A 42,947-nucleotide genomic window follows, 5' to 3' on the forward strand; every position below is an offset into this window, starting at 1 on the left:
CTCGACGACCGTTTCCCGCTGCGTCTGCGTGGCTTCTCCGTACCGCCCGAGGCACCGTCCACTGTGTCCACCTGTATCCCTCACATATCGATCCGATCGCCTCGGCCGTGTTTCACCAAACGACCCTTGACCACCGACATTGGGGCAGTGTAGACATGCCGCCATCAGATGTTTACGTAAACATAACAGGCCGGGGCCGTTGCGGACCGGGCTGTTTACGCAACATCGCGACGGCGTGTGACGCCGGTTCCGAGATGGACGAGCGAGGAACTACATGACGACGCTTCAACCCCCTGCGGCCGCGACTCGGCCTCCTACCAGGCCGTCGGCGAAACGCGACCGCCGTTCCTGGACAGGGTGGGGTTTCATCGGACCCTTCGCGGTGGTCTTCGCCTTCGTCTTCCTGGCTCCGATCGCGTACTCGATCTACCTGAGTCTCTTCCGCGACCAGCTCATCGGCGGCAACCACTTCGTCGGCCTGGACAACTACAAGCAGGCCTTCCAGGACGACCAGTTCTGGTCCTCCCTGGAGCGGGTCTCGCTGTTCCTGGTGATCCAGGTGCCGATCATGCTCGGCATCGCCCTGTTCGTGGCGCTCGCCCTGGACAGCGGCCGGCTCTTCGGCCGGGACTTCTTCCGGATCTCGATCTTCCTGCCGTACGCCGTGCCCGCCGTGGTGGCCACCCTGATGTGGGGCTTCATGTACGGCACCCAGTTCGGTCTGGTCGGTGACATCAACAGCGCCTTCGACGTCACGCTGCCCGACCCGCTCTCCGCGCACCTGGTGCTGGCGTCGATCGGCAACATCGTGACCTGGGAGTTCGTCGGCTACAACATGCTGATCTTCTACTCGGCGCTGCGGGTCATCCCGACCTCGCTGTACGAGGCGGCGGAGATCGACGGCGCCGGGCAGTTCCGCGTCATCACGGCCATCAAGCTCCCCGCGATCCGAGGCGCCCTGGTCATCGCGACGATCTTCTCGATCATCGGCAGCTTCCAGCTCTTCAACGAGCCGAGCATCCTCCGCCCGTTGGCGCGCAACGCGATCACGACGGACTACACGCCGAACTTCTACACGTACTCACTGTCCTTCAACGGACAGCAGCACAACTACTCAGCGGCGGTCGCCATCATCATGGGGCTGATCACCATGATCATCGCCTACGTCGTGCAGCTCCGCGGCATGCGCAAGGGAGCCTGAGCCATGAGCACCCCCGTCACCACCGCCTCTCCCTCCGCGTCCGCGCCGTCCGGCAGCGGCCACAAGGGCGCGCCCCGACTGCGCACCCCGCGCAAGAAGCACTCCCCCGGGCGCCCCAAGCGCAGTGTGCTGCTGACCGTGCTGACCGGTCTGATCCTGGTCTACACCGTGGTGCCGCTGCTGTGGCTGGTCATCAACGCGACCAAGACGCAGCAGGGACTCGCCGACTCCAACGGCCTGTGGTTCGCCCACCACTTCGCCCTCTGGTCCAACATCCACGACACGTTCACCTACCACGACGGCATCTTCGTCCGCTGGCTGCTGAACACCCTGCTCTACGTCGTGCTCGGCGCCGGCGGTGCCACCTTCCTGTCGATCCTCGGCGGCTACGCGCTGGCGAAGTTCAACTTCCCCGGGAAGCGCGCCATCTTCGCCGTGGTCATCGGCGCGGTCGCCGTCCCGGGTACGGCCCTCGCGGTGCCGACGTTCCTGATGTTCAGCAAGATGGGCCTGACGGACACCCCGTGGGCGGTGATCATCCCCTCGCTGGTCTCGCCGTTCGGCCTGTATCTGATGTGGGTGTTCGCCACCGAGGCCATCCCCGTCGAACTCCTCGAAGCGGCGCGGATCGACGGGGCGGGCGAAATCCGTACCTTCTTCCAGGTCTCGCTGCCGCTGCTGGCCCCCGGTGTCGTGACGGTCCTGCTGTTCACCACGGTCGCGACCTGGAACAACTACTTCCTGCCGCTCATCATGATCAAGAACCCGGACTGGTACCCCCTGACCCTGGGCCTGGACGCCTGGAACTCCCAGGCCCAGACGATCGGTGGTGACGTCATCTTCAACCTGGTGATCACGGGTTCGCTGCTCACCATCGTGCCGCTGATCGCCGCGTTCCTGCTGCTGCAGAAGTACTGGCAGTCCGGGCTCGCCGCCGGAAGCGTCAAGGAATAACCCAACCCTCAAGTAGTCCCACCCACGAAGAAGTGGAAGCACCTCCATGCGCAGAACCACCGGCCGCCTGCTGCGCGGCATGGCCATCCTCTCCGTCCTCGGTCTGGGGGCGACCGCCTGCGGCGGCTCCTCCGACGACAGCTCCAGCACGAAGGCGGTCTCCGCCTCGGACATCCAGGCGGCTCTCAAGAAGGGCGGCTCGGTCACGGTCTGGGCCTGGGAGCCCACGCTGAAGACGGTCGCCGCCGACTTCGAGAAGAAGTACCCGAAGGTCAAGATCAACCTGGTCAGTGACCGGTCCGGCGACAAGCACTACACCGCGCTGTCGAACGCGATCGCGGCCGGCAAGGGCGTCCCCGACGTCGCCCAGGTCGAGTACTTCGCGCTGAGCCAGTACTCCCTCACCAAGGGCCTGACCGACCTGGCGCCCTACGGCGCCGACAAGCTGGCCTCCAAGTACACGGCCGGTCCGTGGAACGCGGTGAGCGACGGCTCCAAGGTCTACGGCCTGCCGATGGACTCGGGCCCGATGGCGATGTTCTACAACAAGAAGGTCTTCGACAAGTACAAGATCGCCGTCCCCACCACGTGGGACGAGTACGTCGTCGCGGCCCGCAAGCTGCACAAGGCCGACCCGAAGGCGTACATCGCCAACGACGCCGGTGACGCCGGCTTCACCACCAGCATGCTGTGGCAGGCCGGTTCGCGCCCCTACAAGGTCGACGGCACCAAGGTGACGGTCAACTTCGAGGACGCGGGCGCCAAGAAGTACACGGAGACCTGGCAGAAGCTGATCGACGAGAAGCTCCTCGCGCCGATCAACGGCTGGACCGACGACTGGTACAAGGGCCTCGGTGACGGCACCATCGCCACCCTGACCACCGGCGCCTGGATGCCCGCCAACTTCGTCAGCGGTGTCGCCGGTGCCTCCGGTGACTGGCGCGCGGCCCCGATGCCGCAGTGGACCGCGGGCGCCAAGGCCAGCGCGGAGAACGGCGGTTCCTCCCTCGCCCTGCCCACCCTGGGCAAGAACAAGGAACTCGCCTACGCGTTCGTCGAGTACGCCAACGCCGGCGCCGGCGTCCAGACCCGCGTGAACGAGGGCGCCTTCCCGGCCACCAAGGCCGAGCAGCAGTCCGCGGCGTTCCAGAACAAGACGTTCCCGTACTTCGGCGGGCAGAAGGCCAACCAGATCTTCGCCCAGTCCGCGTCCGAGGTCGCTTCCGACTGGTCGTACCTGCCCTTCCAGCAGTACGCCAACTCGATCTTCAACGACACCGTCGGCAAGGCCTACATCTCGGGCACCACGCTGGCCCAGGGTCTGAAGAGCTGGCAGGACGCCTCGGTCAAGTACGGCAACGAGCAGGGCTTCACGGTCAACAAGTGACCCGCTCGAAGTAACCGGCTCGAAGAAGTAGCCGGCACCACCTCGGGAGCCGCCGCTGAGCGGCAATCGCTCAGCGGCGGCCCGCCCGGAATCCACCACGCATCTCGTACCGCCTGTGCAGTAACCGGAAGGACCATCATGATCTCCACCCTCCTGTCCCAGTTGCGGCACGGGCCGGACGGTGACACCACCCCCCGCCTCGCCTACGGCGCCGACTACAACCCGGAGCAGTGGCCGCGCGAGGTGTGGGACGAGGACATCCGGCTGATGCGCGAGGCAGGCGTCAACATCGTCTCCGTGGGGATCTTCTCCTGGGCCCGCATCCAACCCGCCCGGGACGAATGGGACTTCGGCTGGCTCGACGAGGTCATGGACCTGCTGCACGCGGGCGGCATCGGCGTCGACCTGGCTACCGCCACCGCGTCCCCGCCGCCGTGGCTGAGCACGGAGGACCCGGAGATCCTCCCGGTGACGGCCGCCGGCGAGACCCTGTGGCCGGGAGGCCGCCAGCACTGGCGTCCCACCTCGCCCGTCTTCCGCGAGCACGCGCTGCGCCTGGTACGGAAGTTGGCCGAGCGCTACGCCGACCACCCCGCGCTGGTCGCCTGGCACGTCTCCAACGAGCTGGGCTGCCACAACGTCTACGATTACTCCGACGACGCGGCCCGCGCCTTCCGCGACTGGCTGCGCGCCCGCTACACCACGATCGACACGCTCAACCAGGCCTGGGGCACGGCCTTCTGGTCCCAGCGGTACAGCGACTGGGAGCAGATACTGCCGCCCCGGCTGGCCGCCTCCTTCCCGAACCCCACCCAGCAGCTCGACTTCAAGCGCTTCTCCTCCGACGCGCTCAAGGACCATCTCCGCGCGGAGCGCGACCTGTTGCGCGAGATCACCCCGGACGTGCCGGTCACCACGAACTTCATGGTGATGGGCAACACCAAGGGCATGAACTACGCCGACTGGGCCGCCGAGATCGACTTCGTCTCCAACGACCACTATGTGCTGCCCGGTTCGCAGGACCGCGACGAGCTGTCCTTCTCCGCGAACCTCGTCAGCGGCATCTCCGCCGGCCGTCCGTGGTTCCTGATGGAGCACTCCACCAGCGCGGTCAACTGGCAGCCCGTCAACGTGGCGAAGCGCCCCGGCGACCTGGCCCGTGACTCGCTGCTGCACGTCGCGCACGGCGCCGACGCCGTCTGCTACTTCCAGTGGCGCCAGTCCGCGGCCGGCGCCGAGAAGTACCACTCCGCGATGGTCCCGCACGCCGGAGCCGACAGTGAGGTCTTCCGCGCGGTGGCCGAACTCGGCCGCACACTGCGGACGTTGGCCCCCGTCGCCGGATCGGACCGAGAGACGGCCCGGGTCGGCATCGTCTTCGACTGGGAGTCCTGGTGGGCGAGCGAGCAGGACTCGCACCCCACCGACCGGCTCGACTACCGCCAGGAGGCGCTCGACTGGTACTCCGCCCTCCTGGACCTCGGCGTCCGCGCCGACATCGTCACGGCGCAGACCGCCCTCGACCGCTACGACGTGGTGATCACGCCGGTGCTGCACATGATCCCGGCGGCCCTCTCCAAGGAACTCACCCGGTACGTCGAACAGGGCGGCCACCTGGTCTCCACGTACTTCTCCGGTGTCGTCGACGAGAACGACCACATCTGGCTCGGCGGCTACCCGGGCGCCCTGCGCGACCTGCTGGGCATCCGCATCGAGGAGTTCGGCCCGCTGCTCGACGGCGACACGGTCGAGCTGGACCTCGGCGGCACGGCCACCGGCTCCCTGTGGACCGACCGGATCACGGTGACCGACCCCGAGGTGGAGGTGCTGGCCCACTACAGCAGCGGCGCCTACACCGGCCGCCCCGCCGTCACCCGCCGTACGGTGGGCGGAGGTTCCGCCGCGTACGTCTCCACGCGACTGGGCCGTGAGGGCCTCACCGGTCTGCTCCCCGAGCTGCTCGCGCCCGCCGGTGTCGGCAGTGAACTCCCGGACGCGGCACGGGGAGCTGTCGAGCTGACCGTGCGTCGGAACGCGGACAGCCGCTATCTGTTCCTGGTCAACCGGACCGACGGGACAGTGCCGTTGACCGGACTGTCCGGGGAACTGCTGGTCGGCAGCGCGGGCGAGGACGGTTTCCCCGTGCTCTCCCCCAGGGAGGTCGCCGTAGTGAGCCGGCCCGTCAGGTGAGTTCGAGCAGCCCGCGGCGGACGGCCTCCGACACGGCCGCCGCCCGGTTGTCGACCTTGAACTTGCGGTAGATCCGCACGAGATGGGTCTTGACCGTGGCCTCGCTGAGGAACAACGCCTCGGCGATGGCCCGGTTGCTGCGGCCCTCCGCCATCAGCCGGACGACCTCGACCTCGCGCTGGGTCAACTCCTGGGCGGGGCTGACCACTTGGCCCACGAGTTCGCCCACGACCTCCGAGGCCAGGCCGACCGAACCGCCGGCGGCCGTACGGACGGCCTGGAAGAGTTCCTCAGGCGGCCCCGCCTTGAGCACATATCCGCGGGCGCCCGCCTCCAACGCCCGGACGACATCGGCCCGTCCGGCATAGCTGGTCAGCATGACGACAGCCACGCCCGGCGCCCGCTGAGCGAGCCTCCGTACGGCCTCGACACCGTCGATCCCGCTCCCCGCCCCGGCGAACCGCAGATCCATCAGCGCGACATCGGGCGTCAACCGGGCTGCCAGGCGCACGGCTTCCTCACCACTGCCGGCCTCGGCGACCACGTCGAGATCGGGTTCGCCGTCGAGCAGGGCGTGCAGCCCGGCCCGTACGACGGCGTGGTCGTCCGCGATCAGGAGGCGGAGCGGGGCGGCGGTCATGCGGTGCTCGCCGCGGTGAGAGGCGCGACCGGCTGGATCCGGGGTGGGGCGGACACCGTGGCGCGGACCCTGGTCCCCCGCCCCGGCACGCTGCTCACGTCGAGGTCTCCACCGCATTCGCGCAGTCGCGCCCTGGCCGCGGGCAGCCCGAAGCCGCGGTCCGCGCGGGCACCGGCCGCGAAGGCCGCGGCGGGGTCGAAGCCCAGCCCGTCGTCGCTCACTTCGAGTTCCACCCGGTCCCGGTGCCGCCGGTAGGTGACCAACACGCTTGCCGCGCGGGCGTGTTCGCGTACGTTCGCCAGGGTGCTCTGGGCGACACGGAAGAGAGTGGTGGCCGTGCGCTCGTCGAGGACCGGCTGATACGCGCCCACCGCGCGGAACTGGACCCGAGCCCCCGCGCCTTCCGTCCGCGACCGGGCGCACAGCAGCCGCAGCGCGTCTTCCAGGCCCGCCTCGGCGACGGCGGCGGGGGTGAGATCGCGGATCATCCTCCGGGTCTCCGTCAGGTTCGCGCCGAGTCCGTCGGCCACGGCTCGGACGCGGGTGCGTGCCACGTCCGGCCGCTCGTCCCAGTCCCGCTCGGCCACCTGCAACAGCATGACGCTGCCGGCGAGTTCCTGGGCCAGGGTGTCGTGCAGGTCGCGGGCGATGCGGGTGCGCTCCGCGAGCACACCGGCCTGACGCTGTTGCTTGGCCAACGTGTCCCGGGTGGCCCGCAGTTCCTCGACGAGCCGCTGCCGTACGACCGCGTCCCGCTGCTGCGTCCGGTAGAGGGCGACGGTCGCCCACACCGCCGCGACGGGGACCAGCGCGGCCTCAGGGTCGAACCGGCCCGTGGACCGCACGAGCGACCCGACGAGCACGCCGGTGATCACGGCCACCGTCACCACGGCGGCCCGCCGGCCGAGCACGCGCAACGCGGCGCAGGCGAGCGGAACGGCGCACCACACGTAGGCGGTGGTGAGCAGCGCCGGGGTGAGGAAGGTCAGCCACGTCCACAGCAGGATCAGTACGGGAACCCAGGCACGCCTGCCGAGCACCCCGAGCCGGTCCCACCACGTCAGCCCGCCCGCGTACACCAGGGCCAGTGCTCCGCTGAGGCTCACGATGTACCAGCACAACGGGACGTCGATCACGGCGAGCCGGACGAAGCCCGCCCCGACGACGAGGAACAGCGAGAGATGGGAGACGTGCTCCAGGGTGTGACGACTGCCGCGAGCGGTCAGCGGAGTGCGAGCGGACACGGCGGATCCCCTTGGGCCACATGATCCGGACAGGGCCCCCGAGTCTATCGACCACCTGTATGACCGGTGTGAACAGTGGGACCCGTCACGCCCCCGGGTGCAGCCCCGGCCAGCCCGGCGAGGGGTCACCCTTGACCTCGCCGAAGTAGAGGGCGAAGGTCTGCTTCCAGCGCTCGATGGCGGCGCGGTCGGCCATGAAGCGGGGGAAGCCGTCGATGTTCGCGTTCGGGTACTCCCAGATCGGCTTCAGTCCCGCCGGGAGCGTGGTGTCGGTCCGCACCGACCAGCCGTTGAAGGACGCCCCCTGCTGGGCGTCGGACAGCTGCCAGTTGAGGTAGAGCTTGGCGGCCGTCCGGTTCTTGGCCTGCTTCAGAATCGCGGCGCGCTGGCCCCAGGCCATGAAGGGGCCGCTGTCGGGAACGACCCACTTCACGGGAGACGTGGAGAGCAGCGAGCCCGATGTGGCGACGCCGATCGCCTTCTGCCCGCCGCGGACCGCGTCTCCCGGGGAGTTGCTGCCCCGGGCGAACCGCACGTCCTGCCCGGCGAGCGCGGCCACCCAGTCCCAGCCGTACCGCTGCGCGTACAGCGAGTAGAGGTAAAGGGCCGCGTCGTCGTCGTGCGGGTAGGACGAGGCGATCTGTCCCTTCCATTTGGGATCGATCAGGTCGAGCGGGGTCTTGGGGGCATCCGCACCGACCGCGGCGACGTCGTACAGGAAGCTGAAGGCGATCGCACCGATGGCGACCCAGGCGCCCTGCGGGTCCTTGAACTTGTCGTAGACCTTCGAGAAACCGGCCGCCTTGTAGGGCAGCAGCCGTCCCTGCTCCTTCCAGCGCGTGAAGTCCTGCAGCGTCTGGAGCTGTACGACATCGGGGACCAGGGTGTCGGTCGCGAACTGGTTGTCCACGCGCACGTCGTGGTACTTGCTGTAGTCGACGATCAGCGTCAGATCCATGGCGGGGAAACGCTTCTTGAAGGCCGCCTTGGTGGCGTCCTGCTGGGTCGGCGTGTCACCCCCGGCATAGATCACCAACTTGCCGCCGTCCGCCAGGGCGTCCCGGTACAGCTCGTCGAGCGTTCGGGTCTCCTCGGCTCCGGAACCACTCCGGGAGGACCGCTCGCCCGAGGCTGCCGCGGCGGGCGTGGCCGCGGCGCCGAGCACACTCATCCCGAGGGCGGCACCGGCTCCACCGGCAAGGACACGTCGCCTACTGAGAAAACTGGACACTCTGAGGGGCCTCTCTGAGGGGGGCTTGAAGCCATGAGCTGCGTCGGCGGAAGCCCGGCGCCATGGTCATCCGTGATTCTTCTGCCGCCCGGGGGCCGTTCGCGTCGTCCGTACGGAGCGAGGAGTGTGCGAGGGGTTGAAGTCGCGTTCAACCGATCGGTTGAACGGCCGCACCCGCACCCGACCGACACCCACTGGACACGTCCTGCCGCGCCCATTCAATACCCCCTAGGGGTATAGTCCTGGCGGACACACACCGGAGAGGGGCGGGTTCATGGGAGCGATCGGGCACGCGTTGTCCATTGCCGGTTCGATGACCTGGGAGGTCACCTGGGCGCTGATCCTCGGGTTCACGCTCTCCGCCGTCGTGCAGGCGGTGGTGCGTCGGTCGACGGTCGTACGGCTGCTCGGTGACGACCGGCCGCGCACGCTCGCCCTGTCCGCCGGGCTCGGCGCGGCCTCGTCGTCCTGTTCGTACGCGGCCGTCGCGCTCGCCCGTTCCCTGTTCCGCAAGGGCGCGAACTTCACGGCGGCCATGGCGTTCGAGATCGCCTCCACCAATCTCGTCGTCGAACTCGGCGTGATCCTGGCCCTGTTGATGGGCTGGCAGTTCACCGCAGCGGAGTTCGTCGGCGGACCGATCATGATCGTCGTCCTCGCGGTGCTGTTCCGTCTCTTCCTGCGGCAGCGTCTGCTGGACCGGGCGCAGGAACAGGCGGAGCGCGGGCTGGCCGGTTCCATGGAGGGGCATGCGGCGATGGACATGTCGATCGGGGGCGAGGGGAGCTTCGTCCGTCGACTGTTCTCGCGGGACGGGTTCACGTCGGTCGCGCACATCTTCGTGATGGAGTGGGCCGCGATCCTGCGTGACCTGGTGGCCGGACTGCTGATCGCGGGCGCGATCGCGGCCTGGGTGCCGGACAGCTTCTGGCACACGTTCTTCCTCGCGGACCATCCCCTCGCCGCGAAGCTGGTCGGATCGCTCGTCGGACCGTTGGTGGCCATCGCGACCTTCGTCTGCTCGATCGGCAACGTGCCCCTCGCGGTGGTGCTGTGGAAGGGCGGCATCAGCTTCGGCGGGGTGATCGCCTTCATCTACGCCGACCTGCTGATCCTGCCGATCCTGAACATCTACCGGAAGTACTACGGCGCCCGGATGGCCGGCTTCCTGCTGGTCACCTTCTTCACGGCGATGGCCGTCGCCGGGTACATCGTCGAGTTCGCCTTCGGCGGCCTGGGACTCATCCCGGACCAGGCCGACGCCAAGATCCCCGACGACGGGATCACCTGGAACTACACGACCTGGCTCAACATCGCCTTCCTGCTGCTGGCCGCGAGTCTGCTCGTACGGTTCCTGCGCAGCGGCGGCCCGGCCATGCTGCGGATGATGGGCGGCTCACCGGACCAGGGCGAGCAGGAACACACGCACGAGGACCATGAGCACCATCACCACTAGAACCTATGTAGTCGATGTCCCGTACGTACAGGGCGAGATGGCCGTCCTCGATATGCCGCTGGAAGTTCTCGTCACCGGCGGCGGCCGAGCCCTGCAGCAAGTCCGCGAGGGACTGCAACCGGGGCGCGGCCATGTCCATCACGGACTGCCGTTCCTCGCGGGTGCAGCCGTACGCGTCGAGGAAGTCCCTGGCACGGTACGCCTGTTGCTCGGTCGTGCCCCAGCCGTCGTGGTTGTCGGGGTGGGTGAGCCCTACGGCCCGTTCGCCGGTGAAGACGCGGTTGTACGGTGCGAAGTCTCCGTGACAGATCACTTCGACCGGCGCGAGCGCGTCGAACTGCCAGTCACCGCCGGGGTGTTGGGCGAGGTCCGTGGTCGCGTCGTCAGGTTCGAGGTGGTCCAACAGGCGCTGCACGGCAGGGGTCCAGGGCATGACCGGCTTACGCACGGTCTCACCGACCCGGAAGACACGTGCGGTGCCGCCGCCGGTCAACTCCTGCTCGTCCGCCTCCGCATCTCCTTCGTCGGAGTACGGGCGGGGGAACGGCGGACATGTGGATCTCCTCGCGTGCCTGCGAAGGGTGGATTGCCGATCAAGTAGCTTACGTGGACGGCCTGTTACCGTGCCGCGGTCGAAAAAACGGGGGATGCGATGTCGGCGGTCGTCGGGATGGAGAGGGTGTGGGCACCGTCTGTCGTCGATCTCTGGGCAGGGCGACGCCCTCTGTGGTGGACCGTCGGCCCGGCGGGAGAACTCGCCGTTCTGCTGGTTCATCGGACGTACCTGCACCGGATCCACTACATCAAGGGCTGGGTGGGATGGGGCCCGGAGCTGCCGTTCGACGGGGTGTTGGTGATCCGGCGGGCTGACGGATCAGTTCGACGCCGTCCGATCAAGGATGTGCGGGTCTGGCCCAGTCACATCGCCCTTCTCCCGGACTCCCGGCTCCTCGTCGCGGGCGGTCGCACACGCAAGGAGGACACGGGTTCGTGGAAGCCGAACGCCGCCGTGTTCTCCCTGACGAGCGGCGAGCAGCAGAACTCCTTCTGCATCGGCGACGACATCCCGGCTTTGGTGACCGACCACACCGGATCGATCTGGACGGCCCACGGCGACGAAGGCATCTACGGAGGGCATCCGGAGTCGTCGGCCGGGCTTGCCGGCTGGAGTGCCGTAGGGGAAGCGGTCTGGGCACCTGAAGGCCGCCTCCCCGACAGGCCGTTGAATGGTTGCACCGCCGCCACCGAGGGCGACCGGGTGTGGCTGATCTGGTACTCCGGCACCCGTCGCGGCGGCACGTTCCTCACGCGGATCACCCCCTCCACGGGCGAGGTGACCAGCTGGCCCAGCCCTGTGCCCCAACCGGACGGGTTCGCCGTACGCGGCGATCGGGCGGTCCTGACCAAACGCGATCACAACGAGCCGATGACCGAAGTCGTCCGGGCCGAACTGCTCGGCGACGCCTGGAGCGTGACCGAGCGGGACAAGACCCGAGTGCCAGGGCGCGTTGTCCTGCGCTGCGGTCAAGGGCGCGACGGATTTCTGTGGCTGCGCGCCGGCGACACCTGGCTTCGCATCGAGGCCTGAACCACCACGCCGGACGGAACGTCGCGAGTGTGGAGAGCTGCTCCGTGGGACATCCGACAGCCGCTTCCGCACAGAAGCAGCCCTGCGCAAAAGGCAGTTGCCGATCCGACCCCACTCATGAACGATCTCCGACCATGATGACGAACCCCGACCTCCCATCTCCCCGCCCGCTCGCCCTGATCACCGGAGTAGGCCGGACCATCGGCATCGGCGCGGGTGTCGCACGTCAACTCGCGGCCTCCGGCTGGGACATCGCCTTCACCTGCTGGACCCCTTACGACGAACGCATGGCCTGGGGCCCCGAGGCCGGCGCGACCTCTGCCATCACCGACACCCTCACTCAACACGGCGCCGCCACCACGGCAGTTGAGGCGGACCTCGCCGACCCGGACACCCCGGCCCGTGTCTTCGACGAGGTCGAACGCGAACTGGGCGGTGTCACGGCCCTGGTGATGTGCCACTGCGAGTCCGTCGACTCCGGCCTGCTCGACACCACCGTCGAGAGCTTCGACCGGCACTTCGCGGTCAACGCCCGCGCGACCTGGCTGCTGATCCGCGAGTACGGCCGACGGTTCGCCGCCGAGACAGGCAGCGGCCGGATCATCGCCCTCACCAGCGATCACACCGTGGGCAACCTCCCCTACGGCGCCAGCAAGGGCGCCCTGGACCGCATCACCCTGGCCGCCGCGCACGAACTCGCCCACCTCGGCATCACCGCCAACGTCATCAACCCGGGGCCGGTGGACACCGGTTGGATGACCGACGAGGGACGAGCGGGCGTGCTCCGGCAGACACCGCTCAACCGCCTCGGCACCCCGCAGGACACCGCCCACCTCGTCGACTTCCTCTGCTCACCGGAAGGCCAGTGGATCAACGGCCAACTCCTCATGAGCAACGGCGGGTTCGCCTAGCAGCACTCGGGCGGCCCATCGTCTGACGGCCCCAGCCGGACTCCCCCTCATGCACACACCCGCCTCAAGCCGTACGTGCGCAATCCTCGGCCAGCCGCAGGCTCTGCTCGACGGCATGCGGGATGTCGTCGACCGGGAACAGCGTGTGCCGTACGGTCCGTTCGGCGTCGACGATCAGGATCAGGCGTTTGTGGCGGAGCCGGCCGGCGCCTCGGAAGGTCGGGAGTCGTAGGGCCGCGCCCAGTTGGTGGTGGGCGTCGGAGAGGAGCGGGTACGGGATCTCCTCGGCGTGGGCGAACTCCGCTTGTTCGTACGGGAGTTGGGTGCTGATGCCGCGTATGTTCACGCCCGTCCGGCGGAAGTCGGGCCAGGCGTCTCGGAAGAGGCGGTTCTCCAGGGTGCAGCCCGCCACTCCGGGGATCCGCTCGTCCCAGTCGACGCCCGTGCCGGGGTAGGTGAACAGCACGGTCGCGGCGGCGTCCGGCGAGACCACGGGCAGGTCGGTGCCCTGCGTGCCCGGGAGTTGGAGGTCTTCCGGCACGCGGGCGCCGGCCAGGGCGCGCACGCGGGAGTGCTCGGCGCTGTCAGCGGCAGCCGTGGCGGTGAGGCTTCCGTCGCCGAGAACCCATCGGTCACCCCAGTCCTGCATGGCGACGAGGAGCGGAAGCAGGGCGAGTCCGGCATCGGTGAGCACGTACTCGTAACGCACCGGGCGTCGTTGGTAGAGGCTGCGGCGCAGGACGCCTTGGGCGACGAGTCGGCCCAGGCGTTCGGTGAGGACGTTGCGGGACAGGCCGATCTCGGCGGCCAGCGCGTCGAAGCGGACGTGGCCGCGGGCGATCTCCCGCAGGATCAGAACGTTCCACCAGTCCCCCAGAACCACGGCGGCCCGGGCGATGCCGCAGGTCTCGTCGGCGTTGTGCATCCTCATGGACCCATAGTAGGTTCTCTTTCAGGACTCACTTTGTTTCTAGACGGAACTTACCGCCCGCCGATGTCCGAGACGCGGGCCCTGCGTGAGGAGTTGCACCGTGACCGCCATCAGCCGGGTCGTCGCACGCGAGATCATCGACAGCCGGGGCAATCCCACCGTCGAGGTGGACGTCGAGCTCAAGGACGGCTCGCTCGGCCGGGCCGCCGTACCGTCGGGCGCCTCCACCGGCGCCCGGGAAGCGGTCGAACTCCGCGACGGCGACCCGACCCGCTTCCACGGCAAGGGAGTTCGGCGTGCCGTCGACGCCGTCAACGAGAGCATCGCGGACGCCGTGATCGGACTCGACGCCGAGAACCAGGCCGCCGTGGACCGGACCATGACCGAACTGGACGGTACGGACAGCAAGTCGCGGCTCGGTGCCAACGCCCTGCTCGGCGTCTCCCTGGCCACCGCCAAGGCGGCCGCGGCCGCCCATCGGCTGCCGCTGTACCGCTACATCGGCGGTGTCGACGCCCGCCTGCTTCCGGTGCCGATGATGAACATCGTCAACGGCGGCGCGCACGCCGACAATCCGCTCGACTTCCAGGAGTTCATGATCGCGCCCATCGGTGCGGCCACCTTCGCCGAGGCCGTCCGGATGGGCTCCGAGGTCTTCCACACCCTGCGCCGCGATCTGATCGCCGCCGGCCACAGCGTGAACGTCGGCGACGAGGGCGGCTTCGCCCCCGATCTGCGCACCGCCGACGAGGCCCTCGACTTCGTCGTCCACGCCATCGAGAAGACCGGTTACAAGCCCGGCACCGACATCACCCTCGTCATGGACCCGGCCACGTCCGAGTTCTTCCGCGACGGCGTCTACGACTACAGGGGCGAGGGTGTCCGCCGTACGCCCGCCCAACACGCCGACTACCTGGCCGAGTTGGTCGACCGCTACCCGATCGCGTCGATCGAGGACCCGATGGCCGAGGACGACCACGACGGCTGGCAGGCGCTCACCGCCCGGCTCGGCGAGCGCTGCCAGCTGACCGGCGACGACGTCTTCTGCACCAACGAGGCGCTGTTGAGCGCCGGGATCCGTGACGGGATCGCCAACTCGGTCCTGGTGAAGGTCAATCAGATCGGCACCCTCACCGAGACCCTGGCCACCGTGGCGACGGCCCACCGTGCCGGCTACACCGTCGTCATGTCCCACCGCTCCGGCGAGACCGAGGACACCACCATCGCCGACCTCGCCGTCGCCACCGGCTGCGGCCAGATCAAGACCGGTTCGCTGTCCCGCTCCGACCGCACCGCCAAGTACAACCAACTCGTCCGTATCGAGGAGGACTTGGGCGACCAGGCACGGTACGCGGGGCGCGACGCGCTGGGGCTGCGCCGCTGAACTCTCGACGTCGGCGGTCAGGTGGTGGGCTGTGCCTCGATGACGGAGAACGCTCCGGGAGGCACGCCGACGCGGCGCAGGCCGGCCGCGGTCAGGAGACCTTGGTCCCCAGCAGGTCGACCGGGGCGATCACCGGTGGCGCGCTGAGCTTCGTCTGCGCGGCCTCTCCCAGCGCGGCGGCGATCCGCCCCGCCAGGTGGGCCTGGCGTCCCTGCTCGTCCTCGAAGGTGTCGAACACCCCGAAGGTGGTGGCGCTCTCGCGGAACGCGAACCACGCCACCGTGCCCTCCTCCCGCTCGGCCAACTCCTGGGCCCCGCGCAGCATGGCCTCCACCTCGTCGGCGTACTCCGGCTTGGCCTCGATGCGTACCAACAGACCGACCTTCACTGTGACCACTCCTCGCGTTCGAACCGCCGGGCTTCCGGCGCACAACGAAGCTATGGCGGCGCCTGGTGATCACATCAGCGGCAGAAACGCCACGGTTGATAGTGTTTCCGCCATGCGTGTAGCGGTCGTCGTCTACGACGGGGTGTTCGACTCGGGCCTCTCGGCCGTCCTCGATGTGCTGAGCAACGCCAACGCGCTGGGCGGGCAGATCCACGAGTCCTCGCCCACCTGGAACGTGACCCTGGTCGGCCCGGCTCCGCAGGTACGGACGGGTGCCGGCCTCCTCGTGGCGCCCGAGCCGCTCGACGTCGCCGCTACCGCCGACCTCCTGGTCGTACCGGCACTCGGGGTGAGCGATCCCTCGGCGCTGCTCGACCATGTCGGCGGCGACGTGTCCCTGCCCGTCCGCGAGCTGATCGCCCGAACTCGCCGGCGCGGTACCGCCGTTGCCTCGGCGTGCGCGGGTACCTTCCTGCTGGCCGAGGCGGGCGTGCTGGACGGGCTGCGCGCCACGACGACCTGGTGGCTGTCGCCCGCCTTCCGGAACCGGTATCCCAAGGTCCGGCTCGACCACAGCCGGATGGTCGTCGCCTGCGAGGGCATCACCACCGCCGGCGCGGCCTTCGGCCATGTCGATCTCGCGCTGGCGATCGTCCGGGCCGGCAGCCCCGCGCTCGCCGACCTGGTCGCCCGTTACCTCGTGGTCGACGAACGCCCGTCGCAGGCGGCGTACACGATTGCCGGCGCGCTGGCCCAGAGCGATCCCATCGTCGCGGCCTTCGAGGTCTGGACCCGCGAGCACCTGGCCGAGCCCATCGGCATCCCCGAGGCGGCCAAGGCCGTCGGCGTCAGCGAACGGACCCTCCAGCGTGCCGTGCAGCGCACGGTCGGGACGTCTCCCATCCGTTTCGTCCAGGACCTGCGGATCGAACGCGCGTCACATCTCCTGCGCACCACCGGCCTCTCCCTGGAGACGATCTCCAGGAAGGTCGGCTACGAGCACCCCAACACGCTGCGGGTGCTCCTCCGCGAACGCACGGGGATGACGACATCGGCGCTGCGCGGCGGCAAGAGATGACAGGTCGTTTCAGGGGATGAGCACGATCTTTCCGCGCGTGTGACGCTTCTCCAGTTCGGCGAACGCGTCGCGGACGCCGTCGAGCGGATAGGTCGCGGCGATCGGGATCTCGATACGGCCGGAGGCGACGAGGTCGGCCATCTCGGTGAGGACCTCGCGGGTGGAGGCGTCGGCGCTGCCCGCGCTCTTGGTGCCGAGTTCCTGTGCCTTCTGGAACGAGATGATCGTCTCGATCCGGTCCCTGGAAATGCCTAGTTCTACGGCGAGTTGGACGTACTGGGGGCCGAAGAGGTCGATGAAGGCGTCGATCCCGCCGGGCGCCGCCGCGGTGAGCGCATCGGCGAGCCGGTCGCCGTACGGGACCGGGGTCGCGCCGTGGGCGGTGAGCCAGTCGGCGTTGGCGGGCGAGGCGATGCCGAGGACGTGCGCGCCCCGTGCGGCGAGGAGTTGGACGACGACGGTGCCCACACCGCCGGCGGCGGCCGAGACGGCGACGGTCTCGCCGGGCTTGGGGGCCACCGCTTCGACGGCGGCCCACGCGGTGCAGCCGACGACGTAGAGGGCGCCGGCCACCTCCCAACTCAGGGCAGCCGGCTTGAGGATGAGCTGCGACACCGGTACGACGACGTGGGTGGCCTGGCTGGAGCGCTGCCAGGAGAAGCCGAGAACCTCGTCGCCGAGGCCGAAGTCGGTGACGCCCGCGCCGAGTTCGGTGACGACTCCGGCGAGGTCGCTGCCCTGGCCGGACGGGAAGGCCGCGGGGAACCTCTCGTGCATCGCGCCCGAGCGGATGGCCGCCTCACCGGGGTTGATGCCGGCCGCCCTGACCTCCACGAGGACTTCGCCTGCGGCGGGTTGGGGCATCGGCACCTCGGTGACGCGGAGGACGTCACGGTCGCCGTACGAGTCGAAGCGCACTGCTCGCGCTTGGGTGGTGCTCATCAGGTCTCCTTCGTCAGGGGTGTTGGCCCGGGTGCGGGCTGTGCGGGGGTGGTGGCGCGCAGCACGGCGAGCGCGCTCGCGAGGTGGCTGAGCGCCGTGCCGGGGAGCGGGCCGGCCAGCCGTGTCGTGAGTTCACGGTCGAACACGGGACCGGCCTCCGCCAGCAACTCCCGCCCGGCCGCCGTCAGTTCGACGATCGAGGAGCGGCGGTCGGCGGGGTGGGGGCGCCGGGTGCAGTGGCCGAGCTTCTCCAGCCGGTCGACGGCCTGACTCGCGCCGCCGACCGTGATCGAGAGGGCGGCGGCTATGTCGTTCACCCGGCAGGAACCATCGTGCTCGACGACGAGCATCACGTTCAGACCGCCCAGGGTCACCGCGCACTCCTGGCGGAGCCGGGCGTCGATTCCGTTCCACAGGTCGGTCTCGAAGCGCACCAAGTTGTCGAAGAGTTGCCGCAGGTCCACGGGCGGGGTCCTTCCAGCGAGATGCATTAGCTCTAATCATATTAGAGCTAATACATCTCGCTGGCTACCCGCGGTCTCGCGTGATCAGACCTGCGTCGAGTCCTTCCCGTACGACGGCTCGGTGGCGAGCTCCGGCGCGGGCGCGGGACCGCCCTCGCTGAGACCGAACCGCTCGTGGAACCTGCGCAGGAACCCGGGCGCGTACCAGGCCGCGCGGCCGAGCACGCGCATCGCGGCGGGGACGAGGATGCCGCGTACGGCGACGGCGTCGATAAGGATGGCCAACCCGCTGCCCAGGCCGAAGAGTTGCATGAAGCTGAGCTTGGCCGTCCCGAAGGCGAAGAAGCTCACCGCGAGCAGGCAGGCGGCCGCGGTGACGATGCGTCCCGTGTGGCCGAGGCCGTTGGTCACGGCGGACTCGTTGTCCTCGCCGAGGTCGTGGAGTTCCTTGATCCGGCTGGTGACGAAGACCTCGTAGTCCATCGAGAGGCCGAAGGCGATGCAGAACATCAGCACGGTCATGGAGACGTCCATGGGCTGGGCCGTGAAGCCGAGCACGGAGGAGAAGTGGCCGTCCTGGAATATCCAGGTCATGACGCCGAGGGTCGCGCCCAGGCTGACCATGTTGAGGAGCAGCGCGCGCAGCGGCTGGACGACGCTGCCGGTGAAGAGGAAGAGCAGGAGGAAGGTGGTGAGGGCGACCAGGGCCACGGCGAGCGGGAGCCGGCTGCCGACGGAGTGCTTGGAGTCGACCAGTACAGCGTCGACTCCGCCTACCAGAGGGTGTGTTCCGGCGGGCGGGGTGACTGCCCGCACGTCCTTGACCAGGCTCTGGGCCGCATCGGACTTCGGCGTCAGGGTGCTCACGACGTTGAGCTGCTGCGCGTCGGGACGCGCCAGGGCGGTGTTGCCGGGGGCGGTCGCCGCGGGCTGTCCGTCGGCGTAGGTTCCCGTGCCGGTCTCGACGCGGACGACGCCCTTGAGCCCGGACAGTTCGGTCGCGTACGACTCCAGCGGGGCCTTGCTCAAGGGCTTGTCGATGACGATGTGGAGGGCGGAGTCGTCGTTGCCGTTGAACTTCTCGCGCAGGACGGAGGAGACCTGGCGGCTCTCGGCGTTCTCGGGCAGGACGCGTTCGTCCGGGGTGCCGAAGGTGATGCCGAGGAGCGGGCTCGCCGCGACCAGCAGGACCGCGAGGACGGGCAGCGCGGTGAGCGCGGGCCGCTTCATGACGGTGGCGGCCAGCCGTCCCCACAGGGGTGCGCGGGTGGCGGAACGCGTGCGGTTCGCCCAGGGCAGCCGCCCGCCGTTGACCCTGTGGCCCAGGACGGCGAACAGAGCCGGCATGACGAACAGGGTGCTGACGGCCGCGATGACGACGACACCGACACCGGCGTAGCCGAACGAGCGCAGGAAGTACTGCGGGAACACCAGGAGTGCGGCGAGCGCGGCCGCCACGGTCGCGGCGGAGAACGCGACCGTACGGCCCGCGGTGCTCACCGTGCGCCGGACGGCGTCGTCCACGCTCGCCCCTGACGCGAGTTGCTCGCGGAACCGGCTGACCATCAGCAGGGCGTAGTCGATGCCGAGACCGAGACCCAGCGCGGTGGTCAGGTTGATCGCGAAGACGGAGACGTCGGTGGCGCTGCCGAGGACGTACAGCTCCGCGAACGTGCCCGCGATGGCGATGGTTCCGATCGCCAGCGGCAGCAGGGCCGCGACCATACTGCCGAAGACGAGTAGGAGCAGGAGGAGGGTGAGCGGCACGGCGATGGACTCGGCGAGGACGAGATCCTCGCCCGACTGGGTGCCCATCCCGCTGGTCACGGCGGCGCCGCCGCCCGCCCGGACGGTGAGTGTCTTCTCGTACGTCCCGGCGTAGGCGTCGATGACGCTCTTCGCGTTCTCGTCCCGCTCGGTGTCGTCGCCCTTCACATGGGCGAGGACCATGGCGTCGCGACCGTCCTTGGAGCGGAGGTCCGAACTGCCCGTGTCCCAGTACGAGATGACGTTCTCAAGGTGCTGGTCCTTCTTGAGCTCGGCCACCAGGTCCCGGCCGCTCCGCCGCGCGGCCGGGGTGTCGACGCGCCCTTCGGAAGCGCCGACCAGCAGGACCAGATTCGTCTCCCCGCCGAACTTCCGGTCGATGGCCTTCGCGGCCCGGGAGGACTCGGAGGCCGGGTCGTCGTAGCCGCCGCCCTGCAACTTGGCGAACGCGCCGGCGCCCAGCACGCCCATGAGGGCCACAGCCACGACGGCGACGACGAGTACCAGCCGGGAGCGGCGGATGGCCAGTTCGGCTATGCGTTCAAACACGCCCGTTCTCCTTAGATATCCATACGTTTGATGTCCATACGGTGAAAGAGGCGCGAAACAGCCGGAGTTGATCAACGGGGCACTCTTCGTCGCCGTGCACGACGTTAGTGAGGAGCAAGAAGATTTGGCAGTGTTAGATTTTCCTCACACTTTGCAACGTCGGGGCGCACGAGAGGAGTTGGCGTCGTACGGTCGCCGCATGGCCGTCGACGAACGCACCACAGCACCGCCCTCGCTGCGCGAACGGCGCCGGGCCGCCGCCACCCAGGAGATCGTGGACGCGGCCGAGCGCCACCTCACCGAACACGGGCCCGCCGCCCTGTCGTTGAGAGCGGTGGCCCGCAGCCTCGGCATGACCGTGCAGGCGCTCTACCACTACTTTCCGAGCCGGGACGCCCTCGTCACCGCGCTCGTCACCAAGGCGTACGACGACCTGGCCGATGCCGTGCAGTCCGCCGTCGACACCCCGTCGGACGAGCCGGACCTACCCCGCCTGGTGATCGCGACCGAGGGCTACCGCCGCTGGGGCATCGCCCATCCCGAGCGCTTCCAGCTCCTCTACGGCACACCGCTGCGGGACTACGTGGCACCCGCCGAAGGCCCCACCACGCAGGCCACGCGCCGCATGAGCGAGATCTTCGAGCGCGAACTCTTCGAGGGGTTCAGCACGGAGCAACTCGCCGCGGCCGACGTCCCCGTGCTCTCACCCTCGCTCCAGGCCTACTTGGAACAACTGCCGCACTACGGCCACGGGCATCTGCCCGCCCCCGCGACCGCTCTGCTGATGAGCGCGTGGGGGCACCTGCACGGCCTCGTCGCCCTGGAGGTGTTCGGGCACACGTCCTTCCTCGGCGACCACCAGGCCGAGCTCTTCCGCATGGCCATGCGGAACCTGCTGGCGGACATCCACCGCAGGATCGCGTGACACGGTCCGCTCGACCATCGCTGGTTGCAGCCCGCGCCGGCGTCGCACTAGCTTGCCGACGTGGATCTCTTCTCACGTTCCTGGACCGCGCTGCTCGCGGCGGTGGCCGACCTCGCGGACGAGGATTTCGCGCGGCCGTCGGGCTGTGCCGGGTGGCTGGTGCGGGACCTGGTCTGTCATCTGGTCATCGACGCCCAGGACGTCCTGATCACCCTCGTGACGCCTGCCGACACGGAACCGACCCGCGACGCGGTGACCTACTGGACCGTCACTCAGACACCGCCCCCCGGCGACGACCCGCTCGACGCGCTGATCGTGCGACTGGCCGCCGCGTACGAGGAGCCCTGGCTGCTCAAGTTCCATCTGGACGACGTGGGTTCGGCCGCGGGCCGCGCCGCCCGGCTCGCCGACCCCGACCTGCGGGTGAGCACGCAGGACGAGGTTCTCACCGCGGGCGACTACCTCTCCGCGTACGTCCTTGAGTGGACCCTGCACCACCTCGACCTGGTCGCACATCTCCCGCACGCGGCGGGTCCGTCGACTGAAGTGCTCGCCGGGGCACGGGAGTTGCTGGAGCGGATCGCCGGGTCCGCGTTCCCGTCGCCGTTCTCCGACACGGCCGCACTGCTCGTCGGCACCGGCCGGCGCGCTCCGACCGACGAGGAGAGAGCTCAACTGGGCTCACTGGACGACAAGTTGCCGATCGTCCTGGGATAGTCCCGCTCCCCTCGGCAACTCGGTCCGAGACCGGCCGAGTTGCCGAGCGGACGGCGAACGGCCGTAGCACTCAGATCGCGGCAGCCGCCGCGCGGCCCGCCTGGCGGCCGGAGAAAAGACAGCCGCCGAGGAAGGTGCCCTCCATCGAGCGGTAGCCGTGGACTCCCCCGCCGCCGAAGCCGGAGACCTCGCCGGCCGCGTACAGACCGGGGATGGGCGTACCGGTGGCGTCCAGAACGCGGCCCGAGAGGTCGGTCTGGAGGCCGCCGAGGGTCTTGCGGGTGAGGATGTTGAGGCGGACGGCGATCAGAGGTCCGGCACTCGGGTCCAGGATCTTGTGGATCGCGGCCGTGCGGCTGAGTGAATCCCCGGTGTAGGAAAGGGCGTTGCGGATGCCCATCACCTGGGCGTCCTTCGAGTACGGGTTGTCGATCTCCCGGTCCCGGGCCTCGATCTGCCGCTGGAGGTCGGCCAGTTTGATCAGGCCGTCGCCGGTCAACTTGTTCATTCCGAGGACCAGTTCGGAGAGCGTGGTGGCGGTGATGAAGTCGACGCCGTTCTTCCTGAACTTCTCGATCGGCTCCGGCGTCTGCCAGATGCGCGAGAGGAGCATCAGGATGTCCTTGTTGGTGAGGTCCGGGTTCTGCTCCGAGCCGGAGAGCGCGAACTCCTTCGCGATGATCTTGCTCGTGGTGACGAACCACGAGTAGTCGTAGCCACCGGCGGTGATCGAGCCCAGCGTGTGGAGGGTGTCGTAGCCCGGCATGTCGGGGGCGGAGAACCGCTTGCCGGTGGCGTCGAACCACATCGACGACGGTCCCGGGAGGATGCGAATGCCGTGGTTGGGCCAGATCGGGTCGTAGTTCCGGAGGCCCTCGGTGTAGTGCCACATCCGGTCGGGGTTGACGATACGGCCGCCCGCCGACGCGGTGATCCCGAGCATCCGGCCGTCCACGTACGCGGGCACACCGGTGATCATGGTCTTGGGCGGGTTGCCCAGCCGGGCCGGCCAGTTCTGCCGTACGAGATCGTGATTGGCGCCTATGCCGCCCGAAGTAACGATCACCACAGGGGCGTTGAGCTCGAAGTCGCCCACCACGGTGCGGGAGGTGGCCTTGCCGCGCTGGGCGGTGCTGGGTTCGAGGATCGCGCCGCGCACGCCGGTCACGGCGCCGTTGGTGCGGACGATCTCGTCGACGCGGTGCCGGAACTTGAAGGTCACCTTGCCGCCGGCGACCCCGGCCCGCACCTGCTTCTCGAACGGCTCGACCACGGCCGGTCCCGTGCCCCAGGTGACGTGGAAGCGGGGCACCGAGTTGCCGTGTCCGTCGGCGAGGCCGCCGCCGCGCTCGGCCCAGCCGACGATGGGGAACCAGCGGATGCCGAGGCCGTAGAGCCAGGACCGCTTCTCGTTGGCCGCGAAGTCCACATACGCCTCGGCCCACTTGTGGGCCCAGTAGTCCTGGCCGGCCGGGTCGTCGACGCCGCGGTCGAAGCCGGCCGTGCCCAACCAGTCCTGCCAGGCCAGCTCTTGGGAGTCCTTGATCCCCATGAGCCGCTGCTCGTCGGAGTCGATCAGGAACAGTCCGCCGAAGGACCAGAACGCCTGGCCGCCGAGGTTGGACTCGGGTTCCTGGTCCAGGAGCAGCACTTTCTTTCCTGCGGCGACCAGTTCGGCGGTCGCGACGAGACCGGCGAGGCCGTGGCCGACGACGATGGCGTCGGCGGACGAGGTGTCGGCCGCGAACGCCGGTACCGCGTGTGCCGCGAGGGCGGCGCCGGCGGCGACACCGCCGGCCACCGTCAGGGCTCTTCGTCTGCTGATCGTTGTGGGGGCCGAGTTCTCCATGGGGTGCCTTCCGGATCAGATACGGGAGGTGCGGGAGGTGTGCCCGACACGTGGAACGTGCCGCGACACCACAGTTGTTACCGCCGGTAGCACCCAAGGAAACCAAGCTGTGTCGGCCGTGTTGCGCGAGTGGGGTTCAGAACAGGGTGCGTGAGGTTCAGGCCAGGGCGAGCGGGCCGTCGCGGTCGATCAGGCGGCCCGAGCCCGCGCCGGGTTTCTCGGTCGCGAGCCGGACGATCGCGTCGGTTCCCTCGGTGACGGTCTGGGGGCCGCTGTGGCCGTTGAGGTCGGTCGCCGTGTAACCGGGATCGGCGGCATTGACGCGAACGTCCTTGAGTGCCTTGGCGTATTGGGTGGTCAGCATGGTGAGGGCCGCCTTGGACGCGGTGTACAGCGGCGCGACGACGGAGGACTCGATCCGCGTCGGGTCGTGGGTGATGGCGAGCGAGCCCATGCCGCTGCTGACGTTGATGATCACCGGGTCGGGCGAGCGGCGCAGCAGCGGAAGGAACGCGGTGATCGTCCGGACCACGCCGAAGACGTTGACATCGAAGACGCCGAGCGCGTCCGCGCCGGTCAGGTCGGTGGGATCGCCGTGGGGGCCATGCACACCGGCGTTGTTGATCAGGACGTCGAGGACACCTTCGTGTGCGGCGACATCGGCCGCCGCTGCGGCGACGGAGGCCTCGTCGGTGACGTCGATACGGACGAACCGCGCACCGAGCGCGGCGGCGGCCTCCGCGCCCCGCTCTTCGTCGCGCGCTCCGACGATCACGGTGTGGCCGAGGGCGAGGAGGCGGCGGGCGGTCTCGTGGCCGAGGCCCTTGTTGGCTCCGGTGATGAACGTGTTGGTCATACGTCGATCGTGCCCACCGCGCGGGTGCGCTGCCAGGGACGCATCGACCGTAGGAACGGCGTTACCAGGACCAGGGGCCGAGGGTGGAAGATGGAAGGCATGGCGACGCATGAAGGGATCGATCTGGGGCTGGGTGCGACGATCCGTGCCTGGCGGGAGCGGTTGTCCCCGTCGGCCGTCGGGCTGCCGTCCGGTCGGGCCCGGCGGGCGGCCGGTCTGCGCCGTGAGGAACTCGCCGAGCGGGCCGGGATGTCGGTGGACTATGTGGTGCGACTGGAGCAGGGACGGTCCACGGCGCCTTCGGCCCAGGTGGTCGCCTCGCTCGCGCGGGCCCTCCAACTGACCGCCGTGGAACGGGAGCACCTCTACCGCATGGCCGGGCTGGTCCCGCCGAACGGCGAGCCGGTTCCCGATCACCTGCCGTCGGGAGTACACCGGGTGCTGAACCGGCTCGGGGACGTCGCCGTCGCCGTGTTCGCCGCCGACTGGCAGCTGATCTGGTGGAACCCCGGGTGGGCGGCGCTGCTCGGCGACCCGTCGGACAAGCCGCCCGAGCAGCGGAACTTCGCGCGTGAGCGGTTTCCGATCGGTTCCGGCGACGACGTACGTGACATACGCATTGCCTCGTGGCCGGTGCTGGTGCGCAACGGTGCCGCCTCGGATCTCGCGATCGTGTCCGACCTGCGCCGCGCCACCGGCCGCTTCCCGCAGGACGTCCGCCTGGCGGAGCTGATCCGCCAACTCACCGCGGGCAACGAGACGTTCGCGCGGTTGTGGGCGAGCGGCACCGTGGGCGCGCACCGCGAGGACCGCAAGACGGTCGAGCATCCCGAGGCCGGTCCCGTGGACGTGGACTGCGATGTCCTGACGGACGGCGATTCCGACCTGAAGATCGTCATCTTGACGGCCGTGCCCGGGAGTTCGGACGAGGCCGGGTTGCGGCGGGCCATGGCCGGTGGCAGCTTGCGTGTGCCCACCCTCTGATTCCGAGCGGGTCAGCGCTTGGCGAACTGGACCCGCGTGGGCTGCGTGACGTTCGCTCGCACCGCGAGTGCGGGGACGGTGAGTTGTTCGCCGTAGATGTCGGTGAGCCTGAGCGCGCCGCCGCAGCCGCTGCCGTCCTCGGAGATGAAGTAGTTGTAGTCGGTGCGCTCCAGCTGACGCCAGCCGCTGCCCACGGCGACTTCGAGGCGGGCCAGGGGATTTCGGTGGCCGATCGCCTGGATGCCGCACCAGTAGCGGGTGGAACCTGTCTTGTAGCGGATCGAGATCGTGTCGGAGGTGCTGGGGCTCGCCAGGTTCCAGGTGATCGGGATCCGGCCGGCCGAAGGGGCGGCGAGTTTGGCGAAGGCCTGTGCGCTGAGGTCGATCTGGCCGGGGGCGCAGTCCCCCGGGCATTCGTTGGTGATGCGGACCGTGATGGTCGCGCCGCCGGCCGCGTGCACGAGCACGTACGCCCCGCACGCCTTGGACGACTCGTAGTCCGCGGTGTTCATCGCGCCGGTCATGACGTCGCCGCTCGGGTCGTACAGGCAGGCGCCGCCGCCGTCCGCGTCGTAGAAGGTGGCGACTCCTCGGTAGGTGACGCCGGGGCGGATGCGTCCGGCCAACGGAGCGGTGCCGGAGGCCTGTTGGCGGGTCTTCGTGGCCGCCGTGGCGGCCGGCTTGGTGGTCGCGCGGGCGGACGGGGTCGCCGACGGCTTCTTCGATGCGGCGGTCGCCCGTGCGGAGGCGGTCGAAGTACCGCTCGCGGAGGGCGAGTTCACCGGACTGGAGCTGGTCGCGGAGGGTTCGGCCGCGACGCTTCCCGCCTCGGCCTTCACGTCCTCGTCACCCTTGTGGCCGGGCAGGAGCACCAGGGCCAGGGAGACGACGATGAGTACCGCGGCCGCCGACAGGAACAGCCACCGCTTGGACACCGGACCTCCTAGATGGCCGCCACCCATTGCTCGGGGTGAGGAAGGGAGCGATCGTGCCAGCCTCTCGGCGACGGCGGCAAGCCCTTTCTCTGGGGGCGTAGTCGGGGACAGGTGTCGTGTCGTCGTGCTTATGGGGTTCATGACGCGTGCCAACCCCCGCCGGCGGTCGCGCCACCGAACTCATCGGCCTGAAAGCCCACTTACTGCCGTTCGAAGCCGTCGGCCCGGCTCCAACGGAGTGTGGCGTCCCTCCCGAAGACGACCTGCTGCCCGTCATCGGAGACAGAGGCCCGTTCCCAACCGTCGAAGTCCTTCGTGACGTTGATGCTCCACGCGGCCAGGCTGCTGGTGCCGACGGCGGCGATGGACTCTGTCGGCGGTTCGCCGTCGTAGCAGTAGGAGCCGAAGTCGGCGATCGCGGCAACGGTTCCGTTCTTGGTGCGCAGTTGGATGCCCTGGCACGCGTCGGTCCTGGTGCGGTAGATGACTTTCGGTTCGGTCCACGCCTTCGCCCGGGGGCTGTAGTGCTGCTCGACGAGGCCCTTGCCCTGCAGGTAGTGCAGGGCCACGCGGCGACCGTCGTCGAGTTTCACCTGGGCGTTGTACGGGCTGGGGCTGCCGCTCCAGGGGAGGTCGCTCTTCTCCAACTCGGCGGTGTACACGGAGGAATCCGGGGAGGCTGTCGCGGACGGGGCTGGCGCCGCCGGGTCCTGATGACCGCCGCATGCCGCCGCAGCGATCATCACCGACACTGCCGCCGTCGCCCTGACCAGCACCTGAATGCCGGGCTTGTGCATACACGCCTCCCGTTGCCCTACCTCAGCGCAGCATAGGCATGATCCAGCTGCTCACGGTGCGGGGCGGTGGCCCAGCAGGTTCCTCGCGGCCTGGAGTGCGTCGAGTCGGAGAGCCTCGAAGGACGCGGTCCGGTCGTCGTCCTGGCCGGCGAGCGAGATCGCGCAGTCGACGATCGGCTGGAGTGGGTCCGGATAGTCGAGCGCCTCGGCGACCTCGGTCCAGATCAGATCGGCGCCGGTGGCCGGATCGAGGTTGCCGTCGGTGATCTCCTCGGCCAGCCAGTAGGCGTGGGCCCTGGCGAGTCGCCCGAGCCGCGCCTTGGCCTCTTCCCCGGTCATGGCCTCGGCCTCCGTTCGGCTGGTGGGAGACCGATCGTGTCACGACCGGAAGGCCGTTCAGCCACCGGGTTTTCAGGGTGTGGTCGGTGGCGTGGTCCAGATACGGCGCTCGGCGCTCAATGGGTCGTCGAGGGCCTGCGGGACGGTGTCCCAAGTCATCGTCGTGCGGCGCTTGTTGGTGTAGCGGGGCCAGGTGGGGCCTGGGTCCAGGTCGCGTATGAAGGCGACCCAGGCGCTGTGCATCGCGTCCGCCAGGGATTGTGGCGGATTCGGGCCCGTCGCCGCGGTGACGCGTTCGGCGTTCAGGAGGTCGAAGGCGAAGGGGATCTCTATGCAGTGGGCGGCGCTGCCCCAGGTGAAGTGGTAGAGCCAGGTGGGGAGTTCGTGATGGGCGTGGGACTCGGCGAGGGCTAGGGACGGGCCGCGGAAGATGGCGTCGGTGAGGGCTTGGCCCATGCGGAGTGCCGGGTCCGCCCTGTCCTGGAGGGCGGTGTACATCGTCACGGCGTCGGACCTCAGGCCGTGACCGGTCAGCATGGCTTCAACGGCCGCGACCGGTACGGGTGTTGGCGTGGTCCCCGGCGGCGGGTAGAACTCGCGCTGTGTGAAGCCGAGCAGGAGTGGGACAGGGGCGGCGCTGCCGTTCGCGAAGGCGTCGGGGACCGGGACCGGGACCAACTCGCCGTCTGCGAAAGGCGCCAGCGTCAGGCCCGCCTCGGGAGTGGCCAGAGCGTCCTGGAGGGCGAGCAGTTCGGCGCCGGTGAGGTCGCGGAGGGCGGAGGCGAGGGCGGGGACCCCGGTGCGTTCGGTCAGGCGGGCCGAGACGGCGAGAGCGTCTCGGCGGTGCTGGGGGGACTTGACGGCGCCGGACTGGGAGATCGCGGCGCGGAAGAGGCCGTGCGCGGAGGGCGTCGCCATCAGGGTCTGTGTGGCGCCGCCGCCCGCCGACTGGCCGGCGACGGTGACCTTTCCGGGGTCGCCGCCGAACGCGTCGATGTTGTCGCGCACCCAGGTCAGCGCGGCGATCCAGTCGAGTACGGCGCGGTTGTCGGGGGCGTCGTCGAGGTGGAGGAAGCCCTCGATGCCGAGCCGGTAGCCGATGGACACGAGGACGACGCCGTCCCGGGCGAACGCGAAGCCGTCGTACCAAGGGCTGGCGGCGGATCCGGCGACGTAGCCGCCGCCGTGGATCCAGACGAGGACCGGCAGATCGGCGCCCGGGGTCGGGTCCGGGGTGAAGACGTTGAGGTTCAGCACCCCGTCGCCCGGCACCGACGGCTCGGGGATGGTCGTGGAGCCGTCGAGGATGAAGGGGCGGCGTTGCGCCGTGGGCCCGTACCGGGTGGCGTCGAGCGGCTCGGTCCACGGCTTGGTCGGGACGGGGGCGGCGAAGCGGAGGTCGCCGACGGGGGCCTCGGCATAGGGGATGCCGAGGAAGTGGGCGGTGGTGTGCTGCCACGTCCCGAGGACAGGGCCCAGGGACGTGACAGCGAGTACGGACTGGGGCACGGAGCAACTTCCTTGTGGAGGTGGGGGGTTCGGGGTAGAGGCGAAACTCGGTCCGCTATTTGACGCCCTTGATCGGCCGGATGGCCAGCGCGCTGACCAGTACGACGGCCATGGCGAAGGCGAACAGGACACGGTATCCCGGGAGTTTGTCGGAGCCCGCGGCGAACGAGGTGACGAGTACGGAGGCGATGATCGGGCCCAGGGCCTGCGGGACGTTGGTGGCGATGTTGAGGATGCCCAGGTCCTTGCCGGCCGCCGCGCCCTTGGGCAGGACCTCGGTCATCAGGGCCATGTCCAGCGACATGTACGTACCGAATCCCATGCCGCTGACCAGCGCGTACGCGTACATCGCGGGCAGGGTCGGGCTGACCAGCGGGATGGCCATGGACAGGGCGAGCAGGACCGACGCGCCGATGACGAAGATCTTGCGGCGGCCGGTGCGGTCGGAGATCTTCGCCGCCGGGATCGCACCGGCGAGGGTGCCGACGAGGGCGAGCACGGACATCAGCTGCTGGGCGCTGTCCACGGCGTCGGCGTCCAGGCCGACGTAGTCCTGAAGGGCGTAGCGCTGATAGGTGGCGACTCCCCAGTAGCCGAGGATGAACGTCATGCGCGCCACGAACGCCCAGGCGAAATCGGGGTGTTGGCGCGGAGAGACCCAGAAGCCGGTGAGGAACTCCCGCCAGGAGAAGGGCTCCGGCGGCTCGGGGCGGGTCCGGTCCCGGTTGAGCAGGACGAACGCGAGTACCACCACCAGGACGATCGCGGCGATCACGCCGTAGCCCAGGCCGAGTCGACCGGCGTAGCGGGCGGCGACGATCACGCCGAGTGTGGCGCCGAGGTTGGAGCCGAGGCCGACGAAGGCGGAGACGATGCCGAACCGGCGCGGGGCTACGCGGTCGGCCATGACGGCGGTGAGCGGGGCCTGGACGACGTTCAGCAGCACCTGGACGGCGACCCACATCAGCGTGAGCCAGAGCAGGGTGGTGGCGTGCGAGATGGCCAGCAGGGAGAGGGCCGAGCCGACGGCGCCGAACAGCATCCAGGGGGTACGGCGGCCCAGGCGACCGCGGGTGCGGTCGGAGACAGCGCCGATGATCGGCTGGGCGAAGAGCGTGACGATGGAGGAGGTCATCGTCACCAGGGCGAGGTTCGATTCCTTCGCCGCGGCGTCGAGGTTCTGGATCTGAGCGGGGAGCAGAACCACGACGAGACCGGCGTACGCGGTGTAGAGAGCGGCGAATCCCGCACCCATCGACCACATCAGGACGTTCACCTGGGAGCTGCCCAGGGTGTCGTCCGTACGGGAAGTGGCGGGGGCGGAAGAGGTCGAAGCGGACAAGGACGCCTCCACGGGGACGGACCGGCACCGTTGCCGGTGCCGGGAGTATGGCCACGCCGATTTTTTTATTTCAAGGCTCGAAAAAAAATATCTTCGCCACCCTGACCTGATCCCGTCATACGGGGGCACAATCGGTGACGTGAACGCCCCCGCCGACTCCGCCGACGTACGACGCCGCAATCTGGCCCTCGTGCTGCGGTACCTCGACGCCCACGGCCCGTGCGCCCGTACCGAGGTCGCCGGCGGCACCGGACTGGTCCACGCCACCGTCACCGCGCTGGTCACGGAGCTGATCGACCGCGGCCTGGTGTGTGAAGCGGGGTCCGTGCCGTCCGCCGGGCGAGGCCGCCCCCGGCGTCTGCTGCGGCTGGTCCCCGAGCGCGTGGTCATCCTCGCCGCGCAGGTGACTCTGGAGTCCGTGCAGGTGATGGCGGCGGACTTCCAAGGCCGCGTCCTGCACCGCGAGTCGGCCCCCCACCACGCGCCGTACGGCGATCCGCGCGCCCTGGCCGCGGTCATCGGCTGCGTGGTGCGGTCGGCCGAGGCGGCGGTACGGGAGGCGGCGCCGCACGCCCATCTCCTCCAACTCGCCGTGGCCATGGCGGGACCGGTTGTCGGTACCTCCCAACTGGTGGCCGCCGCCATCGACTTCGGCTGGCACAGCACCGACCTGCGCGCCCTGGTCGTCGCCGAACTACCCTTTCTGGACTGCCCTGTTGACGTGGTGAACGACGCGAACACGGCGGCGCTGGCCGAGTACCACGCCCTCGCGGCCGACGGCGTCGAGCACCCCGACACCGTCGCCTACATCAAGGCCGACACCGGAGTGGGCGGCGGTCTGCTCGTCAACGGCCGGGTGCACAGCGGGAGTCACGGCATGGCGGGTGAGATCGGACATGTGCCGATCGCCCTCGACGGCCCCGACTGCCGTTGCGGGACACGGGGTTGCCTGGCGACGTACATCGGCCCCGAACCCCTCATCCACGCGGCCGGGTTGGACGCCGTAGCCGAGTCGGAGGGCGGCGAGGCGGCGCTGGCCGAGCTGGACCGACGGCTGCGCGCGGGCGATCCGGACGCGGTCGCCGCGCTCGGCACGGCCGGGCACGCACTCGGAGCTGCCGTCCTCGGCGTGTCCGGTGTCACCGACGCGGGCGAGATCATCCTCGGCGGATACCTCGCCACCTGGGCCTCCTGGCTCATGCCCGGCCTGGAGGCACGACTCGCCGGACGCCGTGCCCTGGCGCCCGACATGCAGCCGGTGATCACCTTCGGCGTGCTCGGCGGCGAGGCGACACTGCGCGGCGCGTTCCAGACCTGCCGGGACGCCCTGCTCGACGATCCCACCGGTGTTCCGTCGCTCGCCCGGACCCCGATTTCCGTGCCGTCCCAGTAGCGCGACGCCCACACACATCGTCCTCCACCTTCCCGTCGTGGCTTCGTACGTCCGCCCTCGTACATGCATACTCGGGCTCTGCGCGCGCACCGGCGTTCGCGAGAAGCGGGAGGTGGGCGATGGTGGTGCCGTCGGCAACGGGGACGGAACCCCGGAAAATCACGATCAATGATGTCGCCAAGTCCGCCGGGGTGTCCCGGCAGACGGTGTCACGGGCGCTGAACGACAAGGACGAGATCGACAGCGTCACCAAACAGCGGGTGCTCGACGCCGCCCGCGCGCTCGGTTACCGCCCGAGCCGGTTCGCCCGGGGTCTGGTCCGCCAGGACACGATGACCATCGGGCTGGTGATCCCCGATCTGCTCAACCCGTTCTTCACCGAGGTCGCCGCCGCCGCGCTGGAGGCGGCCAGGACCCGTGGCTGGCAGGTCGTCGTGTACGACACCGGGGACCGGGCGGAAGAGGAGCTCGGCACGCTCCAGGTGATCAGTTCCCAAGTGGACGCGGTCATCGGCTACTTCAGCTGTCCCGAGAGCGACCTGGAGAAGTTCACGCGTGGCATGCCGGTGGTGCTCATCGGCCGGGAACAGCGCACGCGGTTCAGCGCGATCCAGATCGACGGCGCGGCGGGGGTCCATGCCGCGGTCGCCCACCTGGTCGCGGGGGGGCACACCCGGATCGGCATGCTGGACCACCACACCCGGGCCGAACCGAGCATCCGGCACGAGTGGTTCACGACGGCCGCGGCGGCCCACGGGATCGAGGCCGGCCTGATGGTCCCCGCGGACCAGACGGCCGACGGCGGCGGATCGGCGCTCAGGCAACTGCTCGCCGACCACCCCGACGTCACCGCCGTGTTCACGTTCAACGACATCATCGCGATCGGCGCCCTGCGAGAGGCACGCCGACTCGGCAGGAGCATCCCGCAGGAGCTGGCGGTCATCGGCTTCGACGGTCTGCAGCTCGGGGCGCTCGTCGAGCCCCCGCTCACCAGCGTCGCCCTCGACACCCGCCGGCTCGGCGCGCTCGCCATCGAGCAGGTCGCGCGGTTGCTCTCGGGAGAGGAAGCGCTTGCCGCCGACGACCTGGTGGTACGGGGCGAACTGCGGCTGAGCGGCTCCGCCTGACCGCCACTCGTGCGCGTCCGGTCCGAATGTCTTGACACTCGCCCGCGCCGAAGCGCAGACTTCCGAACATTCCAAAATGCATGTCGAGGTCTATCTGCAGGCAGTCCCGTGAGCGCTCACGGGAGCGCTCACGGGACGCTCTTAGACCCCAGAGAAATGGTGTGCCCCCGTCCCTTCCACCCAGAAGGCCTCCGCCCTCGGGATCACCATCGAGCCGCCTAGCACCGTCGCTAGTCGTTGTCTGGAACGGAAACCATGAGCAGCACAATCACGCGCATCCGCCTCGGCGCCGTAGCCGTGGCCGCCAGTGTCGCCGTACTCGCCGGATGCTCGTCGTCCTCGCCGTCGACGAAGACATCCGCGGCCTCCTGCGCACCGGCGAAGGGCAAGATCACCCTCCAGTACTGGAACACCGTTCCGGGCATGGACAAGGTCGTCGCCCTGTGGAACAAGAAGAACCCGGACATCCAGGTCTCGACGAAGAACATCTCCAACGACCAGTACGGCATCCTCAGCAACGCCCTCAAGGCGGGCAAGGCGCCGGACCTCGCCCAGGTCGGCTACGACGAGTTGCCCAACCTGCGCACCCAGGGCGCGTTCGTGGACGCCTCGTCCTGCTCGGCGGCCACCGCGGCCAAGTCGAAGTTCGTGCCCTGGACCTGGTCGCAGACCAGCTTCGGCAACACCGGGGTCTTCGCTCTGCCGCAGGACACCGGCCCGATGGCGCTCTACGTCCGCAGTGACATCTTCAAGAAGTACAAGATCGCGATCCCCACGACGTGGGCCGAGTACGCGGCCGCCGCGGCCAAACTGCACACGGCGGACCCCAACCTCGACATCACGTTCTTCGACCCGAACAACGCCGAGTGGTTCAACGGGTTGCTCTGGCAGAACAACTCGCAGATGTACAGCTACGCGGACAACAAGTGGCAGGTCACCGTCGCCTCGGACCAGAGCAAGCAGGTCGCCGACTACTGGCAGAAGCTGATCGCCGGCAAGCTCGTGCGCACCGACCTCGCCAACGGTTCGACGCAGATGTACGCCGCGTACCAGAAGGACCAGATCGCCAGTTACGTCGGCGCGGCCTGGGGCTACAGCATGTTCCGCGACAACCTTCCCAAGCAGGCCGGGAAGTGGACGATCGTCCCGATGCCGACGTGGGGTTCGAACGGCGCCTCCGGTGACTGGGGCGGTTCGACCGTCGCGTTCATGAAGGGGAGCAAGCACCTCTACGAGTCGGTCAAGTTCAACACCTGGCTGAACACCGACCCGGAGGCCCTCGCGCTGGAGAACCAGCTGGGCGGCCTCTACCCGGCGGCCAACGCGGGGCTCCAACTGCCCGCGCTGTCCAAGGGAGTTCCGTACTACGACAACGAGAAGATCTTCGACGTGTTCGCCGACTCGTCCAAGAAGATCAACACCAGTTTCGCCTGGGGTCCCACGCAGAAGACGGTGAACCTCGCGCTCCAGGACGCGATGGCCAAGGCGGCGGCCGGTGACGGCACGCTCAGCGACGCGCTGGCGACAGCCCAGGCGGCCGCGCTGAAGTCCATGAAGGACCAGGCGATCCCGGCCGCGGCGGGCAAGTGACCGCGCGATGACCGACATCGCAACGCGCGCGGCGCGCGTGGTGCAGTCCCCCGGGGGCCGCCGCCGTCTCAACGGCGGCGGCCCCCGGGCGGGCACCATCTTCGCGTTCGTGATCCCGTTCTTCCTCCCGTTCGTACTCTTCTACCTGGTGCCGGTCGGCTACGCCTTGTGGCAGAGCGTCCGCGTCGTCCGCCGCACCGGCGGGCAGTACGGCACCTCGTACACGACGTTCGGCGGCTTCGACCAGTACGAAAAGGTCTTCCAGAACAGCGAGTTCTGGTCCAGCGTCGGGCGCATCGGCCTGTTCGGCATCGTGCAGGTGCCGGTGATGCTGTTCGTCGCCCTGGTCATCGCGCTGCTCCTCGACACCCCCCTGCTGAAGCTCAAGTCGGTCTTCCGCATCACCGCGTTCATGCCGTACGCCGTGCCCGGTGTGATCGCCGCGATCATGTGGTCGTACCTCTACTCGCCCCAACTCAGCCCCGTCGTCGACCTGTTGAACAACATCAGGCTCAAGCCCGACTTCCTGGGCCCGGGTGCCGTGCTGTGGTCGGCGGCGAACATCTCGACGTGGCTGTGGACCGGCTACAACATGCTGATCATGTTCTCGGCGCTGCAGTCGATCCCGCAGGAGCTGTACGAGGCCGCCAAGCTCGACGGCGCCAACAACTGGACCATCGCCTGGCAGATCAAGGTCCCGATCATCGCCCCGTCGATCGTCCTCACCACGGTGTTCTCGATCATCGGCACCCTCCAGCTCTACGCCGAGCCGGCCGTGCTGCGGCAGATCTCCTCGAACATCTCCAGCACGTTCACGCCGAACATGCTCGCCTACGCGGTGGCCTCCGGGAACAACTACCAGCAGGCCGCGGCGATCTCCGTGGTCATCGCCGTCATCACCTTCGTCCTGAGCTTCGGGTTCATGCGACTGACGTCGAAGAGGGCCGGCCTGTGAACAACCGATCCATGAGCGGCCGATCCATGAACAAGCCATCCGTGAACCGCGAGAGCCAGGTCAGTCGTACGGCCGCGATGGCCCTGATGCTGCTCCTGGCGATCTACTTCCTGCTGCCGATCTACTTCCTGATCGTCGCCGCCACCAAGCCGCAGGGCGACCTCGCCGCCACCAACGGCCTGGCGTTCTCGCACTTCAACCTGTTCGAGAACCTGCGTGTCCTGTTCAGCCGCAGCGACGGCATCTTCGGCAAGTGGATCGTCAACACCGTGATCTACGCGGTGTTCGGCGCCCTCGTGGGAACGCTGATCTCCGCGCTGTGCGGCTACGCGCTCGCCAAGTTCCGCTTCCGGGGGCGGGAGTTCCTGTTCTCGGTCATCCTCGGCGGTGTCCTCGTCCCGACCACCGCGCTGGCGCTCCCGCTGTTCCTGCTGTTCTCGGCGACGGGCATCGTCAACACGTACTTCGCGGTGTTCCTGCCCAGCATCGTCAGCCCGTTCGGCGTCTATCTCGCGCGGATCTTCGCCAACGCCGCTGTGCCGCAGGAGCTGTTGGAGTCGGCGCGGCTGGACGGCGCCGGTGAGTTCCGCACGTTCTTCTCGGTGGCGTTCAAGCTGATGACGCCCTCGCTGGTGACCATCTTCCTGTTCCAGTTCGTCGCGATCTGGAACAACTTCTTCCTGCCGATGGTGATGCTGCAGAAGGAGTCCCTCTTCCCGATCACGCTCGGCCTGTACGAGTGGAACGGCCAGACCGCCCGCGCCCCACTGCTCCAGGAGTCGGTGATCACCGGCTCGCTGGTGTCGATCGTGCCCGTGATCATCGTGTTCATCCTGCTCCAGCGGTTCTGGCGCACCGGACTCGCCGCCGGTTCCCTCAAGTGACCGTCCCCGCACAGAAGGTGCCTCTCGCGATGCCCAACCCCGCTGTGTTCGTGCCCCACTTTCACTGGGACCGGGAGTGGTACGAGCCCTTCCAGGTGTTCCGGCACCGGCTCGTCGCCGCTCTCGACACCGTGCTGGAGACGGCGGAGGCGGACCCGGACTTCCGGTTCACCGTCGACGGCCAAATGGCCGCGGTCGAGGACTACTTGGAGATGCGGCCGGAGAACCGCGACCGGGTCGCGGCCCTGGTCGGCGAGGGCCGGCTCGCGGTCGGGCCATGGCTGATCCTGCTCGACGAGTTCCTCTGCTCCGGCGAGACCATCGTCCGTAATCTACAAATGGGCTGGGCCGCCGCGGCCGCACTGGGCGGCGCGATGCCGATCGGCTATCTGCCGGACATGTTCGGCCACGTCGCGCAGATGCCGCAGATCCTGGCGCGCGCCGGTATCGAGCACGCGGCGCTGTGGCGCGGAGTCCCCGGCTCCGTCGATGGCCATGCCTTCAACTGGCGTGCCCCGGACGGCTCCCAGGTCCGTACCGAATTCCTCTTCGACGGCTACGACAACGGCCTCGACGTCCTGCTGGTACCTGACCGGATCGGCCGCGCGCTCGGCGACTACGCCGAGATGACGGCCGAACACTGGGGCGGCGACCCGGTGTTGGCGATGGCCGGCACCGACCACAGCGCGCCCGACCCCCAACTCGCCTCCTGGCTACGGCAAGCCGCCGGCGAGAGCCGCGCGATCACCATCGCCACCCTCGACGAGTACCTCCGCAAGCACGTCCGCGACGAGGTCTCCGCCGTCGTCACCGGTGAGCTGCGCAGCCATGTGCGCGGCAACATCCTCCCCGGCGTGCTCTCGGTCCGGCTCGGTCTGAAGCAGCGGATGGCCGTCGCGGAGCGCACGATTGACCACGCCGAGCGCATGAACGCCCTGTGGTCCCCGCGCGACGAGTCGCCGTTCCTGGACCTCGCCTGGCACAAGATCATCGAGTCGACCGCGCACGACTCGGTGGTCGGCTCCGGCACCGACGAGACCTGCGACCAGGTCGCCGCCCGCCTCGCCGAAGCCGCACAGACCGCGCGTGCCGTACGGGACGCGGCGCTCACCGAGCCCGCCGAACTGGTCCCGAGCGACGGCTACTTGGTCGCCAACCCGCTGCCGTTCGACCGCTCGGTGCTGGTCGAGGTGGACGTCGTGGCCCCGCCGGAGGGCACCGACCTGCTCGCGACCGCCGCCGACGGCTCGACGGCCCCCGTACAGCTGATCTCCGAGGCCCCGACCGTCCTCAGCGACGAGCGCATGGACGCCTCGCAGCTCGAACGCGTCCTGCGCCGTATCCACCGCCGCGAACTCTTCGGCCGCCAGATCGACCACTACGAACTCACCCCCGGCGCCCTCGTGTTCCACCTCGCCGAGGTGCCGACCGCCGGCCCCTTCGACCTGCTGATCCTGCGCCGCGAGGTCGCCGAAGCGGCAGCCCAACATCCGGGTGAGTGGCGGGTGTTGACGCTGGAGGAGGCCCGGGCCACCGCACTCGTCCCTGTGAACGTACCCGCCTCCGGGCTGGCGTCCTTCCGGGTCGAGCCGAGCGACCGCGCCTCCGTCGCCGTAGCGTCGCACGCGCCCGCCACGGCGACGGACCGCGCGCTCGCCAACGGCCTGGTCGAGGTCGCGGTCGCCGCCGACGGCACCCTGGATCTGACCGGGCCCGACGGCACCGTGCTGTACGGAGTCGGCCGCTTGGTCGACGGCGGTGACCGAGGTGACAGTTACAACTACGCTCCCCCGGCGCACGACGTCCGCGTCTCCGAGCCGAGGGAGATCGCTGTCGAAGTCGTCGAGAACGGTCCGCTGCGCGCACGGCTGCGGGTCACCCGCGTCTACGAATGGCCGGCCGCGCTCTCCGCCGACCGGGATCTCCGCAGCGAACAGACCGTGCCGACGCCGGTGGACACGCTCGTGGAGGTGCGTGCGGGCGAGCCGTTCGCGCGGGTCTCCACGTCCTTCCTCAACCAGTCCGCCGACCACCGGCTGCGCTTCCACGTGCCGCTGCCCGAGCGGGTGGCCACCTCCGCGTCGGCCGGTCAATTCGCCGTCACCGAGCGCGGGTTGACCGCCGAGGGCGGCTGGGGTGAGTATCCGCTGCCGACCTTCCCCGCCGGTTCGTTCGTGTCGGCCGGTGCCGCCACCGTCCTGCTCGACCACTCCAGCGAGTACGAACTCGTCGGCGACGGCTCCGAACTCGCGATCACGCTGCTGCGCGCGATCGGCTCGATCAGTGTCAACATCCACCCCCTGCGCGATGAACCGGCGGCAAGTGAGATCCCCGTACCCGGTGCGCAAGACCTCGGGATGCGGATCGAGAACCGGTTCGCGGTCGTCCCCTCGGCGACCGGCTGGCGCGGTGCGAACGCGGTCGCTCTCGCCGAGGAGTTCCGCAACGACGTACTGGTCACCCGCGGGACCGCGCCCGCCGGGCGTCAACTGCCGCCCGACACCACGGGGTTGAGAGTCCACGGTGAGGACGTCCTCGTCTCGGCCGTCCGCCGTGTCATCGACGACGAGCACGGGTCCGGCACCGAGGTGCGGCTGACCGCGATGCGCGACACCGCGTCGACGGTCCGCGTGACGGGGGCGTTCACCGAGGCCGTCACCGTCGATCTGCTCGGCCGCACGATCTCCCGCACTCAGGTCCAGGACGAGCTGGAACTCGCCCTCGGTCCCTGGGAGATCCGCACCGTCGTGCTCCGGTAGGCCGCCATGATCGAATGCAATGCACCCGTTCCGCACCCACGAAAGCGTTGTGACCTCTTGCTTCCCGAGTCCTCCCCCCATGTTGACGACCTCGCACCCGGACATGGCGCCCTGCGCCCGGCGCGCTCGTGGCTGCACTCCGACGCGCCGTCCCTTTCCCTGAACGGGGCTTGGCGCTTCCGCCTGTCCCCCACGGCGTCGGCGGCGGAGGACTTCGCGGGCGACGGCTTCGACGACAACGCCTGGGACAACATCCCCGTGCCCGCGCACTGGGTACTTGAGGGCGACGGAGCGTACGGCCGCCCGATCTACACGAACGTCCAGTTCCCGTTCCCGATCGACCCGCCGTACGTCCCGGACGAGAACCCCACCGGCGACTACCGCCGCACCTTCGTCGTCCCCGCCGACTGGTTGGACGCGGAGCGGGTCGTGCTGCGCTTCGACGGTGTCGAGTCGCTGTTCCGCGTGTGGGTCAACGGCGTCGGGATCGGCGGCGCGAGCGGCAGCCGGCTCGCCCACGAATTCGATGTGACGGACGCCGTACGCCCTGGTGAGAACGTCGTCGCGGTGCGGGTGCACCAGTGGTCGGCGGCCAGTTACGTCGAGGACCAGGACCAGTGGTGGCTGCCGGGCATCTTCCGCGACGTCACCCTGACCGCCCGTCCGGCCGGTGGCATCGAGGACGTCTGGCTGCGGACCGGCTTCGACGACGGGCGCGGGCGGGTCGAGGCTGAAGTCGTCGCCTCCGCTACGGCGTTCCCGGTCACCCTGCGCATCCCCGAACTCGGTGTCGAGCAGGTCTGGGCAACGCCGGACGACGTGGCTCCCGTGGACATCGCCGAAGTCGAGCCCTGGTCGGCCGAGTTGCCCCGCCTGTACGACGCCACCGTCTCGACGGCCGCGGAGACCGTGTCCCTGCGGGTGGGTTTCCGTACGGTCGAGATCCGCGGAGACCAGTTCCTGGTCAACGGGCGCCGGGTCGTGTTCCACGGCGTGAACCGGCACGAGACCCACCCCGAGCGCGGCCGTGTCTTCAACGAGGAGCACGCACGCGCGGACCTGGCGCTGATGAAGCGGTACAACGTGAACGCGATCCGCACCAGCCACTACCCGCCGCATCCCCGGCTGCTCGACCTCGCCGACGAGCTCGGGTTCTGGGTGATCCTGGAATGCGATCTGGAGACGCACGGCTTCGGCAAGGTCGACTGGGTCGGCAATCCCAGTGACGACCCGGCCTGGCGCGAGGCGTATCTCGACCGTATCGAGCGCACGGTGGAGCGGGACAAGAACCACCCCAGCATCGTGATCTGGTCGCTCGGCAACGAGGCGGGCACCGGCAGCAACCTCGCCGCAATGTCGGCGTGGGTCCACGCCCGCGACGCCGAACGCCCCGTGCACTACGAGGGCGACTACACCGGCGAGTACACCGACATCTACTCGCGCATGTACGCGTCCGTGCTGGAGACCGAGCAGATCGGCACCGACGGTTCACGCGCCCCGCTGCTCAACTGCACACCCGCGCAGGGCACCCGGCAGCGCACCAGGCCGTTCCTGCTCTGCGAGTACGCGCACGCGATGGGCAACGGGCCGGGCGCGTTCGACCAGTACGAGGCGCTGGTGCGCCGACACCCGCGCCTGCACGGCGGGTTCGTCTGGGAGTGGCGCGACCACGGCATCCTGGCCACGGCTCCGGACGGGACGCCCTACTACGCGTACGGCGGCGACTTCGGAGAGGTCGTCCATGACGGCAACTTCGTGATGGACGGCATGGTGTTGAGCAATGACGTGCCGACCCCGAGCCTCCACGAGTTCAAGGCCGTCGTGGCGCCGGTGCACTTCGCCTTCGACGGCGACACCGTCGCGGTCACCAGCCTCCGGCACACGACCGACACGTCCGACCTGCGCTTCCGCTGGCGGGTCGAGCACGACGGACTGGCCGTGGAATCAGGGGAGTTGGAGATCCCCCTCATCGCGGCGGGCGACTCGGGCCGGGTGTCGCTGCCGTCGATTCCGGTGGCGCGGGATGCCGAGACGTGGCTGACGATCGACGCGGTGCTGGCGACGGCGACCCCTTGGGCGCCCGAGGGTCATGTCGTAGCAACTGCCCAGCTGGACCGATCGGTTCGCCGTCCTGTTCCCGGTGGCCGCGGCCGGTTCGACTGGCAGCCGGGCGACGGGACGCTCACGCTGGGCGTCGCCGAGTTCGTCGGCGGGTCTCTCGTGAAGCTGGGCGAACGCGCCGTAGCGGGACCGCGGTTGGAGCTGTTCCGCGCGCCGACCGACAACGACAAGGGCGCGTGGGGCGAGGTCGACGAGAGTGACGCGAGCGTCTCCGGGGTCTCCAACGCCGAGCTGTGGCATCGCGACGGGCTCGACCGCTTGACCACGCGCCGGGTGTCCGTGGAGCAGAGCGCGGGCGCGCTGCGCACGGTCGACAAGGTGTCGGCCGCCGACTCGGCCCTGTCGGTGCTGGTGGAGTCCGTGTGGTCGCGCGAGAGCGACGGCGAAGTCGAGCTGCGGGTGGAGATCCAGCCCTCGCACGGCTGGCAGACGGTGTGGCCGCGGATCGGGGTGCGTTTCGACCTGCCCGACGGCACGGCTCCGGTCGACGGCGCCGAGTGGTTCGGCCTCGGCCCGCTGGAGTCCTACCCCGACAGCGTGCGCGCGGCCCGCACCGGCCGTTTCTCCGCGAGCATCCGCGACCTCTCGGTCGACTACGCGCGCCCCCAGGAGACCGGGCACCGCTCCGAACTGCGCCGACTGGTCCTGACCAGCGGAGACGCCGAAGTGCTGCGCGTCGAGGCCCTCCCGGACACGCACGGTCGCCGTCCCGGCTTCACGCTCACCCGGCACACCCCGCAGGAGATCGCCAAGGCCGGCCACCCCTTCGAGCTGCCGGAGTCGACGACGAGCCGGCTGTTCGTCGACGCGGACCAGCACGGGCTCGGCTCACGGGCCTGCGGCCCGGACGTGTGGCCCGAGTTCGCGCTGCGCCCGGAAGCCCGGACGATCAGGCTCCGGATCACGGCACGGAACTAGACCGATACGGAGAGGGTGCGGTCTCGCGCGGCGGGGACCGCACCCCCAGTATGGGAGGGGATGGCTGCCGTACCAGTCGTCCCTTGGGAAAATTCCCCGCGGGAAGGAGTTCCCCGTGCCCACCCTGCTGTCGGTGAATGTCGGCATGCCGAAGGACGTTCCCTGGCAGGGCAAGACCATCTACACGGGTGTGTGGAAGTACCCGGTGGTCGGCCCGGCGATGGTCCGCCGGCTCAACATCGACGGCGACGGCCAGGGCGACACCGCGGGCCACGGCGGCGAACAGCGGGCGGTCCTCGTCTACCAGATCCAGTCGTACCGGCACTGGCAGCGGCACTTCGGCCGCGACGACCTCGGCTACGGCCAGTTCGGCGAGAACCTCACCGTGGACGGCCTGCCCGACGACGAGGTCTGCGTCGGTGACCGGTACCGCATCGGCGAGGCCGAGTTCGAGGTCACCCAGCCGCGCGTCACCTGCTACCGCGTCGGCATGCGCTTCGGCGAACCCGAGCTGGCCGCGCTGCTGGTGAGCCATCACCGGCCCGGGTTCTACATGAGGGTCGTGCGGGAGGGGCGGGTGCAGGCCGGCGACCGGATCGTACGGACGAGGACCGGTCCCGGCGCGCTGAGCGTCGCCGACAC

General features: G+C 69.3%; 36 protein-coding genes. 21 read left to right on the plus strand and 15 right to left on the minus strand.

From position 1 onward, the window contains the following. Positions 1 to 274 precede the first annotated feature (274 nt). From AC31A1_RS00755 to AC31A1_RS00770, 4 genes are all read left to right on the plus strand, one after another. Positions 275 to 1,201, plus strand: a complete 927-nt coding sequence (locus AC31A1_RS00755) for a carbohydrate ABC transporter permease (RefSeq protein ID WP_317773859.1) — start codon at positions 275 to 277, stop codon at positions 1,199 to 1,201. 3 nt (positions 1,202 to 1,204) lie between these two features. Further along, a complete protein-coding gene (locus tag AC31A1_RS00760) occupies positions 1,205 to 2,155 on the plus strand; it encodes a carbohydrate ABC transporter permease (RefSeq protein WP_489651281.1) in 951 nt (316 codons plus the stop codon). A 46-nt stretch (positions 2,156 to 2,201) separates the two neighbouring features. Next, positions 2,202 to 3,542 carry an ABC transporter substrate-binding protein gene (locus AC31A1_RS00765; RefSeq protein ID WP_489651282.1) on the plus strand — a complete coding sequence of 447 codons (1,341 nt, stop codon included), beginning with the start codon at positions 2,202 to 2,204 and terminating at the stop codon, positions 3,540 to 3,542. Positions 3,543 to 3,680: 138 nt separating this feature from the next. Next, on the plus strand, positions 3,681 to 5,732 hold the full coding sequence (locus AC31A1_RS00770) for a beta-galactosidase (protein ID WP_489651283.1): 2,052 nt from the start codon (positions 3,681 to 3,683) through the stop codon (positions 5,730 to 5,732). Here AC31A1_RS00770 and AC31A1_RS00775 read toward each other — a convergent pair. The 3 genes from AC31A1_RS00775 to AC31A1_RS00785 form a co-directional block, all read right to left on the minus strand. Then, positions 5,725 to 6,372, minus strand: a complete 648-nt coding sequence (locus AC31A1_RS00775) for a response regulator (protein ID WP_489651284.1) — start codon at positions 6,370 to 6,372, stop codon at positions 5,725 to 5,727. The two genes, AC31A1_RS00770 and AC31A1_RS00775, sit on opposite strands and share 8 nt — an antisense overlap. Next, on the minus strand, positions 6,369 to 7,616 hold the full coding sequence (locus AC31A1_RS00780) for a sensor histidine kinase (RefSeq protein ID WP_489651285.1): 1,248 nt from the start codon (positions 7,614 to 7,616) through the stop codon (positions 6,369 to 6,371). The genes AC31A1_RS00775 and AC31A1_RS00780 overlap by 4 nt, the downstream gene beginning before the upstream one ends. Before the next feature lie 85 nt (positions 7,617 to 7,701). Next, on the minus strand, positions 7,702 to 8,847 hold the full coding sequence (locus AC31A1_RS00785) for an ABC transporter substrate-binding protein (protein ID WP_489651286.1): 1,146 nt from the start codon (positions 8,845 to 8,847) through the stop codon (positions 7,702 to 7,704). A 274-nt stretch (positions 8,848 to 9,121) separates the two neighbouring features. Between AC31A1_RS00785 and AC31A1_RS00790 the strand changes: the two genes are divergently transcribed. The 4 genes from AC31A1_RS00790 (at position 9,122) to AC31A1_RS00805 (ending at position 12,802) form a co-directional block, all read left to right on the plus strand. Next, entirely contained in the window at positions 9,122 to 10,303 is a 1,182-nt protein-coding gene (locus AC31A1_RS00790) for a permease (protein WP_489651287.1), read from the plus strand. Beyond that, positions 10,284 to 10,904, plus strand: coding sequence for a hypothetical protein (locus AC31A1_RS00795; RefSeq protein ID WP_489651288.1), 621 nt, complete (start codon positions 10,284 to 10,286; stop codon positions 10,902 to 10,904). Before AC31A1_RS00790 ends, AC31A1_RS00795 begins: the two co-directional genes overlap by 20 nt. Before the next feature lie 51 nt (positions 10,905 to 10,955). Continuing rightward, the gene (locus AC31A1_RS00800) at positions 10,956 to 11,891 is read left to right on the plus strand and encodes an NHL repeat-containing protein (RefSeq protein ID WP_489651289.1); all 936 of its coding nucleotides are present in this window, start codon (positions 10,956 to 10,958) and stop codon (positions 11,889 to 11,891) included. A gap of 134 nt (positions 11,892 to 12,025) precedes the next feature. Then, positions 12,026 to 12,802, plus strand: coding sequence for an SDR family oxidoreductase (locus AC31A1_RS00805; RefSeq protein WP_489651290.1), 777 nt, complete (start codon positions 12,026 to 12,028; stop codon positions 12,800 to 12,802). 64 nt (positions 12,803 to 12,866) lie between these two features. Here the strand turns inward: AC31A1_RS00805 and AC31A1_RS00810 are convergent, their stop codons facing one another. Next, positions 12,867 to 13,733, minus strand: a complete 867-nt coding sequence (locus AC31A1_RS00810; protein WP_489651291.1) for a winged helix-turn-helix transcriptional regulator — start codon at positions 13,731 to 13,733, stop codon at positions 12,867 to 12,869. Between the two features lie 100 nt (positions 13,734 to 13,833). Between AC31A1_RS00810 and eno the strand changes: the two genes are divergently transcribed. Beyond that, complete coding sequence (eno, locus tag AC31A1_RS00815) at positions 13,834 to 15,117, plus strand: phosphopyruvate hydratase (RefSeq protein ID WP_489651292.1); 1,284 nt, start codon at positions 13,834 to 13,836, stop codon at positions 15,115 to 15,117. 91 nt (positions 15,118 to 15,208) lie between these two features. Here eno and AC31A1_RS00820 read toward each other — a convergent pair whose 3' ends face one another. After that, positions 15,209 to 15,505 (minus strand): putative quinol monooxygenase, encoded by a 297-nt coding sequence (locus AC31A1_RS00820; RefSeq protein ID WP_393758971.1) that lies wholly within the window; start codon positions 15,503 to 15,505, stop codon positions 15,209 to 15,211. A gap of 112 nt (positions 15,506 to 15,617) precedes the next feature. On the opposite strand from AC31A1_RS00820, the gene AC31A1_RS00825 reads away from it, so the two are divergent. Beyond that, on the plus strand, positions 15,618 to 16,583 hold the full coding sequence (locus AC31A1_RS00825; RefSeq protein ID WP_489651293.1) for a GlxA family transcriptional regulator: 966 nt from the start codon (positions 15,618 to 15,620) through the stop codon (positions 16,581 to 16,583). A gap of 9 nt (positions 16,584 to 16,592) precedes the next feature. Here AC31A1_RS00825 and AC31A1_RS00830 read toward each other — a convergent pair whose 3' ends face one another. The 3 genes from AC31A1_RS00830 to AC31A1_RS00840 all read right to left on the minus strand — a co-directional run bounded on the left by AC31A1_RS00830 (position 16,593) and on the right by AC31A1_RS00840 (position 20,305). Further along, on the minus strand, positions 16,593 to 17,525 hold the full coding sequence (locus tag AC31A1_RS00830; protein ID WP_489651294.1) for an NADP-dependent oxidoreductase: 933 nt from the start codon (positions 17,523 to 17,525) through the stop codon (positions 16,593 to 16,595). Further along, a complete protein-coding gene (locus AC31A1_RS00835) occupies positions 17,525 to 17,989 on the minus strand; it encodes a MarR family winged helix-turn-helix transcriptional regulator (protein WP_489651295.1) in 465 nt (154 codons plus the stop codon). Before AC31A1_RS00835 ends, AC31A1_RS00830 begins: the two co-directional genes overlap by 1 nt. Before the next feature lie 84 nt (positions 17,990 to 18,073). Then, positions 18,074 to 20,305: an MMPL family transporter gene (locus AC31A1_RS00840; protein ID WP_489651296.1), complete on the minus strand. Its 2,232-nt coding sequence runs from the start codon at positions 20,303 to 20,305 to the stop codon at positions 18,074 to 18,076. Between the two features lie 199 nt (positions 20,306 to 20,504). Between AC31A1_RS00840 and AC31A1_RS00845 the strand changes: the two genes are divergently transcribed. Next, complete coding sequence (locus tag AC31A1_RS00845) at positions 20,505 to 21,230, plus strand: TetR/AcrR family transcriptional regulator (RefSeq protein WP_489651297.1); 726 nt, start codon at positions 20,505 to 20,507, stop codon at positions 21,228 to 21,230. A 60-nt stretch (positions 21,231 to 21,290) separates the two neighbouring features. Then, entirely contained in the window at positions 21,291 to 21,947 is a 657-nt protein-coding gene (locus tag AC31A1_RS00850) for a maleylpyruvate isomerase N-terminal domain-containing protein (RefSeq protein ID WP_489651298.1), read from the plus strand. Between the two features lie 70 nt (positions 21,948 to 22,017). On the opposite strand, the gene AC31A1_RS00855 is transcribed toward AC31A1_RS00850, so the two are convergent. Together AC31A1_RS00855 and AC31A1_RS00860 are read right to left on the minus strand one after the other, a co-directional pair. Next, the gene (locus AC31A1_RS00855; RefSeq protein ID WP_489651299.1) at positions 22,018 to 23,796 is read right to left on the minus strand and encodes an FAD-binding dehydrogenase; all 1,779 of its coding nucleotides are present in this window, start codon (positions 23,794 to 23,796) and stop codon (positions 22,018 to 22,020) included. Between the two features lie 157 nt (positions 23,797 to 23,953). After that, positions 23,954 to 24,652: an SDR family NAD(P)-dependent oxidoreductase gene (locus tag AC31A1_RS00860; protein ID WP_489651300.1), complete on the minus strand. Its 699-nt coding sequence runs from the start codon at positions 24,650 to 24,652 to the stop codon at positions 23,954 to 23,956. A gap of 90 nt (positions 24,653 to 24,742) precedes the next feature. Here AC31A1_RS00860 and AC31A1_RS00865 point away from each other — a divergent pair, with 90 nt between their 5' ends. Then, entirely contained in the window at positions 24,743 to 25,636 is an 894-nt protein-coding gene (locus AC31A1_RS00865) for a helix-turn-helix transcriptional regulator (RefSeq protein WP_489651301.1), read from the plus strand. 11 nt (positions 25,637 to 25,647) lie between these two features. Here the strand turns inward: AC31A1_RS00865 and AC31A1_RS00870 are convergent, their stop codons facing one another. From AC31A1_RS00870 to AC31A1_RS00890, 5 genes are all read right to left on the minus strand, one after another. Next, positions 25,648 to 26,571, minus strand: a complete 924-nt coding sequence (locus AC31A1_RS00870) for an expansin EXLX1 family cellulose-binding protein (RefSeq protein WP_489651302.1) — start codon at positions 26,569 to 26,571, stop codon at positions 25,648 to 25,650. A gap of 200 nt (positions 26,572 to 26,771) precedes the next feature. Beyond that, a complete protein-coding gene (locus tag AC31A1_RS00875; RefSeq protein ID WP_489651303.1) occupies positions 26,772 to 27,368 on the minus strand; it encodes a hypothetical protein in 597 nt (198 codons plus the stop codon). Between the two features lie 51 nt (positions 27,369 to 27,419). After that, positions 27,420 to 27,707, minus strand: coding sequence for a hypothetical protein (locus tag AC31A1_RS00880; protein ID WP_489651304.1), 288 nt, complete (start codon positions 27,705 to 27,707; stop codon positions 27,420 to 27,422). Positions 27,708 to 27,779: 72 nt separating this feature from the next. Beyond that, positions 27,780 to 29,216, minus strand: a complete 1,437-nt coding sequence (locus AC31A1_RS00885) for a carboxylesterase/lipase family protein (RefSeq protein WP_489651305.1) — start codon at positions 29,214 to 29,216, stop codon at positions 27,780 to 27,782. A gap of 55 nt (positions 29,217 to 29,271) precedes the next feature. Next, positions 29,272 to 30,558 carry an MFS transporter gene (locus AC31A1_RS00890; RefSeq protein ID WP_489651306.1) on the minus strand — a complete coding sequence of 429 codons (1,287 nt, stop codon included), beginning with the start codon at positions 30,556 to 30,558 and terminating at the stop codon, positions 29,272 to 29,274. Between the two features lie 139 nt (positions 30,559 to 30,697). On the opposite strand from AC31A1_RS00890, the gene AC31A1_RS00895 reads away from it, so the two are divergent. The 8 genes from AC31A1_RS00895 to AC31A1_RS00930 form a co-directional block, all read left to right on the plus strand. Next, positions 30,698 to 31,951 carry an ROK family protein gene (locus AC31A1_RS00895; protein ID WP_489651307.1) on the plus strand — a complete coding sequence of 418 codons (1,254 nt, stop codon included), beginning with the start codon at positions 30,698 to 30,700 and terminating at the stop codon, positions 31,949 to 31,951. A gap of 119 nt (positions 31,952 to 32,070) precedes the next feature. Beyond that, on the plus strand, positions 32,071 to 33,078 hold the full coding sequence (locus tag AC31A1_RS00900) for a LacI family DNA-binding transcriptional regulator (protein ID WP_489651308.1): 1,008 nt from the start codon (positions 32,071 to 32,073) through the stop codon (positions 33,076 to 33,078). Between the two features lie 255 nt (positions 33,079 to 33,333). After that, positions 33,334 to 34,668 carry an ABC transporter substrate-binding protein gene (locus AC31A1_RS00905; protein ID WP_489651309.1) on the plus strand — a complete coding sequence of 445 codons (1,335 nt, stop codon included), beginning with the start codon at positions 33,334 to 33,336 and terminating at the stop codon, positions 34,666 to 34,668. 7 nt (positions 34,669 to 34,675) lie between these two features. Next, positions 34,676 to 35,623, plus strand: coding sequence for a carbohydrate ABC transporter permease (locus tag AC31A1_RS00910; RefSeq protein WP_489651310.1), 948 nt, complete (start codon positions 34,676 to 34,678; stop codon positions 35,621 to 35,623). 26 nt (positions 35,624 to 35,649) lie between these two features. Further along, the gene (locus tag AC31A1_RS00915; RefSeq protein WP_489651311.1) at positions 35,650 to 36,507 is read left to right on the plus strand and encodes a carbohydrate ABC transporter permease; all 858 of its coding nucleotides are present in this window, start codon (positions 35,650 to 35,652) and stop codon (positions 36,505 to 36,507) included. Positions 36,508 to 36,536: 29 nt separating this feature from the next. Beyond that, the gene (locus tag AC31A1_RS00920; protein ID WP_489651312.1) at positions 36,537 to 39,266 is read left to right on the plus strand and encodes a glycoside hydrolase family 38 N-terminal domain-containing protein; all 2,730 of its coding nucleotides are present in this window, start codon (positions 36,537 to 36,539) and stop codon (positions 39,264 to 39,266) included. Between the two features lie 57 nt (positions 39,267 to 39,323). Then, positions 39,324 to 42,305: a glycoside hydrolase family 2 TIM barrel-domain containing protein gene (locus AC31A1_RS00925; protein ID WP_489651313.1), complete on the plus strand. Its 2,982-nt coding sequence runs from the start codon at positions 39,324 to 39,326 to the stop codon at positions 42,303 to 42,305. 115 nt (positions 42,306 to 42,420) lie between these two features. Beyond that, a partial coding sequence (locus AC31A1_RS00930) for an MOSC domain-containing protein (RefSeq protein ID WP_489651314.1) occupies positions 42,421 to 42,947 on the plus strand: 527 nt, incomplete at its 3' end.

It is taken from the genome of Streptomyces sp. P5F9, from assembly GCF_057961495.1.

What these genes read in the sequence shown, in the direction of transcription:
- AC31A1_RS00755 (WP_317773859.1), top strand. Translation starts at nt 275, where the DNA reads ATGACGACGCTTCAACCCCCTGCGGCCGCGACTCGGCCTCCTACCAGG.
- AC31A1_RS00760 (WP_489651281.1), top strand. Translation starts at nt 1,205, where the DNA reads ATGAGCACCCCCGTCACCACCGCCTCTCCCTCCGCGTCCGCGCCGTCC.
- AC31A1_RS00765 (WP_489651282.1), top strand. Translation starts at nt 2,202, where the DNA reads ATGCGCAGAACCACCGGCCGCCTGCTGCGCGGCATGGCCATCCTCTCC.
- AC31A1_RS00770 (WP_489651283.1), top strand. Translation starts at nt 3,681, where the DNA reads ATGATCTCCACCCTCCTGTCCCAGTTGCGGCACGGGCCGGACGGTGAC.
- AC31A1_RS00775 (WP_489651284.1), bottom strand. Translation starts at nt 6,372, where the DNA reads ATGACCGCCGCCCCGCTCCGCCTCCTGATCGCGGACGACCACGCCGTC.
- AC31A1_RS00790 (WP_489651287.1), top strand. Translation starts at nt 9,122, where the DNA reads ATGGGAGCGATCGGGCACGCGTTGTCCATTGCCGGTTCGATGACCTGG.
- AC31A1_RS00795 (WP_489651288.1), top strand. Translation starts at nt 10,284, where the DNA reads ATGAGCACCATCACCACTAGAACCTATGTAGTCGATGTCCCGTACGTA.
- AC31A1_RS00800 (WP_489651289.1), top strand. Translation starts at nt 10,956, where the DNA reads ATGTCGGCGGTCGTCGGGATGGAGAGGGTGTGGGCACCGTCTGTCGTC.
- AC31A1_RS00805 (WP_489651290.1), top strand. Translation starts at nt 12,026, where the DNA reads ATGATGACGAACCCCGACCTCCCATCTCCCCGCCCGCTCGCCCTGATC.
- AC31A1_RS00810 (WP_489651291.1), bottom strand. Translation starts at nt 13,733, where the DNA reads ATGAGGATGCACAACGCCGACGAGACCTGCGGCATCGCCCGGGCCGCC.
- AC31A1_RS00825 (WP_489651293.1), top strand. Translation starts at nt 15,618, where the DNA reads ATGCGTGTAGCGGTCGTCGTCTACGACGGGGTGTTCGACTCGGGCCTC.
- AC31A1_RS00830 (WP_489651294.1), bottom strand. Translation starts at nt 17,525, where the DNA reads ATGAGCACCACCCAAGCGCGAGCAGTGCGCTTCGACTCGTACGGCGAC.
- AC31A1_RS00845 (WP_489651297.1), top strand. Translation starts at nt 20,505, where the DNA reads ATGGCCGTCGACGAACGCACCACAGCACCGCCCTCGCTGCGCGAACGG.
- AC31A1_RS00855 (WP_489651299.1), bottom strand. Translation starts at nt 23,796, where the DNA reads ATGGAGAACTCGGCCCCCACAACGATCAGCAGACGAAGAGCCCTGACG.
- AC31A1_RS00860 (WP_489651300.1), bottom strand. Translation starts at nt 24,652, where the DNA reads ATGACCAACACGTTCATCACCGGAGCCAACAAGGGCCTCGGCCACGAG.
- AC31A1_RS00865 (WP_489651301.1), top strand. Translation starts at nt 24,743, where the DNA reads ATGGAAGGCATGGCGACGCATGAAGGGATCGATCTGGGGCTGGGTGCG.
- AC31A1_RS00875 (WP_489651303.1), bottom strand. Translation starts at nt 27,368, where the DNA reads ATGCACAAGCCCGGCATTCAGGTGCTGGTCAGGGCGACGGCGGCAGTG.
- AC31A1_RS00880 (WP_489651304.1), bottom strand. Translation starts at nt 27,707, where the DNA reads ATGACCGGGGAAGAGGCCAAGGCGCGGCTCGGGCGACTCGCCAGGGCC.
- AC31A1_RS00900 (WP_489651308.1), top strand. Translation starts at nt 32,071, where the DNA reads ATGGTGGTGCCGTCGGCAACGGGGACGGAACCCCGGAAAATCACGATC.
- AC31A1_RS00905 (WP_489651309.1), top strand. Translation starts at nt 33,334, where the DNA reads ATGAGCAGCACAATCACGCGCATCCGCCTCGGCGCCGTAGCCGTGGCC.
- AC31A1_RS00910 (WP_489651310.1), top strand. Translation starts at nt 34,676, where the DNA reads ATGACCGACATCGCAACGCGCGCGGCGCGCGTGGTGCAGTCCCCCGGG.
- AC31A1_RS00915 (WP_489651311.1), top strand. Translation starts at nt 35,650, where the DNA reads ATGAACAAGCCATCCGTGAACCGCGAGAGCCAGGTCAGTCGTACGGCC.
- AC31A1_RS00920 (WP_489651312.1), top strand. Translation starts at nt 36,537, where the DNA reads ATGCCCAACCCCGCTGTGTTCGTGCCCCACTTTCACTGGGACCGGGAG.